The sequence below is a fragment of the Variovorax sp. LARHSF232 genome, assembly GCF_052871435.1.
The window spans coordinates 614926-669787 of the sequence record NZ_JBIXJS010000003.1; the positions used below are offsets into that span (position 1 = coordinate 614926).

General features: G+C 66.6%; 54 protein-coding genes and 1 tRNA gene (2 of these 55 running past the window's edge). 25 read left to right on the plus strand and 30 right to left on the minus strand.

What is annotated here, in order from left to right; translation table 11 throughout:
- On the minus strand, positions 1–509 hold the 5' portion of the coding sequence (locus ACIPRI_RS11755; protein WP_446621608.1) for an urease accessory protein UreF. It extends 181 nt beyond the left edge of the window; 509 of the gene's 690 nt are visible here — the first part of the coding sequence; the start codon lies at positions 507–509; its stop codon lies beyond the left edge, outside the window.
- 17 nt (positions 510–526) lie between these two features.
- Positions 527–1114: an urease accessory protein UreE gene (gene ureE, locus ACIPRI_RS11760; RefSeq protein WP_446621609.1), complete on the minus strand. Its 588-nt coding sequence runs from the start codon at positions 1112–1114 to the stop codon at positions 527–529.
- 65 nt (positions 1115–1179) lie between these two features.
- Between ureE and ACIPRI_RS11765 the strand changes: the two genes are divergently transcribed.
- Complete coding sequence (locus ACIPRI_RS11765) at positions 1180–1404, plus strand: AbrB/MazE/SpoVT family DNA-binding domain-containing protein (protein ID WP_446621610.1); 225 nt, start codon at positions 1180–1182, stop codon at positions 1402–1404.
- Complete coding sequence (locus ACIPRI_RS11770; protein WP_446621611.1) at positions 1401–1799, plus strand: type II toxin-antitoxin system death-on-curing family toxin; 399 nt, start codon at positions 1401–1403, stop codon at positions 1797–1799. Before ACIPRI_RS11765 ends, ACIPRI_RS11770 begins: the two co-directional genes overlap by 4 nt.
- On the opposite strand, the gene ureC is transcribed toward ACIPRI_RS11770, so the two are convergent.
- Genes ureC through ACIPRI_RS11790 form a run of 4 tightly spaced genes read right to left on the minus strand, consistent with a single transcriptional unit; the run spans position 1796 to position 4340 of the window.
- Complete coding sequence (ureC, locus tag ACIPRI_RS11775) at positions 1796–3514, minus strand: urease subunit alpha (protein WP_446621612.1); 1719 nt, start codon at positions 3512–3514, stop codon at positions 1796–1798. The genes ACIPRI_RS11770 and ureC overlap by 4 nt on opposite strands.
- The gene (locus ACIPRI_RS11780) at positions 3515–3820 is read right to left on the minus strand and encodes an urease subunit beta (RefSeq protein ID WP_446621613.1); all 306 of its coding nucleotides are present in this window, start codon (positions 3818–3820) and stop codon (positions 3515–3517) included.
- Positions 3821–3833: 13 nt separating this feature from the next.
- Positions 3834–4013, minus strand: coding sequence for a hypothetical protein (locus ACIPRI_RS11785; RefSeq protein ID WP_446621614.1), 180 nt, complete (start codon positions 4011–4013; stop codon positions 3834–3836).
- A gap of 24 nt (positions 4014–4037) precedes the next feature.
- Positions 4038–4340 carry an urease subunit gamma gene (locus tag ACIPRI_RS11790; protein ID WP_446621615.1) on the minus strand — a complete coding sequence of 101 codons (303 nt, stop codon included), beginning with the start codon at positions 4338–4340 and terminating at the stop codon, positions 4038–4040.
- Between the two features lie 85 nt (positions 4341–4425).
- On the opposite strand from ACIPRI_RS11790, the gene ACIPRI_RS11795 reads away from it, so the two are divergent.
- The 3 genes from ACIPRI_RS11795 (at position 4426) to ACIPRI_RS11805 (ending at position 9842) form a co-directional block, all read left to right on the plus strand.
- On the plus strand, positions 4426–7908 hold the full coding sequence (locus ACIPRI_RS11795) for an ATP-binding protein (RefSeq protein ID WP_446621616.1): 3483 nt from the start codon (positions 4426–4428) through the stop codon (positions 7906–7908).
- The gene (locus tag ACIPRI_RS11800) at positions 7905–8936 is read left to right on the plus strand and encodes a response regulator (RefSeq protein ID WP_446621617.1); all 1032 of its coding nucleotides are present in this window, start codon (positions 7905–7907) and stop codon (positions 8934–8936) included. The genes ACIPRI_RS11795 and ACIPRI_RS11800 overlap by 4 nt, the downstream gene beginning before the upstream one ends.
- Before the next feature lie 249 nt (positions 8937–9185).
- Positions 9186–9842 carry a TonB-dependent receptor gene (locus tag ACIPRI_RS11805; RefSeq protein ID WP_446621618.1) on the plus strand — a complete coding sequence of 219 codons (657 nt, stop codon included), beginning with the start codon at positions 9186–9188 and terminating at the stop codon, positions 9840–9842.
- Here ACIPRI_RS11805 and ACIPRI_RS11810 read toward each other — a convergent pair.
- Genes ACIPRI_RS11810 through ACIPRI_RS11820 form a run of 3 tightly spaced genes read right to left on the minus strand, consistent with a single transcriptional unit; the run spans position 9829 to position 12911 of the window.
- Positions 9829–10206, minus strand: coding sequence for a hypothetical protein (locus ACIPRI_RS11810; RefSeq protein ID WP_446621619.1), 378 nt, complete (start codon positions 10204–10206; stop codon positions 9829–9831). The two genes, ACIPRI_RS11805 and ACIPRI_RS11810, sit on opposite strands and share 14 nt — an antisense overlap.
- Before the next feature lie 15 nt (positions 10207–10221).
- Complete coding sequence (recJ, locus tag ACIPRI_RS11815) at positions 10222–11931, minus strand: single-stranded-DNA-specific exonuclease RecJ (protein WP_446621620.1); 1710 nt, start codon at positions 11929–11931, stop codon at positions 10222–10224.
- The gene (locus tag ACIPRI_RS11820; RefSeq protein WP_446621621.1) at positions 11928–12911 is read right to left on the minus strand and encodes a hypothetical protein; all 984 of its coding nucleotides are present in this window, start codon (positions 12909–12911) and stop codon (positions 11928–11930) included. The genes recJ and ACIPRI_RS11820 overlap by 4 nt, the downstream gene beginning before the upstream one ends.
- 32 nt (positions 12912–12943) lie before the next feature.
- Here ACIPRI_RS11820 and ACIPRI_RS11825 point away from each other — a divergent pair, with 32 nt between their 5' ends.
- Together ACIPRI_RS11825 and lolD are read left to right on the plus strand one after the other, a co-directional pair.
- Positions 12944–14200, plus strand: coding sequence for a lipoprotein-releasing ABC transporter permease subunit (locus ACIPRI_RS11825; RefSeq protein WP_446621622.1), 1257 nt, complete (start codon positions 12944–12946; stop codon positions 14198–14200).
- Between the two features lie 7 nt (positions 14201–14207).
- Positions 14208–14942 (plus strand): lipoprotein-releasing ABC transporter ATP-binding protein LolD, encoded by a 735-nt coding sequence (gene lolD / locus ACIPRI_RS11830; RefSeq protein WP_446621710.1) that lies wholly within the window; start codon positions 14208–14210, stop codon positions 14940–14942.
- 32 nt (positions 14943–14974) lie between these two features.
- Here the strand turns inward: lolD and ACIPRI_RS11835 are convergent, their stop codons facing one another.
- The 5 genes from ACIPRI_RS11835 to ACIPRI_RS11855 all read right to left on the minus strand — a co-directional run bounded on the left by ACIPRI_RS11835 (position 14975) and on the right by ACIPRI_RS11855 (position 19860).
- Positions 14975–15736, minus strand: coding sequence for an SDR family NAD(P)-dependent oxidoreductase (locus ACIPRI_RS11835; RefSeq protein ID WP_446621623.1), 762 nt, complete (start codon positions 15734–15736; stop codon positions 14975–14977).
- 33 nt (positions 15737–15769) lie between these two features.
- Positions 15770–16810 (minus strand): VWA domain-containing protein, encoded by a 1041-nt coding sequence (locus ACIPRI_RS11840; RefSeq protein ID WP_446621624.1) that lies wholly within the window; start codon positions 16808–16810, stop codon positions 15770–15772.
- Positions 16807–17799: a DUF58 domain-containing protein gene (locus ACIPRI_RS11845; protein WP_446621625.1), complete on the minus strand. Its 993-nt coding sequence runs from the start codon at positions 17797–17799 to the stop codon at positions 16807–16809. Before ACIPRI_RS11845 ends, ACIPRI_RS11840 begins: the two co-directional genes overlap by 4 nt.
- Positions 17780–18745, minus strand: a complete 966-nt coding sequence (locus ACIPRI_RS11850) for an AAA family ATPase (protein ID WP_446621711.1) — start codon at positions 18743–18745, stop codon at positions 17780–17782. The genes ACIPRI_RS11845 and ACIPRI_RS11850 overlap by 20 nt, the downstream gene beginning before the upstream one ends.
- A gap of 101 nt (positions 18746–18846) precedes the next feature.
- Positions 18847–19860, minus strand: a complete 1014-nt coding sequence (locus ACIPRI_RS11855; protein WP_446621626.1) for a S1C family serine protease — start codon at positions 19858–19860, stop codon at positions 18847–18849.
- A 105-nt stretch (positions 19861–19965) separates the two neighbouring features.
- Between ACIPRI_RS11855 and ACIPRI_RS11860 the strand changes: the two genes are divergently transcribed.
- Positions 19966–20826: a TatD family hydrolase gene (locus ACIPRI_RS11860; RefSeq protein ID WP_446621627.1), complete on the plus strand. Its 861-nt coding sequence runs from the start codon at positions 19966–19968 to the stop codon at positions 20824–20826.
- Between the two features lie 131 nt (positions 20827–20957).
- Entirely contained in the window at positions 20958–21290 is a 333-nt protein-coding gene (locus ACIPRI_RS11865; RefSeq protein WP_446621628.1) for a hypothetical protein, read from the plus strand.
- Positions 21291–21338: 48 nt separating this feature from the next.
- Here ACIPRI_RS11865 and ACIPRI_RS11870 read toward each other — a convergent pair whose 3' ends face one another.
- Positions 21339–22172 carry a mechanosensitive ion channel family protein gene (locus tag ACIPRI_RS11870; RefSeq protein WP_446621629.1) on the minus strand — a complete coding sequence of 278 codons (834 nt, stop codon included), beginning with the start codon at positions 22170–22172 and terminating at the stop codon, positions 21339–21341.
- A 64-nt stretch (positions 22173–22236) separates the two neighbouring features.
- Between ACIPRI_RS11870 and ACIPRI_RS11875 the strand changes: the two genes are divergently transcribed.
- The 12 genes from ACIPRI_RS11875 (at position 22237) to ACIPRI_RS11930 (ending at position 35497) form a co-directional block, all read left to right on the plus strand.
- Positions 22237–22983: a spermidine synthase gene (locus ACIPRI_RS11875; RefSeq protein ID WP_446621630.1), complete on the plus strand. Its 747-nt coding sequence runs from the start codon at positions 22237–22239 to the stop codon at positions 22981–22983.
- Positions 22984–23038: 55 nt separating this feature from the next.
- A complete protein-coding gene (locus ACIPRI_RS11880) occupies positions 23039–24835 on the plus strand; it encodes a GspE/PulE family protein (protein ID WP_446621631.1) in 1797 nt (598 codons plus the stop codon).
- A gap of 113 nt (positions 24836–24948) precedes the next feature.
- Complete coding sequence (locus ACIPRI_RS11885) at positions 24949–25437, plus strand: tripartite tricarboxylate transporter TctB family protein (RefSeq protein ID WP_446621632.1); 489 nt, start codon at positions 24949–24951, stop codon at positions 25435–25437.
- Between the two features lie 10 nt (positions 25438–25447).
- Positions 25448–26962, plus strand: coding sequence for a tripartite tricarboxylate transporter permease (locus tag ACIPRI_RS11890; RefSeq protein ID WP_446621633.1), 1515 nt, complete (start codon positions 25448–25450; stop codon positions 26960–26962).
- Between the two features lie 89 nt (positions 26963–27051).
- Entirely contained in the window at positions 27052–28026 is a 975-nt protein-coding gene (locus ACIPRI_RS11895; protein WP_446621634.1) for a Bug family tripartite tricarboxylate transporter substrate binding protein, read from the plus strand.
- 5 nt (positions 28027–28031) lie between these two features.
- Complete coding sequence (locus tag ACIPRI_RS11900; RefSeq protein ID WP_446621635.1) at positions 28032–29645, plus strand: gamma-glutamyltransferase family protein; 1614 nt, start codon at positions 28032–28034, stop codon at positions 29643–29645.
- Positions 29646–29655: 10 nt separating this feature from the next.
- Positions 29656–30588, plus strand: coding sequence for a DMT family transporter (locus ACIPRI_RS11905; RefSeq protein WP_446621636.1), 933 nt, complete (start codon positions 29656–29658; stop codon positions 30586–30588).
- Between the two features lie 10 nt (positions 30589–30598).
- On the plus strand, positions 30599–31396 hold the full coding sequence (locus tag ACIPRI_RS11910) for an SDR family oxidoreductase (protein ID WP_446621637.1): 798 nt from the start codon (positions 30599–30601) through the stop codon (positions 31394–31396).
- A 74-nt stretch (positions 31397–31470) separates the two neighbouring features.
- Positions 31471–32457 carry a quinone oxidoreductase family protein gene (locus tag ACIPRI_RS11915; protein ID WP_446621638.1) on the plus strand — a complete coding sequence of 329 codons (987 nt, stop codon included), beginning with the start codon at positions 31471–31473 and terminating at the stop codon, positions 32455–32457.
- Positions 32454–33383 (plus strand): LysR family transcriptional regulator, encoded by a 930-nt coding sequence (locus ACIPRI_RS11920; protein ID WP_446621639.1) that lies wholly within the window; start codon positions 32454–32456, stop codon positions 33381–33383. Before ACIPRI_RS11915 ends, ACIPRI_RS11920 begins: the two co-directional genes overlap by 4 nt.
- Positions 33384–33567: 184 nt before the next feature.
- A complete protein-coding gene (gene gcl / locus ACIPRI_RS11925) occupies positions 33568–35358 on the plus strand; it encodes a glyoxylate carboligase (protein ID WP_446621640.1) in 1791 nt (596 codons plus the stop codon).
- A 63-nt stretch (positions 35359–35421) separates the two neighbouring features.
- Positions 35422–35497 (plus strand) — tRNA-Gly (locus ACIPRI_RS11930).
- A 77-nt stretch (positions 35498–35574) separates the two neighbouring features.
- On the opposite strand, the gene ACIPRI_RS11935 is transcribed toward ACIPRI_RS11930, so the two are convergent.
- The 7 genes from ACIPRI_RS11935 to oxc form a co-directional block, all read right to left on the minus strand.
- A complete protein-coding gene (locus tag ACIPRI_RS11935) occupies positions 35575–36585 on the minus strand; it encodes a 2-dehydropantoate 2-reductase (protein ID WP_446621641.1) in 1011 nt (336 codons plus the stop codon).
- 42 nt (positions 36586–36627) lie between these two features.
- Positions 36628–37473, minus strand: a complete 846-nt coding sequence (locus ACIPRI_RS11940; RefSeq protein WP_446621642.1) for a fumarylacetoacetate hydrolase family protein — start codon at positions 37471–37473, stop codon at positions 36628–36630.
- Positions 37474–37492: 19 nt separating this feature from the next.
- Positions 37493–37873, minus strand: coding sequence for a hypothetical protein (locus tag ACIPRI_RS11945; protein ID WP_446621712.1), 381 nt, complete (start codon positions 37871–37873; stop codon positions 37493–37495).
- A 140-nt stretch (positions 37874–38013) separates the two neighbouring features.
- On the minus strand, positions 38014–39264 hold the full coding sequence (gene frc, locus ACIPRI_RS11950; RefSeq protein WP_446621643.1) for a formyl-CoA transferase: 1251 nt from the start codon (positions 39262–39264) through the stop codon (positions 38014–38016).
- A gap of 1 nt (position 39265) precedes the next feature.
- Complete coding sequence (locus ACIPRI_RS11955; RefSeq protein WP_446621644.1) at positions 39266–39712, minus strand: PAS domain-containing protein; 447 nt, start codon at positions 39710–39712, stop codon at positions 39266–39268.
- 74 nt (positions 39713–39786) lie between these two features.
- On the minus strand, positions 39787–41061 hold the full coding sequence (gene frc, locus ACIPRI_RS11960) for a formyl-CoA transferase (RefSeq protein WP_446621645.1): 1275 nt from the start codon (positions 41059–41061) through the stop codon (positions 39787–39789).
- A 24-nt stretch (positions 41062–41085) separates the two neighbouring features.
- Positions 41086–42870: an oxalyl-CoA decarboxylase gene (gene oxc, locus ACIPRI_RS11965; protein ID WP_446621646.1), complete on the minus strand. Its 1785-nt coding sequence runs from the start codon at positions 42868–42870 to the stop codon at positions 41086–41088.
- Positions 42871–43018: 148 nt separating this feature from the next.
- Between oxc and ACIPRI_RS11970 the strand changes: the two genes are divergently transcribed.
- Positions 43019–43627 carry a Crp/Fnr family transcriptional regulator gene (locus ACIPRI_RS11970; RefSeq protein ID WP_446621647.1) on the plus strand — a complete coding sequence of 203 codons (609 nt, stop codon included), beginning with the start codon at positions 43019–43021 and terminating at the stop codon, positions 43625–43627.
- 669 nt (positions 43628–44296) lie between these two features.
- Here the strand turns inward: ACIPRI_RS11970 and ACIPRI_RS11975 are convergent.
- From ACIPRI_RS11975 to ACIPRI_RS11990, 4 genes are all read right to left on the minus strand, one after another.
- Positions 44297–45826 (minus strand): tripartite tricarboxylate transporter permease, encoded by a 1530-nt coding sequence (locus ACIPRI_RS11975; protein ID WP_446621648.1) that lies wholly within the window; start codon positions 45824–45826, stop codon positions 44297–44299.
- Positions 45827–45850: 24 nt separating this feature from the next.
- On the minus strand, positions 45851–46363 hold the full coding sequence (locus ACIPRI_RS11980) for a tripartite tricarboxylate transporter TctB family protein (RefSeq protein ID WP_446621649.1): 513 nt from the start codon (positions 46361–46363) through the stop codon (positions 45851–45853).
- Positions 46364–46477: 114 nt separating this feature from the next.
- The gene (locus ACIPRI_RS11985; RefSeq protein ID WP_446621650.1) at positions 46478–47500 is read right to left on the minus strand and encodes a Bug family tripartite tricarboxylate transporter substrate binding protein; all 1023 of its coding nucleotides are present in this window, start codon (positions 47498–47500) and stop codon (positions 46478–46480) included.
- A 149-nt stretch (positions 47501–47649) separates the two neighbouring features.
- A complete protein-coding gene (locus ACIPRI_RS11990) occupies positions 47650–48582 on the minus strand; it encodes a histone deacetylase family protein (protein WP_446621651.1) in 933 nt (310 codons plus the stop codon).
- A gap of 146 nt (positions 48583–48728) precedes the next feature.
- On the opposite strand from ACIPRI_RS11990, the gene ACIPRI_RS11995 reads away from it, so the two are divergent.
- A complete protein-coding gene (locus tag ACIPRI_RS11995; RefSeq protein WP_446621652.1) occupies positions 48729–48965 on the plus strand; it encodes a hypothetical protein in 237 nt (78 codons plus the stop codon).
- Between the two features lie 81 nt (positions 48966–49046).
- On the opposite strand, the gene ACIPRI_RS12000 is transcribed toward ACIPRI_RS11995, so the two are convergent.
- Complete coding sequence (locus ACIPRI_RS12000) at positions 49047–49955, minus strand: LysR family transcriptional regulator (RefSeq protein WP_446621653.1); 909 nt, start codon at positions 49953–49955, stop codon at positions 49047–49049.
- Between the two features lie 116 nt (positions 49956–50071).
- Here ACIPRI_RS12000 and ACIPRI_RS12005 point away from each other — a divergent pair, with 116 nt between their 5' ends.
- Together ACIPRI_RS12005 and ACIPRI_RS12010 are read left to right on the plus strand one after the other, a co-directional pair.
- On the plus strand, positions 50072–50320 hold the full coding sequence (locus ACIPRI_RS12005) for a hypothetical protein (RefSeq protein WP_446621654.1): 249 nt from the start codon (positions 50072–50074) through the stop codon (positions 50318–50320).
- Between the two features lie 80 nt (positions 50321–50400).
- Positions 50401–50691, plus strand: a complete 291-nt coding sequence (locus ACIPRI_RS12010; protein WP_446621655.1) for a hypothetical protein — start codon at positions 50401–50403, stop codon at positions 50689–50691.
- A gap of 5 nt (positions 50692–50696) precedes the next feature.
- Here the strand turns inward: ACIPRI_RS12010 and lspA are convergent, their stop codons facing one another.
- The 3 genes from lspA to ACIPRI_RS12025 all read right to left on the minus strand — a co-directional run.
- Positions 50697–51218 (minus strand): signal peptidase II, encoded by a 522-nt coding sequence (gene lspA, locus ACIPRI_RS12015; protein ID WP_446621656.1) that lies wholly within the window; start codon positions 51216–51218, stop codon positions 50697–50699.
- The gene (gene ileS, locus ACIPRI_RS12020; protein ID WP_446621657.1) at positions 51215–54079 is read right to left on the minus strand and encodes an isoleucine--tRNA ligase; all 2865 of its coding nucleotides are present in this window, start codon (positions 54077–54079) and stop codon (positions 51215–51217) included. Before ileS ends, lspA begins: the two co-directional genes overlap by 4 nt.
- Before the next feature lie 185 nt (positions 54080–54264).
- Positions 54265–54862, minus strand: the 3' portion of a protein-coding gene (locus ACIPRI_RS12025; RefSeq protein WP_446621658.1) for a bifunctional riboflavin kinase/FAD synthetase. The gene runs 428 nt beyond the window's last position; the window shows 598 of its 1026 coding nt (coding positions 429–1026); its start codon lies beyond the right edge, outside the window — the gene reads right to left on this strand; it ends in the stop codon at positions 54265–54267.

Below are 54862 nucleotides of genomic sequence, written 5' to 3' on the forward strand. Positions count from 1 at the left end.
TTCACCGCAGCGCCCACCATGTTCTCGGCCCAGCCGAAGGCAAAAGCCAGGCAGCCATCGCGCACCGAAGCGCCGGCGCGCTCGGCGGCAAAGGCGAAGGCGATCGGGTAGCCGACCGGCCCGTTGTTGCCGCTGCTGAAGATGGCGGCGGCATCGGTGTGGTGGAGCTTCAGCCACTCGACAAAGGAGTGGCCCATCTGCGCGGTTTGCAGCAGGAACTCGGCGCTCTCGCGCGTCTGCAGCACCCAGGCGTTGAGCTGGGCGATGCGCTCGCGCGCCTGCGCACGCCAGGCTGCAATGGCTTGCGCCACCACCGCGAGGTCGCCGCGCTCCAGGCTCAGGTGCAACTGGTGGGTGAGCCAGTCTGTGGCGGCAGCCTCGCTCGTCACCTCCGCCAGTTCGACAGCCGCTTCCAGGCCTTCGGAATAGGAAAAGCCCCCCACCGGCAGTGCCGGCGAGGCGAGCCAGATCAATTGCAGCAGGCTGGACGCGCTGGCTTGTTCAGGCATCGACGGACAGTGGTCAGTCAGTGCGAGTGGCCGTGCCCGTGGTGCTCGTGCCCGCCGCCGTACGCGTCCGGATGCAGCACCGGCCCGACGGGCGCCGCGTGGCTGTGCTCATGCGCATCATGCGAATGGCCGTGCTGACCGTGCGCCCCATGCCCGCCATAGGCGCCGCCCTCGGGCTCGAAGGCCTCCTTGGCTTCGCGCACGATCAGGTGCATGGCACGCAGCATGTCGGCCAGCACATGGTCGGGCTCGATCTTCAGGTGGTCCGGCTTCAGCTCGATCGGCACGTGCCGGTTGCCCAGGTGATAGGCGGCGCGCGTCAGGTCGAAGGGCGTGCCGTGCTGCGCGCAGGCGGTGATGACCAGCACGGCCTGCGGCGCCGCGATCACGCGAACGAGCGAACCGTCTTCCGTCACCAGCACGTCGCCACCGCGCACCGCCGTGCCGCGCGGCAGGAACACGCCGATCTGCCGGCCCTGCGAATCGGTGGCGTCGAAGCGGCTCTTCTGCCGCACGTCCCAGTCGAGCTCGATGGTGGCGGCGCGCTTGATCAGCACGGGCGCAAGGCCGCGGCCCTGGGGCATGAGTTTGTTGGCGGTGAGCATGGGAGTCTTGAACTGGATGCCGGAGGTGACAATAATAACAACCGTTATAACTTCAGGGGATGGCGATGACAGCAGTCAAGGTCACTCAGATTGGCAATTCCTATGGCGTCATCCTGCCCAAGGAGATGCTGGCGCGCATGAAAGTGGAAAAGGGCGACAGCCTGTTTGTGTCGGAGGCGCCCGGTGGCTATTTGCTGACACCCTACAACAATGAATTTGAAGAGCAGATGAATGCAGCGCGCCGCATCATGAAAAAGCGCCGCAACGTCTTGCGCGAACTGGCCAAGTGAGCGCGGTCAATCCACGCTGGATCTGGCTGGACCCGGCCGTTGTACGTGCTGCTCATGACGAGCAATTGGCCGAGCATGGCGGGCCGACCGGTGTGCGCGACGCGAACCTGCTGACTTCCGCTTTGGCCCGGCCGCAGCAGTTGGCGAACTACGGCAACCCCGACGCTGCCGACCTGGCGGCCGCCTATGCCTTCGCGCTTGCGCGCAACCATCCCTTTGTCGACGGCAACAAGCGCACCGCCTTCGTGGCGCTGGAGCTGTTCTTGTTTCTCAACGGCTTCGAACTGACAGCCAGTGATGCGGACTGCGTGCTGACAACCCTCGAGCTGGCTGCCGGCAAGCTGGAAGAAGCTGCGCTCGCGCAATGGATTCGGACCCACCTGCAGGCGCTTTAAAACAAAAAATACCGCTGCGCCATCGGCAGCAGGGTCGCCGGCTCGCACGTCAGCAATTGCCCATCGGCCCGCACCGCGTAGGTCTGCGCGTCGATTTCCATCTTGGGCGTGCAGCTGTTGTGCACCATGTCCGCCTTGCGAACGCCGCGGATATTGCGCACGGCCGACAGCTGCTTGCGCAGGCCATAGCGTTCGCCGATGCCGGCCTTGAGCCCTGCCTGCGAGACGAAGGTGAGCGAGCCCTTGGCCAGCGAGCCGCCGAAGGCGCCGAACATCGGCCGGTAGTGCACCGGCTGCGGCGTCGGGATCGACGCGTTCGGGTCGCCCATGGCGGCCAGCGCAATGCTGCCGCCCTTGATCACCGCAAAGGGCTTCACGCCGAAGAAGGCCGGCTTCCACACCACCAGGTCGGCCCACTTGCCGACCTCGATGCTGCCCACCTCGTGGCTGATGCCGTGCGAGATGGCCGGGTTGATCGTGTACTTGGCGACGTAGCGCCTGGCGCGAAAGTTGTCGTTGCGTTCGCTGTCCTCGGGCAGCTTGCCGCGCTGCGCCTTCATCTTGTGCGCCGTCTGCCAGGTGCGGATGATCACTTCGCCGACCCGGCCCATGGCCTGCGAGTCGCTGGACATCATGCTGATGGCGCCCAGGTCATGCAGGATGTCCTCGGCGGCAATGGTCTCCTTGCGGATCCGGCTTTCGGCAAAGGCCAGGTCCTCGGCGATGCCGGCGTCCAGGTGGTGGCACACCATCAGCATGTCCACATGCTCGTCCAGCGTGTTCACCGTGTAGGGCATGGTGGGATTGGTGGAGGAGGGTAGGAAGTTGGCCTCGCCCACCACGCGCAGGATGTCCGGCGCATGGCCGCCGCCGGCGCCCTCGGTGTGGAAGGCGCAGATGGCGCGGCCGCCCACCGCGGCAATGGTGTTCTCGACAAAGCCCGATTCGTTCAGCGTGTCCGAGTGGATCGCCACCTGCGTGTCGGTGGCATCAGCCACGTCCAGGCAGTTGCTGATGGCCGCGGGCGTGGTGCCCCAATCCTCATGCAGCTTCAGGCCCATCACGCCGGCGTCGATCTGCTCGTGCAGGGCGGCCGGCAGGCTGGCGTTGCCCTTGCCCAGGAAGCCCAGGTTCATCGGGAAGGCGTCGGCTGCCTGCAGCATGCGCTCGATGTGCCAGGGCCCCGGCGTGCAGGTGGTGGCAAAGGTGCCGGTGGCCGGCCCGGTGCCCCCGCCCAGCATGGTGGTGACGCCCGAGGCCAGCGCCTCCTCGATCTGCTGCGGGCAGATGAAATGGATGTGGCTGTCGATGCCGCCGGCGGTGACGATGTTGCCCTCGCAGCTGATGACCTCGGTGCCCGGGCCGATGACGATGTCCACGCCCGGCTGTACGTCCGGATTGCCGGCCTTGCCGATGGCCACGATGCGCCCGTCCCGGAGGCCGATGTCGGCCTTGACGATGCCCCAGTGATCGAGGATCAGCGCATTGGTCATCACCGTGTCGACCGTGCCCTGGGCCCGCGTGCGCTGGCCTTGGGCCATGCCGTCGCGGATGGTCTTGCCGCCGCCGAACTTCACCTCTTCGCCATAGCCGCCGGCGCGCAGGGTGTAGTCCTCTTCCACCTCGATCACCAGCCCGGTGTCGGCCAGGCGGATGCGGTCGCCCACGGTGGGGCCGAAGATTTCGGCGTAGGCACGCCGGCCGATCGTTGCCATCTAGAGTTTTCCTTGGGTCAGGCCGCGAAAGCCGTAGACGATGCGTTCGCCGCCGAGGTCGCACAGCTCCACCGTGCGCTGCTGGCCCGGCTCGAAGCGAACCGCGGTGCCCGATGCGATGTTCAGCCGCATGCCCCGCGCGGCCTCGCGGTCGAAGCCCAGCGCGCCGTTGGTCTCGGCAAAGTGATAGTGCGAGCCGACCTGGATCGGGCGGTCGGCGGTGTTCTGAACCACCAGGGTGAGGGTGCGGCGGCCGGGGTTGAGCGAGTGCTCGCCTTCGTCGCAGAAGAGTTCGCCGGGGATCATTGCCAGCGCCGACTTACTTGCGGCCCAACCACAGCGCCACGCCGGCCGCGGCGATGGCAGCGATGAAGATGGCGGCATCGGTGGCGTGCCAGTGCGCGCCGCCCAGGCCATGGCCGTCGTGGGCCCAGGCGCCGGCCGAGCTGGCGCCCGCAGTGATGGCGGCAAGGGGGCGGGAGAGGAGTCGTTGCGTCATGCGGGCAGTCTCTTCCAATGGGTGTCAGACGATGGGCTGATGCACGGTCACCAGCTTGGTGCCGTCTGGAAAGGTGGCTTCGACCTGGATGTCGGGAATCATCTCGGGCACCCCATCCATCACGTCGGCGCGTGTGAGCACGTCGCGGCCTTCGCTCATCAGGGCGGCCACGCTCTTGCCGTCGCGCGCACCTTCCATCACGGCGGCGGAGATCAGGGCAACGGCTTCGGGGTAGTTGAGCTTCAGGCCGCGCGCCTTGCGGCGTTCCGCCAGCAGGGCCGCGGTGAAGATCAGCAGCTTGTCTTTTTCTCGGGGTGTCAGTTCCATGGGGCCGGACCTTATCGTCAGCCCCGCTGTCTTGCAACGATCGTGCCTTCGCCCGATGGCGTAGACGGGCGCCCCGGCACGACAGTTGCACCGGCAAGGCGTGAGCCCGCCCGTCCCACCCGCAGCTGCCACCCAGGCAGCGACCGATCCCGCGCCTGATGTTGGCGAGGCGCCGCAGCGCATCGTCAAGATCCGGCGCGACTACAACAGCTGGGTGGCCAGCGAGACGCTGGAAGACTACGCCCTGCGCTACACGCCGCAGCGCTTTCGCAAATGGTCTGAATGGCGTGTGGCCAACACCGCCTTCGGGGCCGCATCCTTCCTGATCCTGGAGGCGGTAGGCGCCACCTTGCTGGTGCAGTACGGCTTCATCAATGCCTTCTGGGCGATCCTCTGCACCGGGCTCATCATCTTCCTGGCGGGCCTGCCCATCAGCGTGTATGCGGCCCGCTACGGGGTCGACATGGACCTGCTCAGCCGCGGCGCCGGCTTCGGCTACATCGGCTCCACCATCACCTCGCTGATCTACGCCTCCTTCACCTTCATCTTCTTCGCGCTGGAGGCGGCCGTGATGGCCTATGCGCTCGAACTGGCCCTGGGCATACCGCCGGCCTGGGGCTACCTGGTGTGCGCGCTGGTGGTGATTCCGCTGGTGACGCACGGCGTCTCGGCCATCAGCCGGCTGCAGTTGTGGACGCAGCCGATCTGGCTCCTGATGCTGGTGGTGCCCTTTGTGTTCGTGCTGATGCGCGATCCTGGTGCGTTTGCGGGCATCACGCACTACAACGGCGCCAAGAGTGCATCGCCAGATTTTCAGTTGCCCCTTTTTGGTGCCGCGCTGACGGTGGGCATCGCCCTCATGACCCAGATGGGCGAACAGGCCGACTACCTGCGCTTCATGCCGGCGCGCACCCAGGACAATCGCGGCCGCTGGTGGGCGGGCGTCCTGGCCGGCGGGCCGGGCTGGGTGATTCTCGGCGTGGCCAAGATGCTGGGCGGCGCGCTGCTGGCCTACCTGGCCATCTCCCACATGGTGCCGCCCGAGCGTGCGGTGGACCCGAACCAGATGTACCTGGCGGCCTATGAGTACGTGTTTCCCAACTTCGGCTGGGCGATCTGGGCCACCGCGCTGTTCGTCGTCATCTCGCAGCTCAAGATCAACGTCACCAACGCCTATGCCGGCAGTCTGGCCTGGAGCAACTTCTTTTCGCGCGTGACCCACAGCCATCCGGGGCGCGTGGTGTGGGTGGTGTTCAACACGCTGATCGCCTTCATGCTGATGGAGATGAACGTGTTCGAGGCCCTGGGCGACGTGCTGGGCCTGTACGCCAACATCGCCATCGCCTGGATGATGGCGGTGGTGGCCGACCTGGTCATCAACAAGCCGCTGGGGCTGTCGCCGCCCGGCATCGAGTTCAAGCGGGCGCACCTGTGGGACATCAACCCGGTGGGCGTGGGCGCGATGGCGCTGGCGTCCATCCTGTCGATCACGGCGCACCTGGGCGTGTTCGGGCCGCTGGCGCAGGCCTTCTCGGCGCTGATCGCACTGGGCACTGCCTTCGTCGCGGCGCCGCTCATCGCATGGGCGACGCGCGGCAAGTATTACCTGGCCAGAAGTGCCGAAGAGACCCATCGCTACCAGCGGCTGGAAGTTCGCCGCTGCGTGATCTGCGAGCGCGAGTACGAAGGGCCGGACATGGCGCATTGCCCGGCCTACCAGGGCCCGATCTGTTCGCTGTGCTGCACGCTGGATGCGCGTTGCGGCGACCTGTGCAAGCCGCAGGCGAGCCTGTCCGCGCAATGGTCGGCGGTCTTGCGCTGGGTGCTGCCCAAGCGCAGCTGGCGCTACCTGGACACGGGCCTGGGCCACTTCCTCTTGCTCACGCTGATCATCGTGCCGCTGCTGGCGGCGGTGTTCGGCGTGCTCTATCAGCAGGAGCTGCGGGCACTGGCCGATGCGGGTCGGGTCGAGGGCGCGCAGGCTGCGCTGAAATCAGGATTCCTCAAGGCCTACATGGCGCTGCTGGTGCTGGCCGGCATCGTGGCCTGGTGGCTGGTGCTGGCGCACCAGAGCCGCAAGGTGGCGCAGGAAGAATCGAACCGCCAGACGCACCTCTTGATGCGCGAGATCGAGCTGCACCGCGAGACCGACCGCGCCCTGCAGGCCGCCAAGCAAAGCGCCGATGCCGCCAACCAGGCCAAGAGCCGCTACATCAGCGCCATCAGCCACGAGCTGCGCACGCCGCTCAACAGCATCCTGGGCTATGCGCAGCTGATGGGCGAAGACAGCTCGGTGCCGCCGCACCGGCGCCAGGCGGTGGCGGTGATCAAGCGCGGCGGTGAGCACCTGTTGTCGCTGATCGAAGGCACGCTGGACATCGCCCACATCGAGGCCGGCAAGCTCACGCTGCACGCGCGGCCCATGCGCTTTGCCGACGCGATGCAGGATCTGGCCGACATGTTCGAGCTGCAGGCGCAGGAGAAGGGCCTGGACTTTTGCTTCGAGGCCACCGGCCTGCTGCCCGAGGTGGTGCGCGCCGACGAGAAACGGGTGCGCCAGATCCTCATCAACCTGCTGGGCAACGCCATCAAGTTCACGGCGCGCGGCCAGGTCACGCTGCGCCTGCGCTATGCGCGCGAGTTTGCGACGCTGGAGATCGAGGACACGGGCCCCGGCATGCCCGCCGAGGAGATCGAGCGTGTGTTCGAGCCCTTTGCCCGCGGCGCCACGGCTGCCGGCAACGCGGCCGGCGGTGCCGGGCTTGGCCTGACGATCGCCAAGATGCTCACCGACCTGATGGGAGGCGAGATGGCGGTGCAAAGCAGCCTGGGCCAGGGTTCGGTGTTTCGCGTCCGCCTCTTCCTGCCGCGCGTGCACGATGCGTCGCCGGCCGAGGCAGCGCGGCAGCGGCCGGCCCCGATGCTGGCCCGACGCGGCTACGAAGGCCCACGCCGGCGCATCCTCGTGGTCGACAACGAGGAAGCCGACCGCCAGCTGCTAGTGGACGTGTTGACGCCGCTGGGCTTCGAGCTGCGCACCGCCGCCAGCGGCCACGACGCGCTCGACCTGATCGCCGCCGGCCTGCGCCCCGATGCCATGCTCGTCGACCTGGCCATGCCGGGCATCGACGGCTGGGAAACCATCCGCCGTGCGCGCGCCCTGAACCTGAAGAGTGAAGTGGCGATCGTCTCGGCCAACGCCTTCGACAAGCGATTGGAGAACGACGTGGGCATCGTGCCGGAAGACTTCCTGGTCAAGCCGGTGCGCCACAGCGAATTGCTCGATTGGCTCGAGCAGCGGCTGAAGTTGCGCTGGACCAGCGAAGCGGCCAGCCCATCACCCGCCGCGCCGGAGCAGGTCGCCGCGACCCTGGTGCGGCCGTCCCCGGAACGCATCCGCCTGCTGGAGGAAGCGGTGAGCCTGGGCTATTTGCGCGGCATCATGAACCAGCTCGACGAGATCGAGCGGGAACAGCCGGAGTGCGGCGCCTGGACCGACAGGCAGCGGGCGATGGCGCGCCAGTTCCAGCTGGATGCGCTCAGCCGTTCCCTGGCGGAAACAAAATGAACGCGGAAGAAGAAGTGCGCAAAGCGCAAGAGGGCTCGCTGGCGAACAGCCTGCGCGACCCCAGCGGCAACAGCGACCTGGTGCTGATCGTCGACGACGTGCCCGACAACCTGGCGGTGCTGCACGATGCGCTGGACGAATCGGGCTACACCGTGCTGGTGGCCACCAACGGCGAACAGGCGCTGGCCCGCGCGGCCCAGGCCAGGCCCGACATCGTGCTGCTCGATGCCGTGATGCCCGGGCTGGACGGCTTCGAGGTGGCGCGCCGGCTGAAGGCCGACGCCGCCACCGCCCACATCCCGATCATCTTCATGACCGGCCTCACCGACACCGAGCACCTGGTGGCGGCGCTGGAAGCCGGCGGGGTGGACTACGTCACCAAGCCGATCAAGCCCAAGGAAGTGCTGGCGCGCATGAATGTGCATCTGCGCGGCGCCCGCGCGGCCCGCCAGCAGGCGCGCCAGGCCGGCCAGGCGCGCAATGCGCTGGACGCTTTCGGCTATGCCAGCATCACCGTGCGTTGGCCCGACGGCCGCATCATCTGGCAGACGGCGCTGGCGCGCGAGCTGTTGCAGCGCTACTGCGGCACCCATGCGCCCGACACGCCGGCCGCGCTGCTGGCGTGGCTGCGCCGCCATCTGCCCGACGCGCAAGAGCGCCAGCTCGAGCCGCCGCCGCTGCTGATCGAGCAGGGCGCGCGCAGCCTGACCTTGCGGCTGCACCAGCAAACCGGGCACGACGACGACGGCGACGACTGGCTCATCATCATGCGCGAGGCCGCAGGCACCGCGGTGATCGAAGCCATGAGCCTGGCGCTCAAGCTCACGCCGCGCGAGGCCGAGGTGCTCTACTGGGTGGTCAAGGGCAAGACCAACCGCGACATCGGCGAGATCATCGGCAGCAGCCCGGCCACCGCCAAGAAGCACCTGGAGCGGGTCTACGTCAAGCTGGGCGTGGAGACGCGCACCGCGGCAGCGGGCGTGGCCATGAAGCGCCTCCGCGAGCTGCAGCCGGGCTTCGACATCTGAGAAGCTGTGAACGAATCGGTCATGCACGCTCAGCCCGCCCAAACACGCCCACTCGTCGTTGCAAATGCTCGCCGTAGCCCGAGCTACGGCTGCGCTTTGCGCCTAGATTGGACGCATTTGGACAGCCTGCTCGCGCACGTCCAATTCATTCACAGCTTCTGAGCGCCTCGGTCCACACCTAGAATCCCCCGCACCTGAAGCAAGGGCGGGAGCATGGCAAGCACGAGGCGTTCGAGAACAGGCAAGGCCTTGGCCGTTGCGGCTGCGATGACCTGGTGCTCGGTGGTACAGGCTGGCGGCCATTTCGACGTGGACGACGCCGGCACCCTGGGGCCTGGCGAATGCCAGTACGAGATCTGGGGCGGCCATGGCAAGCCGCGCTCCATCGACTTCTTTCACCTGGGGCCGGCCTGCCGCGTGGGGCCGGTCGAGCTGGGTCTGAACCTGGATCTGGCCAAGGGCGACTTCGACCGCGGCGATCAAATCGGCCCGCAGCTGAAATGGAACTTTTTCGGCCAGGAAGAGGGGGCGCCACTGGCGCTGGCGCTGGTGGTTGGCGCCGTCTACGACTATCGCAAAGACGAGCGCTGGGGCGGGCAACTGGTGGTGCCGCTGACCTGGCAGGTGCTGGAGCCCTTGGCGATCAACGTCAACCTGGGCTATGACTGGACGCCGGTGGACGGCGCACGAACGCCGCGCGCGGGTGCCGGTATCGATTGGGCCTTTGCCCCCGCACTGGCCCTGTTGGCCGAGCACAGCCGCGCCTTCGATCGCTCCACCACGCGCATCGGCCTGCGCTGGAGCATCACGCCCACGCTCAGCCTGGATGCCAGCGTGGCGCGCATTCACAGCGAGGGCGTGCGCCTCCTCACCATCGGGCTGAACCAGTCCTTCAGCCGACCCTGACCGACCACAGGGCCCACAGCGCGACTAGGCCCAGCACCGCCACGGCGGCAGTGAGCCAGCGCACGCGCACCCGGTTGGCTTCGATGCGCGCAATGAGCTGCGCGTTCTGCGCGGCCAGCGACTTGATCAGCTCGGTGGAATCGCTCATCTGCTGATGCATCTCGGCGAGCCGCGCCTCCAGGGCCGCCAGCCGCGCCTGCGGGTCGGGCAATGCCGCGCCCTTGGCGCCGGCGTCTCCACCCTTGGGCGGCTTCTTCGACACGGTGTCCCACAAGGACCTGGCCTTTTCCGCGATCTTGGGTGCGTTGCTGATGACTTCGGTCCGGGGGACCATCTGCAGCACGGATATCCAGTTGACTGGCATCTTTGTTGAATCCTTCTAGAGCTCTGCGCCTTCGACCATGAAGCGGACGCGCCGCACGCCTTGCCACTCGTCGGCGTCGAGGCGAAAGGCCAGCGTGACGCGCTGCGGCAGCGGGTCGGTGTGGCCGAACCAGATCGCGTCCACCGGCCGGCCCTGGTGCTTGAGCTTGAGCGCCAGGTGCTTCTCGCCAACCAGCCGTTGCGACACCACTTCGACTTCTTCGCTGAAGGTGGGCGGTGCAAAGCCCTGGCCCCAGACCTCGCGCTGCAGGGTGTCGACCAGGTCGATGCGCAGGTACTCGGCGGCCAGGGGGCCGTCGGTGTCCAGGCGGCGCGTCAGCGTGGCCGCATCCAGCCATTCGGCGGCGACCTCGGCCAGCGCGGTTTCGAAGGTCTTGATCTGCTCGCGCGGCACGGTGCAGCCGGCCGCCATCGCGTGGCCGCCAAAGCGCAGCAGCACGCCGGGATGGCGCTTGGCCACCAGGTCCAGCGCATCGCGCAAGTGAAAGCCGGGAATCGAGCGGCCCGAGCCCTTGAGCTCATGCGCCTTGCCGTCGGCACCGCTGGCGGCGAAGACGAATGTGGGGCGGTGAAAACGGTCCTTGATGCGCGAGGCCACGATGCCGACCACGCCTTCGTGGAAGTCGGCGTCGAACACCGTCACCGCGGCCGGCGGCGTCTGGCCGTCGGCAAACAGCCTTTCGGCCACGCGCAGCGCCTGCTCGCGCATGTCGCCCTCGATGCCGCGCCGCTCGCGGTTGATCTCGTCGAGCATCCGCGCCAATTCTTCCGCGCGGCCCGCATCTTCGGTGACCAGGCATTCGATGCCCAGGGTCATGTCGGCCAATCGGCCGGCGGCGTTGATGCGCGGGCCCAGGGCAAAGCCGAAGTCGAAGGTGGTGGCGGCAGACCCTTGCCGGCCGGCCGCCTTGAAGAGCGCGGAGAGCCCGAGGGGCATGGCGCCGGCACGGATGCGGCGCAGGCCCTGCGCCACCAGCCGGCGGTTGTTGCCATCCAGCTTCACCACGTCGGCCACCGTGCCCAGCGCCACCAGCGGCAGCAAATCATCCAGCTTAGGTTGGCCGGCCGCGTCAAAGATGCCGCGCGCACGCAGCTCCGAGCGCAGTGCCATCAGCACATAGAACATCACGCCGACGCCGGCGATGCTCTTGCTTTCGAAGCCGCAGCCCGGCTGGTTCGGGTTGACCAGCACGTCGGCGTCCGGCAGCTCGGGGCCGGGCAGGTGGTGGTCGGTCACCAGCACCGCGAGGCCGCGCGCCTTGGCGGCGGCCACGCCGTCGACGCTGGCGATGCCGTTGTCCACCGTGATCAGCACGTCGGCGCCGCGATCGGCCACCCGCTGCGCGATGCTGGGCGTGAGGCCGTAGCCGTCGGTCACGCGGTCGGGCACCAGGTAGCTCACGTGCTTGGCGCCCAGGCGCTTGAGGCCGCGCATGGCGACGGCGCAGGCGGTGGCGCCGTCGCAGTCGTAGTCGGCAACGATGCAAAGGCGCTTGTCGGCCGCAATCGCATCGGCCAGCAGCACCGCAGCCTGGCGCGTGCCATGCAGGGTGTCGGGCGGCAGCAGGCGGGCCAGCCCGTCGTCCAGCTCGTCCTTGGCGCAGACGCCGCGCGCCGCATACAGGCGCGCCAGCAGCGGATGCACGCCGGCCTGCTCCAGCGCCCAGGCGCTGCGCGGCGGAATTTCGCGGGGCACGATCTTCATAGTGCGCCCAGCATGTCGGAAGCCGCCGGCGGGCGCTCGAACAAACGCCTGGCGAAGGCGCTCAGACCGCCCGCGCGACCTGTGCGCTGCGGCTCGAAACTGCGCGCGCTGCGATCGCCGCACAGGGTCAGGCGCAGCGGGGTGCCGCGTTCGACTTCGGCCAGCAGGCCAGGCAGCACTTGCGCATCCAGTGCCTGCCAGGCCTGGGACCAGGCTTGCGCGTCATCGCGCAGGGCGGCGGCGCGCAGGCGGTCGTCGACCTGCGGCGCGGCCGTTGCGGGCGCGGCGTCGGCGGGCAGGCTGCCGGTGCCGCTGGCCCAGAAGGAGTTGATCGCCGGCACGCGGCGCTCGGCCCGCGCGTCGTTGATCGGATGGGTGTACAGCAGCATCTGCATTTCGTTTTGCAGGCGGCGCAGCGGGCGCGTCGCCTCGGTCAGCGGGGACCATTCGGAAATCGGGTGGCCGATGGCGCGGTCGATCGAGGCCGTGGGCACGCAATCGAAGATCGCGCCCTGTGCCAGCCAGCGGCCCGGTTGCGCGGTGGCGTGCAGGGCGATGCCGTCTTCGGTGAAGAAGGGGCGCACCGCGTCCAGCAGCGCCGCCGATTCTTCCATCGCGATATCCAGCAGGGCCGGATCGCCCAGCGCCGCGTCGTCGATGCCGACTTGCCAATGGCACAGCGTCAGCAGGGCCCAGGGCTTGCCGGGCACGGCCTCGCGCAGGTCGAGTTCGCGCGCCTGCCAGGCGGCCCAGGGGATGCAGCCGTCCGGCGCGGACAGGCCCAGCGCGGCGGCCAGGGCCCGCTCGTGCGGCGGCGAGAGCGTGGATTCGTCCTGCGTGTCGTCCAGGGCGAGTTGCAGGCGCGAGAGAAGTCGTTCCAGGTTGGGCAGCTTGAGCGTGGCCAGCGCCGCGCGGCAGCCGGGCGTGCCGCGGCCGGCAAAGGGGATCAGAAGGTGGCGCAGGCCAGGAGACGAAGGCATGGGGCTATTGTCCGGGATGCCACAATTCCGCCATGAAACTTCCCTACGAGCTGCAGCTCGGCTGGCGCTACACCCGCGCCGGGCGGGCCACGCGGCGCAACGGCTTCATCAACTTCATTTCCGGCGTGTCGATGCTCGGCATCGCGCTGGGGGTGGCGGCGCTGATCATCGTGCTGTCGGTCATGAACGGCTTCCAGAAGGAAGTGCGCGACCGCATGCTGGGCGTGGTCTCGCACATCGAGATCTTCTCGCGCGACGGTCAGGCCTTGCAGGACATCGACGCCATCATGGCGGCGGCGCGCAAGAACCCGCAGGTGGTGGGCGCGGCGCCTTTCGTCGCGGCCCAGGCGCTGCTGGCGCGCGGCGAGGACATGAAGGGCGTGCTGGTGCGCGGCATCGAACCCAAGCTGGAACCCCAGGTCACCGACATCGCCACCACCGCGCAGAAGGGCGCGCTGGAGCGGCTGGTGCCCGGTGAATTCGGCATCGTGCTGGGCGGCGACCTGGCGCGCTCGCTCTATGTGCGCGAGGGCGACATGGTCACCCTGATCGCGCCCGGCGGCCAGGTCACGCCGGCCGGCGTGGTGCCACGGCTCAAGCAGTTCAAGGTGGTGGGCACCTTCGATTCGGGGCACTACGAATACGACTCGGCGTTGGCCATGATCCACGAGCAGGACGCGGCCAAGGTGTTCCGCCTGGAAGGGCCGAGCGGCATCCGGCTGAAGCTCAAGGACCTGCACCAGGCCCGCCAGGTGGCCGACGAACTGGCCGTGACCCTGCCGGGCTCCTTCTTGATCCGCGACTGGACGCGCCAGAACAAGACGTGGTTCGCCGCGGTGCAGGTCGAGAAACGCATGATGTTCATCATCCTCACGCTGATCGTGGCGGTGGCCGCCTTCAACCTGGTGTCGACCCTGGTGATGACGGTGACCGACAAGCGCGCCGACATCGCCATCCTGCGCACCCTGGGCTCGAGCCCGCGCAGCATCATGGGCATCTTCGTGGTGCAGGGCGCCATGGTGGGCGTGATCGGCACCATCGGCGGGCTGCTGCTGGGCCTGGGCATCGCCTACAACATCGACGTCATCGTGCCGGCGCTGGAAAAACTGTTCCAGGCCAGCTTCCTGCCCAAGGACATCTACCTCATCAGCCGCATGCCCAGCGACCCGCAGCAATCGGACATTCTGCCCATCACCGTCATCTCGCTCATCCTCGCCTTTGCCGCAACGCTCTACCCGAGCTGGCGCGCGAGCCGCGTCAATCCGGCGGAGGCGCTGCGCTATGAGTGATCTGGTGATGAAGGAAGAAGCCATCGCTGCCCAGCCGCTGCGCGGCCCCTCGGCCCCGGCCAACAGCAATGGCGTGGTGCTGAAGGTTCGGGGCCTCACCAAGCGCTTCCATGAAGGCCGCATCGACCTCACGGTGCTGCATGGCGTGGATCTGGACGTGCGCGCCGGCGAAACGCTGGCCATCGTCGGCGCCTCGGGTTCGGGGAAGAGCACGCTCCTGCACCTGATGGGCGGTCTGGACGCGCCCACCGCCGGCAATGTCGAGCTGCATGGCGAAGACATGGCGCATGTGGACGCGGCCGAGCAGGGGCGCCTGCGCAACCGGCACCTGGGCTTTGTCTACCAGTTCCATCATCTGCTGCCAGAGTTCAGCGCCCTGGACAACGTGGCCATGCCATTGAAGATTCGCCGCGAAACGCCGGCCCGCGCGCGCGAAGCGGCCGCGCAGATGCTGGCGGCGGTGGGCCTGGCCGAGCGCCTGGCGCACCGGCCGGCCGAACTGTCGGGCGGCGAGCGCCAGCGCGTGGCCATTGCCCGTGCGCTGGTGACGCAACCCGATTGCGTGCTGGCCGACGAACCCACCGGCAACCTGGACCGCGCCACCGCCGACAGCGTGTTCGCGCTGATGCTCTCGCTGGCGCGCCAGCGCCACACGGCTTTCGTCATGGTCACGCATGACGAAGGCCTGGCGGCGCGCTGCGACCGCGTGCTGCGCCTGACGGCGGGGCGCCTGGCCGGCTGAGGCAAAACACCGCTTGAAAGACTCTCAGCCTCTCAGGCCGTGATCGAGTAGCCGCCGTCCACCGGGATGGCGGTGCCGGTGATGAAGTCCGAGGCGCTGCTGGCCAGGAACACCGCCACGCCCGCCAGATCCTGGGGCTGGCCCCAGCGGCCGGCGCAAGTGCGGGCGATCACCCGTTCGTTGAGGCCGGGCACCTGGGCCCGGGCGCCGTCGGTCAGCTCGGTCTGGATCCAGCCCGGCAGCACGGCGTTGACCTGGATGCCGTCCGCCGCCCAGGAGGCAGCCATGGCCTTGCTGAGCTGCACGATGCCGCCCTTGCTGGCGCCGTAGGCCGGCGCGTAGGGCATGCCGAAGATCGAGGCCATCGAGCCGATGTTGATGATCTTGCCGCCGTTGCCGCCGCGCTTCATCAGGGGATGCGCGGCGCGGCTGCACAGAAAGGCGCTGGTGAGGTTGGTGTCCATCACCAGGTTCCATTCCGACAGCTGCAACTGGTCGACCGGCTTGCGGATGGTGGTGCCGGCGTTGTTCACCAGGATGTCGAGCCGGCCGCAGCGTGCTTCCAGTTGCTCGAAGAGCGTGTGCACCGACGCCTCGTCGGTCACGTCGGCTTCCAGCGCGAAGCTGTCGCTGCCCAGCGCGCGCAGTGCATCGACCGCGGCGGCCGACTTGGCTGCGTTGCGCCCGACCACGACCACCCGCGCCCCGGCCTGCGCCAGGCCCTTGGCCATGCCCAGCCCGATGCCGCCATTGCCGCCGGTGACGAGCGCGACCTTGCCTTTCAGATCGAACATCCGAACCTTTCCATTCATTCCAGGAAATTGCTGCTAGAGAATCCGGTTGAACCAGAGCAGCGACAGGCCGGCCGACAGCAGCATCAGCACCGCTGCCCCCAACGCGAACAGGGCCGAGACCTCGGTTTCCTTCTTCTCGACCGTCAGGCGCGAGCTCAACGTTTCATAGACCCTCTTCAGGTCGCTCGCGGTGCCGGCATAGAAGTATTCGGCTTGCGTCTTGTTGGCGATCGCCTTCAGGGTTTCCTCGTCGAGCCGTACCCGCATCGACCAGCCCTCGAAGCCGATGGTTTCGCCATCCACCGTACCCACCCCCACCGTGTAGACGCGCACGCCACGGTCGGCGGCCAGCTTGGCCGCGTCCAGCGGGTCGACGCCGGTGGTGCGCTGGCCGTCGGTCAGCATGATGATGGCGGCCGAGGTGTAGGAGCCGGGCGCCACCGGCACGAAATCCTTCTGGGGCGTCTTGCCCGCCTGCTCGATCGGCACGCCGCGCTGCGTCGACTTGGGCGCGAAATCGTCGATGCCGATGCCGGCGTCCGGAAACAGGGTGGCCAGCGCCACCACCAGCCCGTTGCCGGTGGCGGTGCCGCGCTGCAGCTGGAAGGAGTCGATGGCCGTCACCAGGTCTTCCCGGTTGACGGTGGGCAGCTGCGCCACCTGCGCGCTGCCGGCAAAGGCGACGATGCCCACCTTCACCGTGCGCGGCAACTCCTTCAGGAAGCTCTTGGCTGCGTTCTGCGCGGCGACCAGCCGGTTCGGCTGCACGTCGGCGGCGCGCATGCTGCCCGACACGTCCATCGCCAGGACGATGGTCTGCTGGTTCGACGGCAGCATCACCACCGCCATCGGCCGCGCGGCCGCCAGCAGCAGCGCCGCCATGGCCAGCAGGAACAGGAAGGGCGGAATGTGCCGGCGCAGGCTCTGCCCCATACCCATGGCTTCGCGCACGATGGACAGGCTGGCATAGCGGATCGCCATCTTCTTCTTGCGCGCCAGCAGCCACAGATACAGAAGCATCAGGAGCGGCAGCGCCAGCAGCAGCCAGAGAAACTGGGGCCAGAGGAAGTTCATGATCCCACCGCCTTTGCATAGGCCAGGCCGGTGCGTACCCGGCGCTTGCGCAATTCGGCAAAGCGCACGATGGCTTCCACCAGGTCGTCCTGGGTCGAGAGTTCCAGCGCGTCGACACCGGCGCGCGACAGGGCCTCGCGCAAGGCGTCTTCGCGCTCGCGGGCCAGGCGGGTGAAGCGCTTGCGAAAGCCGCCATCATGCGTATCGACCCAGAGCTGCTCGCCGGTTTCGGCATCGGTGAGCGGCACCAGGCCGAGGTCGGGCAACTCCAGCTCCAGCGGGTCGAACAGGCGCACCGCCAGCACCTCGTGCCGCAGGGCCAGCCGACCCAGCGGGCGCTCCCAGCCGGGGGCGCTCAGGAAATCGGACACCACGAAGACGGTGGACCGGCGCCGGATGACGCTGCCGGCGGCGTCCAGCAGTTCGGCCAGGCGGGTGGTGCCGCCGGGCTTGGCGCCGCGCACCTCGGCCCGCCGCTCCATGGCATGCAGGATATGCAGCACGTGGGCGCGTCCTGTGCGCGGCGGAATCACCGCCTCCAGGTTGCTGCCATAGACCAGCGCGCCGACGCGATTGCCATGGCGCGTCAGGAGGCGTGCCACCACGCCGACGAAGCCGGCCGAGATCTCTCGCTTGGCCCTCGGGCCGGAGCCGAAATCGACCGAGCGGCTCAGGTCCAGCACGAACCAGGCGGCCATCTCGCGGTCTTCGGTGAAGACGCGCACATGCGGCACCTGCAGCCGGGCTGTGACGTTCCAGTCGATGTGGCGCACGTCGTCGTGGTGCTGGTATTCGCGCAGGTCGGCCAGGTCGAGGCCGGTGCCGCGCATCAGGGTGCGGTAGTCGCCCTGCAGCAGGCCGTCGAGCCGCCGGATCACCGTCCACTCGAGCCGCCGCAGGGCGCGCTCGACGCCGGCTGCCGCCGCCTGGGCGTTCAGCGCTTCGTCGTTGGCGGCGGGTTGGCGCCGGTTAGGCCACCAGCTTTTCATGTTCCATGACTTTGGATGGCGCGGGTACAGCGCGCATGATGCGCTCGATCAGGCCGTCGGGCGTGAGCCCTTCGGACAAGCCTTCGTAGGACAGGGTGACGCGATGGCGCAGCACGTCCGGCGCCAGTGCCGTCATGTCTTCCGGCAGCGCATAGCTGCGTCCGCGCAGCAGCGCCAGGGCGCGCGCGCCTTCGGTGAGGTTGATGCTGGCGCGCGGGCTGGCGCCGAAGGTGATGAAGCGGCGCATGTCCTTCAGGCCGTGCTTTTCCGGCGTGCGGGTGGCCGACACCAGCTTCACCGCATACTGGATCAGCGAAGGGTCGACGTAGATGCGCCGCGCCTGCGCCTGCAGCAGCGCCAGCTGCTCGGTGGTGGCGATCGGGTTGGCCTGCACCAGCGGGCCGATGACGCGCTCGACGATCACGAATTCTTCTTCATCGCTCGGGTAGTCGACCAGCACCTTCATCATGAAGCGGTCCACCTGCGCCTCGGGCAAGGGGTAGGTGCCTTCGGTCTCGATCGGGTTCTGCGTGGCCATCACCAGGAAGGGGCGCGGCACCTTGTGCGTTTCGCCGGCGATGGTGACCTGGCGCTCCTGCATTACCTCGAGCAGCGCGCTCTGCACCTTGGCCGGCGCGCGGTTGATTTCGTCGGCCAGCAGCAGGTTGGCAAACACCGGGCCCAGCGAGGTGCTGAAGTCGCCGGTCTTCTGGTTGTAGATGCGCGTGCCCACCAGGTCGGCCGGCACCAGGTCGGGCGTGAACTGGATGCGCTTGAAGCGGCCCTGCACCGTGTCGGCCAGGGTCCTCACGGTCAGCGTCTTGGCCAGGCCCGGAACGCCTTCGACCAGCAGATGGCCCTCGGCCAGCATGCCGACCATGACCCGCTCGAGAAAGCGGTCCTGGCCGACCACCACGCGCTTGACCTCGTAGAGGATTCGCTCCATCAGCTCGCTGCTGCTGTCGGCAGCGGCGGTTGCCGCGGTGTGGCTGGCGCTGGCGGGGTTGTTGTCTGCTGAGTTCATGCGCGGTGTTCCTTGAATTGAATTCAGAAGGGCGGCATGCCGGCGGCCGAAGCCGCGTTCTCGATCGGCACGGCAAATCCGATGCCGATGAAGGTGCGCTGCTGCGTGGGGTTGAGGATGGCGGTGACGATGCCCAGCACCTCGCCGTTCATGTTGACCAGCGGCCCGCCCGAATTGCCGGGATTGGCGGCCGCGTCGAACTGGATCAGGTTGCTCATTTCCTGCTGGCCCTCGGGCGATCGGAAGGAGCGCTTCAGCCCGGACACCACGCCGGCCGACACCGAGGGGCCGATGCCGAAGGGAAAGCCCACCACCGCCACGTTGTCGCCCGGCTGCAGGTCGCCGGTGGAACGCATGGTGGCGGCGAACAGGTCGTCCGGAATCTTGTCGGCCTGCAGCACGGCCAGGTCGTTCTCGGGCTGCAGGCCGATGATGGAGGCGTTGGCTTCCAGCCCGTCGGCAAAGGTGACCTTGATCTTCTCGGCGCCGGCGACCACGTGCAGGTTGGTCAGGATCACGCCCTTGTCGACGATCACCACGCCGGTGCCGACGCCGCGCTCGACCTCGCCGGGTGGCGGGTCGGCCTGGGGCGGCTTGCCGCGCGCCAGGTTGCGGCCGCGCTTCTCGACCTTGGCGGCGGGCGTGGACTTTTCCGGGCCCAATGCCACCACTTCGACCACCGAGGGCCGGATGATGTCGGCCGCGCGGGCCGCAGCCGAAGGCAGGCTCGCCGTCTGCAGGCTGCGCAGCACGGCGGCATCGATGTCTTTCTGGGTGAGCTGGTGGGCGGTCTGGGGCGGCAGGTAGTAGTAGCCACTGGCGCCCAGTGCCGACAGCAGCACCGTGAGTGCGATGCCGCTGCGCCAGCCGAAGCGCCGCCGTGGGGCGCTTGGCGCAGCAGGCGCCGCTGCTGCGTCATCGGCAGCATCGGAAGCATGGGCCGGGCCCATCGAGGCCTGCGGCTGGTCCACTTCGCCCACACCTTCCGCTTGTTGCGGCGCGCGGGGCGAACGGCTGTACAAAGCAGGCCTGCGCATCGGGCACCTCCGCCTTTTCACAAAGAGGACACGTGAGGCTTCACGGTAGCACGCTTTGCGCGCGCTTGCATCTGATCGGACAAGCTCTTGGGGCATCATCGGCCGATGGCTCGCCTTGTCGATACACACTGTCACCTCGACGCATCCGAGTTCGACGCCGATCGCGCCGCCATGCGTGCGCGCGCGGCGGCGCAGGATGTGGCGCTGTGCGTGATTCCGGCGGTGGCGGCCTTCAACTTCGACACCGTGCGCGAACTGGCGCATGCCCAGGGCGACGCCTATGCGCTGGGCATCCATCCGCTGTGCGCGGCCGGCGCCACCGAGGCCGACCTGGCGGCGCTCGACACCGCGCTGACGGCCCATCGCGACGACCCGCGGCTGGTGGCCGTCGGCGAGATCGGGCTGGACTACTTCGCGCCAGGCATGGTTCCCGGGCAACAGGAACACATCTTCGAAGCCCAGTTGCGGCTGGCCCGCAAGCACGACCTGCCGGTGCTGCTGCATGTGCGGCGCTCGGTCGACCAGGTGCTCAAGGCGCTGCGCGTGGCGCAGGGCGGGCGGCCCTGGCACGGTATCGCCCATGCATTCAATGGCAGCGAGCAGCAGGCCCAGGCCTGCATCGAGCTGGGGCTCAAGCTGGGCTTTGGCGGCGCCGTCACTTTCGAGCGTGCGCTGCGCCTGCGCCGCCTGGCAGCCGGCCTGCCGCTGTCGGCCATCGTTATGGAAACCGACGCCCCGGACATCCCGCCGCACTGGCTCTACACCACCCAGGCCGAGCGCAGCGAGGGCCAGCCCCAGGGCCGCAACGAACCGGCCGAGTTGCCCCGTATCGCACAGGCGGTCGCGCAGTTGCGCGGCCTGTCGCTGGAGACACTGGCGCAAGCCGCCACTGCCAATGCGGTCGGGGCACTGCCAAGGCTGGCTGCGCTGCTTTCCGTGTCGGGCAACGGCCTACATGGCGTGTAGTCGATGAGCCCGAGTTCGCGGGCTTCGCGGATCCGGGGGTTTTAGTGTCATCCTTGGGATGCGTTGGCGCATTTTTCAAAAGCGTGGCAAATTCCATAGCGCCACCAAGACCTACAAAAGGAGCTAGAAGCATGAATCGAACTTTCAATCGACTGCCCCTCGTCCTGGCCATGTCGCTGGCCGTGGCCGGTCCGGCCCTGGCGCAGTCCGAGCCCAATACCGCCGAGAAGGCCTGGGACGCCACCAAGAGCGGCACCGAAAAGGCTTGGGACGCCACCAAGAGTGGGACAGAAAAGGGCTGGGACGCCACCAAGCGCGGTACCAAGAAGGCCGCCGATGCCACCGGCAAGGCCGTGACCGGCGCAGGCGATGCGGCCATTACCGGCACCCGCAATGCCGGCAACAAGATCGGCGAGAAGATCCCGGGCACCGAGCAGAACGAGGCGGTCAAGAAGAAGCCCTGACGCGCGCGCTCTCCAAAGAAAAACCCGCCATCGGCGGGTTTTTCTTTTTCAGGCCGCGACTCGCGGTGGTGGCGCGATGGTGCGATGCGCGATCGGCGTCTCGGGCGTCGGGAAGCCGGCCGCGCCGAACACCTTCACCACCGCGCGGTGCGTGTCGAAGTACACCTGCCAATAGTGGTCGGTGTGCGTGTAGGGGCGCACTGCCAGGAGCGGGCCTTCGGGCGTGAACTGCAGGATCTCGACATCCGGCGGCTGCTCGGTCGAGACGTTGGGAATCTTCGCCAGCTCAGACTTCAACAACTCGATGGCCTTGTTCACGTCCACGCCGTTGGCCACCTTGGCGGTGGTGTCGACCCGGCGAAAGCCCAGGGTGCTGAAGTTCTGGATGGTGTCGCTCAGTACCTTGTTGTTGCCCACCAGCGTGCTGACGTTGTCGGGCGTGATGATGGTCGTGCCGAACAGGCCCAGCTCCTTCACGGTGCCGGTGACGCCGCCTGCAGAGATGAAGTCTCCCACGCGGTAGGGCCGCATCACTTGCAGGAACACGCCGGCGGCAAAGTGCGTCAGCAGCCCGCCCCAGGCGGTGCCGATGGCCAGGCCTGCGCCTGCCAGCAGGGCGGCGAAGGACGTGGTGCGCACGCCGAACATGTCGAGGATCGCCAGGATCAGGACGATGTTGAGAATCACGCCAAGGATCGACACCAGGTAGTTGCTGAGCGTCGCGTCCATGCGCTTGCCGCGCTCCAGCGCCTTGGCCACCAGCTTCTGTGCCAGGCCGATCAGCCAGCGGCCGATGGCCCAGGCAATGAGTGCGCCAATGACCTTGAAGCCAAAGTCCGCGCCTTGGGTGGTCAAGAAGGTCCAGATCGCTTCCGTATTCATTCTGCTTTTCTCCTTATTAGGTGCCGGGGCCGGCAAAAGCGAGGGCTATTATGCTCAGCCCCTCATGACAAACGAACTGCCTGAAGTCAACTTCTCCGACTGGGGAGACGTGCGCTACCTGCATCTGGGCACCGAGTGGATACAAGGCTCGATGAAGCTGGATGCGCCCTTTGAAATCCAGCTCGAATACGTGCAGCGCATGATGGCCTGGCTGTTGTTCGTGGAGCCGTCCAGCGTGCTGAACCGCCACGCCATGCAGCTGGGCCTGGGCGCTGCCGCGCTCACCAAGTTCTGCCGCAAGCAGCTGCGCATGCGCACCACCGCGATCGAACTCAACCCGCAGGTGCTGGCTGCCTGCCGCGGCTGGTTCAAGCTGCCGCCGGACGACGTCAAGTTGCAGGTGATCACTGCCGATGCCGCGGTGGAAGTCCGCAAGGCGCAGTGGCAGGGCAGTGTCGATTCGCTGCAGGTCGACCTGTACGACCACGAGGCGGCGGCGCCGGTATTGGACACGGAAGACTTCTATCGCGATTGCCGCAGCCTGCTGACCGAAGATGGCTGCATGACGGTCAACCTGTTCGGCCGCTCCTCCAGCTACGAACGCAGCCTGGAAAAGATCGTCGCGGCCTTTGGCGAAGAAGCCGTGTGGGCCTTCCGTCCGACGCGCGAAGGCAACACGGTGGTGCTGGCACAGCGCGAGCCCAGTCGCCCGAGCCGCGCCACGCTTGCCGAGCGTGCGCAAACCATACAGACTCGGTGGAGCTTGCCCGCGTCCAAATGGCTTCGGGTGTTCAAAGCCTACAGTCCATGAGCCGCCGGGCCGTTCCCAAGGCGAATACCGCAGCGCGCAGCGCGGAGGTTATTCAATGAGCGCATCGCCAATTTCCGTTTCAACGTCCACCACCCCGTCCGTCCACCAGGGTCTGCTCGAGCTCAAGCTGGTGATCGAGTGGCTGGCGCGCGACGGCGTGATCTCGCCGGCCGAGGCGCAGCGCACCATTGCGCGCTGTGCCCGCGCCGAGAGCCGGCAGGCTCCGCTGGTGCGCTTGGCCGCAGTGGCGATGACGCGCGAGAGCGACGGCAAGCCGCTCGACCTGGAAATGCTCACCCAATGGCTGGCCGGCCGCGCCGGGCTGCCTTATCTGCGCATCGATCCGCTCAAGGTCGATGTGGGCAAGGTGGCCGACACCATGAGCGCAGCCTACGCCGAGCGCCACAAGGTGCTGCCGGTGCAGGTCACGCCAACCGAAGTGGTGGTGGCGACCTGCGAGCCCTTCGTCATGGACTGGGTGGGCGAGGTGGAGCGCCAGTCGCGCCGCTCGGTGCGGCGCGTGGTCGCGAGCCCCAGCGATATCCATCGCTATACCGCCGAATTCTTCGCCCTGGCCAAGTCGGTGCGGGCGGCGCAGAAAGCCGGCGGTGCATCGAGCGCGGCGAGCTTCGAGCAGCTGGTGGAGCTGGGCAAGAGCAACAAGCAGCTGGACGCCAACGACCAGAGCGTGGTGCAGGTGGTCGACTGGCTGTGGCAGTACGCCTTCGACCAGCGCGCCAGCGACATCCACTTGGAGCCGCGCCGCGAGCAGGGCGTGATCCGATTTCGCATCGACGGCGTGCTGCATCCGGCCTACCAGATGCCGATGGGCGTGATGAACGCGATGGTCGCGCGCATCAAGCTTTTGGGCCGCATGGACGTGGTGGAAAAACGCCGCCCGCTGGACGGCCGCATCAAGACGCGCAACCTGCGCGGCGATGAAGTCGAGATGCGCCTGTCGACCTTGCCCACCGCCTTCGGCGAGAAGATGGTGATGCGCATCTTCGATCCCGACACCACGGTGAAGAACCTGGACGAGCTGGGCTTTGCGCAGCACGACGCCAAGCGCTGGGAGCAGCTGGTGATGCGGCCGCACGGCATCATCCTGGTGACCGGCCCCACCGGCTCGGGCAAGACCACCACGCTCTATTCCACCCTGAAGCGCGTGGCCACCGAAGAGGTGAACGTCAGCACCATCGAAGACCCGATCGAAATGATCGAGGCCTCGTTCAACCAGACGCAGGTGCAGCCCCAGCTCGATTTCGGTTTTACCGAAGGGCTGCGCGCGCTGATGCGGCAGGACCCGGACATCATCATGGTGGGCGAAATCCGCGACCTGGCCACCGCCGAGATGGCGGTGCAGGCGGCGCTGACCGGCCACCTGGTGTTCAGCACCCTGCACACCAACGATGCGCCCAGCGCCATCACCCGGCTGATGGAGCTGGGCGTGCCGTCCTACCTGATCAACGCCGTGATGCTGGGCGTGCTGGCGCAGCGCCTGGTGCGCACCCTGTGCCCGCACTGCAAGCAGCCGGACGAATCGATCACGCGCGAGAAGCTCGACCAGTTCGTCAAGCCGTGGCAGATCTCCGGCTCGGTGCGAGCCTACCGGCCGGTAGGATGCGTGGACTGCCGCATGACGGGCTACCGCGGGCGCATGGGCCTGTACGAGCTGCTGACCTTGAGCGAAGAGTTCAAGAGCGAAGTCCACAAGGAACCCAACATCACCACCCTGCGCCGCCAGGCGGTGGCCGACGGCATGCGGCCGCTGCGCCTGGCCGGTGCCTTGCGCGTGGCCGAGGGCCACACCACCATCGAGGAAGTCTTGAGCGCGACGCCGCCGCTCGAGTAGCGCCGTGTTTTCAGGGATTACCCTAGCGCTTTGCTAGGTGGAATCCACATCGAGACGGCCCCTGGCAGCCCGCAGAATCCGCAGGTTCGAATATCGAATCGAGGAGACTGTTCGTGAAAATCAAAAGTCAGAGAGACTTTTTCGCGGGCCTCATGTTCACCGCCGTCGGGGTTGCCTTCGCATGGGGCGCAACCACCTACAACGTTGGCAGCGGTGCGCGCATGGGTCCTGGGTACTTCCCGCTGATGCTGGGCATCGTGCTTACGCTGATCGGCCTGGTCATCACGTTCGAGGGCATGACCGTCGAAACTGCCGACGGCGAGCCGGTGGGCAAGTGGGCCTGGAAGCAGGTCGTATTCATTCTCGGCGCCAATCTGGCCTTCGGTTTGCTGCTGGGCGGACTGCCCAGCTTCGGCATTCCGGCCATGGGCCTGATCATCGCCATCTACGCGCTGGTGCTCATCGCCGCGCAGGCCGGCAGCAAGCATGCGTTGAAGTCGGTCCTCGCACTGGCCACCGTGCTCGCAGTGGGCAGCTACATCGCTTTCATCTGGCTGCTGAAGCTGCAGATCCAGGTCTGGCCCACCTTCATCACCGGCTGAGGCCCGCATCATGGAACTGATCAACAACCTTTCGGTGGGTTTTGGCGTTGCCTTCACCTTCACCAATCTGCTTTATTGCCTGATCGGCTGCATCCTGGGCACCCTGATCGGCGTGCTGCCCGGCATCGGCCCGGTGGCGACCATCGCCATGCTGCTGCCGGCCACCTACGCGCTGCCGCCGGTGTCGGCCCTGATCATGCTGGCCGGCATCTACTACGGTGCGCAGTACGGCGGCTCCACCACCGCCATTCTGGTCAACCTGCCGGGCGAGTCGTCCTCGGTGGTGACCGTGATCGACGGCCACCAGATGGCCAAGCGTGGACGCGCCGGCCCGGCCCTGGCGGCCGCTGGCCTGGGCTCGTTCTTTGCCGGCTGCGTGGGCACGCTGATCCTGGCCGGCTTTGCACCGCCGCTGACCGAACTGGCCTTCAAGTTCGGCCCGGCCGAGTACTTCTCGCTGATGATCCTGGGCCTGATCGGCGCCGTGGTGTTGGCTTCGGGTTCGCTGCTCAAGGCCGTGGCCATGATCGTGCTGGGCCTGCTGCTGGGCCTGGTGGGCACTGACGTGAACTCCGGCGTGGCGCGCTTCTCGTTCGACGTGCCCGAACTCACCGACGGCATCGGCTTCGTGGCCATCGCCATGGGCGTGTTCGGCTATGGCGAAATCATCGCGAACCTGGCACGGCCCGAGGAAGAGCGCGAGGTCTTTACCGCCAAGGTGACCGGCCTGTTCCCGACCAAGGAAGACTTCAAGCGCATGACGCCCGCGGTGCTGCGCGGGACGGCGCTGGGTTCCGCGCTGGGCATCCTGCCGGGCGGCGGTGCGCTGCTGGCGGCCTTCGCGGCCTACACCATCGAGAAGAAGACCAAGCTGCAGCCGGGTGAAGTGCCCTTCGGCAAGGGCAACATCCGCGGCGTGGCGGCGCCCGAGGCGGCCAACAACGCCGGCGCGCAGACCTCCTTCATTCCGCTGTTGACGCTGGGCATTCCGCCCAACGCAGTGATGGCGCTGATGGTGGGCGCGATGACCATCCACAACATCCAGCCGGGCCCGCAGGTGATGACCAGCAACCCCGAGCTGTTCTGGGGCCTGATCGCCTCGATGTGGCTGGGCAATACGATGCTGGTGATCCTGAACCTGCCGCTGATCGGCATGTGGATCAAGCTCTTGTCGGTGCCCTACCGCTTCCTGTTTCCTTCGATCGTGCTGTTCTGCGCCATCGGCGTGTACTCGACGAACAACAACACCTGGGACATCTGGATGGTGGGTGCCTTCGGCTTCATCGGCTACCTGTTCTTCAAGCTGGGTTGCGAGCCGGCGCCGCTGCTGCTGGGCTTCATCCTGGGCCCGATGATGGAAGAGAACCTGCGGCGCGCACTGCTGCTGTCGCGCGGCGACTGGAGCGTGTTCGTCACGCGGCCGATCTCGGTCGGCCTGCTGGCGGCGGCGTTGCTGCTGCTGGTGATCGTGCTGCTGCCGGCGGTCAAATCCAAACGGGAGGAAGCCTTCGTCGAAGTCGACTGAGGCCATCCACTTCCATCAAGGGACGGCACCTTCGGGTGCCGTTCTCTTTTTATTCGGGCGCAAGCAGGCGCTGAGGGAAAATCATCTTCATGAAACGCAGAACACTCGTCACTTCCTTGCTGGGCGCCTGTGCTGCGTCCGTGCTGCTGCCCTTGGCGGTCTACGCCCAGGGCTATCCCGCCAAGCCGATCCGCCTGATCGTGCCTTTCCCGGCCGGCGGCGCCACCGACCTGTTTGCGCGCGCGCTCACGCAGAAGATGGGCGAGAAGCTGGGCACCACCCTGGTGGTCGACAACAAGCCGGGCGCCGGCGGCTCGCTGGGCTCCGACCTGGCGGCCAAGGCCGCGCCGGATGGCTACACGCTGCTGCTGGGCACCACCAGCACCCACGCCATCGGCCCGGCCATCACCAAGGTGCCCTACGACACGGCGCGCGACTTCACGCCCATTGCCCACGTGGGCAATGCGCCCAGCATCATGCTGGTGCCGGTCAGCTCGCCGGCCAAGACGGTGCGCGAGTGGATCGACTACGCCAAGAAGAATCCCGGCAAGCTCAACTACGCGTCCAGCGGCAACGGCACCATCGTGCAGCTCACGGCCGAGCTGTTCAAGGCGCAGGCCGGTGTGTTCGTGACGCACATTCCGTACAAGGGCACGGCGCTGGCCATGCCCGACCTGGTCAGCGGCAAGGTCGACGTGCTGTTCGACTCGCTGCCCACCGGCATGCCCTTCGTGCGCGACGGCCGCCTGCGCGGGCTGGCCGTGACGTCGCAAAAGCGCAGCCCATTGGCGCCGGACCTGCCGACAGTGGCCGAGACCTTGCCGGGCTTCGAATCGAACACCTGGTTCGGCCTCTATGGGCCCAAGGCCCTGCCGGCCGATCTGGTGGCGCGCTTGAACAAGGCGGCCAACGAGGCGCTGGCCGATCCGCAACTGAATGACAAGCTTTCCAGCCTGGGCATCGAACCGGTCGCCAGCACCCCCGAGCAACTGGCCAGGCTGATGGCGCAGGACGGGGCCAAGTGGAAGCAGATCATCGTCGAGCGCAAGATCACCAACGAATGAGCGCCATGAAGTTCAACTACGACAACCCCTACCTCAGCACCCGCTTGCCGGTGTTCGCGCGCAACGTGGTGTCGACCTCGCATCCGCTGGCGGCACAGGCCGGGCTGCGCATCCTGCAGCAGGGCGGCAACGCGGTCGATGCGGCGGTGGCCACGGCTGCGGTGATGACCCTGGTGGAGCCGGTGAGCAACGGCCTGGGCGGCGATGCCTTTTGCATCCTGTGGGACGGCAAGAAGCTGCATGGCCTGAACGCGTCGGGCTGCGCACCGCAGGCCTGGACGCCGGAGTACTTCAAGAAGAAATACGGCGCAGACAGCGCGACGCCGCCCATGCGCGGCATCGACTCGGTCACCGTGCCCGGCGCCGTCGGCGCCTGGGCCGCGCTGTCGGAGCGCTTCGGCAAGCTGCCCTTTGCCGACCTGATGGCGCCGGCCATCGAGATTGCCGAGCGCGGCTACCTGATGCCGCCGGTGGTGCAGCAGAAGTGGGAAGCGGCCGCGCCGCTGCTGCAGTCGCAGCCGGGCTTTCGCGAAGCCTTTCTGCCCTGGGGGCGGGCGCCCAAGGTGGGCGATCTGTTCAAGTTTCCGTCCGCGGCGCGCGCCTTGAAGGCGATCGCCCGGAGCAAGGGCGAGGCTTTCTACCGCGGCGAGATCGCGCAGGCCATCGAGAAGTTTTCCATCGCGCACGGCGGCAGCCTGAAGGCCAGCGACATGGCCGCCTGGAAGCCCGAATGGGCCCTGCCCATCGCGCGCAACTACCGCGGCTACACGCTGCACGAGATTCCGCCCAACGGCCAGGGTATCGCCGCGCTGATCGCGCTGGGCATCCTCGAGAAGTTCGACATCGCATCGCTGCCGGTCGATTCGGTGGCTTCGCAGCATCTGCAGATCGAGGCGATGAAGCTGGCCTTTGCCGACGTCTATCGCTATGTCTCCGAGCCATCGTCGATGGAGGTGACCCCCGCGCAAATGCTCGATGACGCGTACCTCGCATCGCGTGCCAAACTCATCGACGTGAACAAGGCGCAGGACTTCAAGGCGGGCAACCCGGTCAAGGGCGGCACCATCTACCTCACGGCGGCCGACGAGAGCGGCATGATGGTGAGCTTCATCCAGAGCAATTACATGGGTTTCGGCTCGGGTTGCGTGGAGCCCGAGTTCGGCATCAGCCTGCAGAACCGCGGCCATGGATTCAGCCTGAAAGATGGCAGCCCGAACCAGGTGGCGCCGGGCAAGCGACCCTTCCACACCATCATCCCGGCCTTCCTCACCAAGGACGGCCAGCCGGTGATGAGCTTCGGCGTGATGGGCGGCAACATGCAGCCGCAGGGCCACATGCAGACGCTGGTGCGCATGCTCGACTACGGCCAGGCGCCGCAGGCCGCCTGCGATGCGCCGCGCTGGCGCTTCAACGCCGGCCTGGAGATCAACGTCGAGGCGGCCATGAACCCGGCCACCGTGCAAGGCCTGTCGGCCCTGGGCCACAAGATGGAAGTGATCAACGATTCCTACCAGGACTTCGGCGCCGGCCAGTTCATCTGGCGCGCCGGCGATCCGGCGGTGGAGGGCTATGTGGCCGCCAGCGACCCGCGCCGCGACGGCCTTGCAGCAGGATATTGACAAGAGACCAATGACAGCAGCGTCCAGCGCTCCCGCTTCGCCGGACGCTTCGCACAACAAGAGCCTTGCCCCCGGCCTGATCCTGGCCACCGTGGGGGCGATCGCCTTCAGCGGCAAGGCGATCATCGTCAAGCTGGCCTACCGTTACGGCGTCGACGCGGTCACGCTCATCATGCTGCGCATGCTCTTTGCGCTGCCGCTCTTCGCGGTGATGGCATGGTGGGCTGGGCGCGGCAAGCCGCCGCTGACGGGCAAGGACTGGCTGGGCGTGCTGGGGCTGGGCTTCTCGGGCTACTACCTGGCGAGCTTCCTGGACTTTGCCGGCCTGGCCTACATCACGGCCAGCCTGGAGCGGCTGATCCTGTATCTCAACCCGACCCTGGTGCTGCTGTTCGGCTGGCTGTTCTATCGCCGCAGGATCACCCGCATGCAGATGGGCGGCATGGCGATCAGCTACGCCGGCGTGCTGCTGGTGTTCGGCCATGAGGCGGCGCTGGGCGCAAGCAGCGCCGCGGCCTGGGGCACCCTGCTGGTCTTCCTGAGCGCGGTGAGCTATGCGCTGTACCTCGTGTACAGCGGCGAGTTCGTCAAGCGCCTCGGGTCAATGCGGCTGGTGGGCCTGGCCACCAGCGTGGCCTGCCTGCTGTGCATCGCGCAGTTCGCGTTGCTGCGCCCGCTGGACACCGCCTTTGCGGTGGCGCCGCAGGTGATCTGGTTGTCGGTGCTGAACGCCACCGTCTGCACCGCGCTGCCGGTGCTGGCCGTGATGATGGCCATCGAGCGCATCGGCGCGCCGATGGCGGCGCAGACCGGCATGGTCGGCCCCATGTCCACCATCCTCATGGGCGTGGTCATTCTGGGCGAGCCGTTCACGATGTGGATTGCCGCAGGTACGCTCCTCGTCCTCGCAGGCATCTTTGTATTCACGCGCTCAGGGCGCTAGGAAATTTCACATGGACTTTGGAATTGCAGGCAAGACGGCGCTGGTGTGCGGCGCGAGCAAGGGCCTTGGCTTTGGTTGCGCGCAGGCGCTGGTGGGCGAAGGCGTCAACGTGGTGATCGTGGCGCGCGGTGCGCAGGTGCTGGAGGACGCAGCCGCCAAGCTGAGCGCGGTCGCGGCCGGCGCGCCCGGCAAGCCCTGGGTGAAGGCAGTGGCGGCCGACATCACCACCGAAGCCGGCCGCGCCGCCGTGTTTGCGGTGCAACCCGATTTCGACATCGTCGTCACCAACGCCGGCGGCCCGCCGCCGGGCGACTTCCGCGACTGGGACCGCGAGGCCTGGATCAAGGCGGTGGACGCCAACATGCTGACCCCCATCGAACTGATCAAGGCCACCGTGGACGGCATGGCCGCGCGCGGCTTCGGCCGCATCGTCAACATCACGTCCAGCTCGGTGAAGTCGCCGATCGACATCCTGGGCCTGTCGAACGGCGCGCGCAGCGGGCTGACGGGCTTCGTGGCCGGCGTGGCGCGCAGCGCCATCGCGGCCAAGGGCGTGACCATCAACAACCTTCTGCCGGGCGCCTTCGAGACGGACCGGCTCAAGGGCACCATGGAAGGCAGCGCCAAGAAGACCGGGCAGGACTTCCAGACCGTGTGGGAAGCACGCAAGAAGACCATTCCGGCCAGGCGCTTCGGCAACCCCGAAGAGTTCGGCGCCATCTGCGCCTTCCTGTGCAGCCAGCAGGCCGGGTACATGACCGGCCAGAACATCCTCGCGGACGGTGGTGCCTATCCGGGCACGTATTGAGCTTCTGAGCCCAAGCAAGGCCAATGCCTTCATGGCAGGATGTGCGCCTGTCACAAGTTGAAGGAACGCATGCCATGAAGAGCAAAGCCATTCGCATCGACCGCAACGGCGGTCCCGAAGAACTGAAACTGGTTGAGGTCGAGGTCGGCGAGCCGGGCCCCGGCGAGATCCGCATCCGCCACAAGGCGGTGGGCCTCAATTTCATCGATACGTACCAGCGCGGCGGCCTGTATGCGTTGCCGCTGCCGCTGCAACTGGGCATGGAGGCCGCAGGCGTGGTGGAGGCGGTGGGCGAGGGCGTGACGCACCTCAAGGCGGGCGATCGCGCCGCCTACGCCAGCAACCCGCCGGGCGCTTACTGCGAGCTGCGCGTGATGCCGGCCAAGTGCGTGTGCAAGCTGCCCGATGCGATCTCCTTCGAGACCGGCGCGGCCATGATGCTCAAGGGCCTGACAACGCAATACCTGCTGAAGAAGACCTTGCCGGCCGAGGGCCTGCAGCAGGGCGACTTCATCCTGTTCCACGCGGCCGCCGGCGGCGTCGGCCTGATCGCCTGCCAATGGGCCAAGGCCCTGGGCCTGCAGCTGATCGGCACCGCCGGCACCGACGCCAAGTGCCAGCTGGCGCTCGGCCATGGCGCGGCGCATGCCATCAACTACAGCAGCGAGAACTTCGTGCAGCGCGTCAAGGAGATCACCGGCGGCAAGGGCGTGAAGGCGGCCTACGACTCGGTGGGCAAGGACACCTGGGAAGGCTCGATCGACTGCCTGCGGCCCTTCGGCCTCCTGGCGGTGTTCGGCAACGGCTCGGGCCCGGTTCCGCCGATCAGCCTGGGCACGCTGGCTTCCAAGGGCTCGCTCTACGTGACGCGGCCCACCCTGTTCACGCACATCAGCACGCGCGAGGCCACGCAAGCCATGGCCGACGACTTGTTCGCCGTGGTGCAAAGTGGCGCGGTGAAGATCCCGATCGACCAGCGCTATGCCCTGGAAGACATCCAGCAGGCGCACCGCGACCTGGAAGCACGCAAGACCACCGGCTGCACCGTTCTCACCCTGTGAAGAACGCGACGCTGCGCCAGCTGAAGGTCTTCGAGGCGGTGGCGCGGCACCTGAGCTTCTCGCGCGCGGCCGAGGAACTGCACCTGACGCAGCCGGCGGTGTCGACCCAGGTCGGCAAGCTGGAAGAGCACGCGGGTAATGCCCTGTTCGAGCAGTTCGGCAAGAAGATCTACCTGACGCCGGCGGGCACCGAGCTGCTGGAGATCAGCCGCGCCATCATCGGCCAGTTCGAAGCGGCCGAGAACGCGATGACGCAGTACCGCGGCGTCTCGGGCGGCAAGCTCAACGTGGGCGTGATCAGCGCGGGCGACTATTTCTTTCCGCGCCTTTTGGTGGAGTTCGCGGGGCGGCACAAGGGCGTGTCGCTCAACTTCACGGTGCACAACCGCGAAGGCCTCTTGCGCCACATCGCCGAGAACCAGATCGACCTGGCGATCATGGTGCGCCCGCCCACCGACCTGGACACCGTCAACCAGCCCTTTGCGCCGCACCCCTACGTGATCGTGGCGCCGCCGACGCACCCCTTGTGCGGCAAGAAGAAGATCCCGATGGCGCGGCTGATGAAGGAGCCTTTCGTCGTTCGCGAGAAAGGCTCGGACACGCGCAACTCGATGGAAGAGGGCCTGGGCGCACACATCGGCGAGATGCGCGTGGCCATGGAGATCCGCAGCACCGAGACCATCAAGCAGGCGGTGATCGCCGGCATGGGCGTGAGCTTCATGTCGGGCCACACCATCAGCCTGGAGCTCAAGACCGGAAGCCTCAGCGTGCTCGATGTGCAGGGCTTTCCGCTGATGCGCAACTGGTACGTGGTGCATCGGCGCACCAAGCGCCTGCCGCCGGTGGCGCAGGCCTTCAAGGACTTTCTGCTGGCGGACGGCACGGACCTGATCGCGCAGATCGTGCCGCTGGACTTTCCGCACTGAAGAGCCTCCCGGCTTTTCACTTCGCTTCGCTGCGTGTAATTCGCCACCTCCAGAGGAGGAGGCGCGGCCGCCATGTCGCCATTCCACGAAGGAATAGACGTTATGCGCCAGCCACGGCTAGCGCGGGCGGCGCTGCGCCGCGACCATCCGCTCCAACGCAACTCAATGCCCGAGGAGACTGAAGATGGCCAAGATGAAAGCCGCGATGGCGGCCGTGCTCGTGATGGAAAAGGAAGGCGTCTCGCAAGCCTTCGGCGTGCCTGGCGCCGCCATCAACCCGCTGTACGCGCAAATGCGCGAGCGCCAGTCGATCAGCCACATCCTGGCGCGCCACGTCGAGGGCGCCTCGCACATGGCCGAGGGCTACACCCGGGCCCGCGCCGGCAACATCGGCGTGTGCATCGGCACCTCCGGCCCCGCCGGCACCGACATGATCACGGGCCTGTATTCGGCCATTGCCGATTCGATCCCGATCCTGTGCATCACCGGCCAGGCACCGCGCGCGCGCCTGTACAAGGAAGATTTCCAGGCGGTGGACATCGAATCGATCGCCAAGCCCGTGACCAAATGGGCCGTGACGGTGCGCGAGCCGGCGCTGGTGCCGCGTGTCTTCCAGCAAGCCTTTCACCTGATGCGCTCGGGCCGCCCCGGCCCGGTGCTGATCGATCTGCCCTTCGACGTGCAGATGGCCGAGATCGAGTTCGACATCGACAGCTACGAACCACTGCCGGTCTACAAGCCGGCCGCCACGCGCAAGCAGATCGAGAAGGCGCTGGACATGCTCAGCGCCGCCAGCAAGCCGCTGATCGTGGCCGGCGGCGGCATCATCAATGCCGACGCATCCGACTTGCTCGTGGAGTTCGCCGAGCTCACTGGCGTGCCGGTGATTCCCACGCTGATGGGCTGGGGTTCCATCCCCGACGACCACCCGCTGATGGCCGGCATGTGCGGCCTGCAGACCAGCCACCGCTATGGCAACGCCACGATGCTGGCCAGCGACTTCGTGCTGGGCATCGGCAACCGCTGGGCCAATCGCCACACCGGATCGGTCGAGGTCTACACCAAGGGCCGCACCTTCGTGCACGTGGACATCGAGCCCACGCAGATCGGCCGCGTGTTCAATCCCGACCTTGGCATCGTCAGCGACGCCAAGGCCGCGCTGGAGCTGTTCGTGCAGGTGGCGCGCGAGCGCATGGCCGCCAAGAAGCTGCGCGACTACAGCGAATGGTCGGGCCGCTGCGCCGAGCGCAAGAAGCTGATGCACCGCAAGAGCCATTTCACCGAGACGCCGATCAAACCGATGCGCGTGTACGAAGAGATGAACAAGGCCTTCGGACGCGACACCACCTACGTGACCACCATCGGCCTGTCGCAGATCGCCGGCGCGCAGTTCCTCAACGTGTTCGGCCCGCGCCAGTGGATCAACTGCGGTCAGGCCGGCCCGCTGGGCTGGACCATGCCGGCAGCGCTGGGCGTGGTGGCGGCGGACCCCACACGCCAGGTGGTGGGCCTGTCGGGCGACTACGACTTCCAGTTCATGATCGAAGAGCTGGCCGTGGGCGCGCAGTTCCGCCTGCCTTATGTGCACGTGCTGGTGAACAACAGCTACCTGGGCCTGATCCGCCAGGCGCAGCGCAACTTCGACATGGACTACTGCGTGCAGCTGGCCTTCGACAACCAGAACGTGGAAGACCCGACGCTGCAGAATTACGGCGTGGACCACGAGGCGGTGGTGCGCGGCTTGGGCTGCAAGTCGCTGCGCGTGACCGACCCCGAGAAGATCCAGGGCGCACTGCAGGAAGCGCGGGCCATGGCGCAGAAGTTCAGCGTGCCAGTGGTGGTGGAGGTGATCCTGGAGAAGGTGACCAACATCGCCATGGGCACCGAGATCGACAAGATCAACGAGTTCGAGGAGATCGACTGCCGCCATCCGGCGGGACGCCAGGGCCTGGAGCTGGCCGGCCTGCTGGACTGAATGGCCGAGCGAAAAAGCGGCGTTTTTCCTGCTGTATAATTCGCTTCGTTCACACGAACAAATGCGGGAATAGCTCAGTTGGTAGAGCGCAACCTTGCCAAGGTTGAGGTCGAGAGTTCGAGACTCTTTTCCCGCTCCAGATTCAATGCCGCAAGGCAAAAAAAGGCCACCCACCGGGTGGCCTTTTTCATTGGCGCTGTGCCGCTTGCGCCAGGCTCAGCCTGCGGGCTGCAGGCGCAGTTGCCCGCGCGCCTCGTCCATGGTCTTGGCCAAGAGCTTCACCAGCGCGTAGACGCTGTCGATGTGCGGCGTCGGCGTTTCGGTCAGCCGGGCCAGCTCCACCACCGAGCCCACCAGCGCGTCGATCTCCGGCGCGCGGCCGGCCTCGATGTCCTGCAGCATCGAGGTCTTGTGCTTGCCCACCTTCTCGGCGCCGGCAATGCGCTTGTCCAGGCTGACCCGAAACTCGATGCCCAGCTTGGTCGCCACGGCCTGGGCCTCTTGCATCATGTGGGCCGCCAGCTCGCGTGACAGCGGGTACTGGCAGATGTCGACCAGGGTCGAATGCGTCAGGCTGCTGATCGGGTTGAAGGTGAGGTTGCCCCACAGCTTGAGCCAGATTTCTGAACGGATGTTGTCCAGCACCGGCGCCTTGAAGCCGGCCTTGACCAGGCAATCCGACACGCGATAGGCGCGCTCGCTGGCCGAGCCGTCCAGTTCGCCCACCGGGAAGCGGTCGCCCTCGATGTGCCTGACCACGCCGGGCGCGATCAGCTCCGAGGCCGGGTAGACCACGCAGCCCAGCACCCGCTCGGGCGGAATGCCGGCCGCAACGGCGCCGCTCGGGTCGACGCTGCGCACCGCCGTGCCGTCGAGCGCGCCGCCGTGCTTCTGGAAGTACCAATAGGGGATGCCGTTCTGCATGGTTACGACCACGGTGTGGGGGCCGAAGAGCTTGGGCACCTCGTGCACCACGGCCTCCACCTGGTGCGCCTTCATCGCCAGGATCACGATGTCCTGCGGGCCGGCCTGGTCGTAGCTGTCCGTCGCCTTCACATGGCGCGCCACCTGCTCGCCGCCCTCGGCCGTGACCAGCTTGAAGCCGTGGGTGCTGATGGCATCGAGGTTCTTGCCTCGCACGATGAATGTCACGTCCTCGCCGGCCAGGGCAAGCCGCGCGCCCACCAGGCCGCCGATGGCGCCGGCGCCTATCACTGCAATCTTCATGTCGATCCTAGGTAGTTTGAAATCCTGGCGGCGCGCGCGCTCTCAAGCGCCGAAGCGGTTGGACAGGCGCCCGATGTCGCTGATCTCCACCTCGACCGTGCTCCCAGGCTTCATCGAGCCGACACCGACCGAGGTGCCGCACAGGATCACGTCGCCGGGGTAGAGCGTCATGTCCATCGAAATGAGGCTGACCAGCTGGGCCGCCGAAAAGCGCATGTCGCTGATGGGATAGTGCTGGCGAATCTGACCGTCGAGCAGGGTGGTCACGGTGAGCGTGGCCGGGTCCAGCCCGGTGGCCACTACCGGCCCCATGGGGCAGAAGGTGTCGAAGCCCTTGGCGCGAACCCATTGGGCGAAGGAGGCGTCGCGGTTGAGGATGTCGGCCACCGTCACGTCGTTCGCGCAGGTGTAGCCGAACACATGGTCCGGCGCATCCGTCTCGGACACCGCGGTGCAGGTCTTGCCGATGACGATGCCGAGCTCGCCCTCGAACACCACCTTGCCCTCGCACAGCGGCTTCTTGATGGGCTCATCGTGCGCGGCAAAGGAGTTGGGCGACTTCAAGAGGTACAAGGGCTCGGCCGGCACCGCCAGGTTGAGCTTCTCGCCCAGCGCCTTGAAGTTGTTCCACAGCGCGATGACCTTGCTGGGCGCAGTCGGAGAGAGCAGTTGCACCTCGGCCAGCCCGTGGATGGTGCCGGTGGGCTCGCAGGCGCCGAACATGTCGCCGCGCCACTCGTGCACGGTGTTGCCCGCCAGCGTGCCGAAGCCGGTCTTGCCTGCATGGCGAAAGCGCAGCCAATGGCGTGGGGACGGGGTGCGAGCGCTGCTGGCGGCGCGGGTGGCCGTCGGGCCGGCGGTGGTGGTCGAATCGGTGAGCACGTCCATGTCCTTCCTGACTGTCGCCTTAGATGCCGAGTTCGCGGCCGAGCGTTTCGGCCCAGTTGAAGTAGGGGGCCGCCGTCGCTCCCTTTGCGGCCAGCCGCTGCTTGTGCTGCGTGGCCCGCTCTTCGATCACGCCAACCAGGAACTGCGCGTCGTAGGCGCGCAGCAGGTGCGGCTGCTGCGTCTCCAGGTAGTAGCGGATGCGGGCCTCGCTGCTGGCGCTCTGGCGCAGCAGCTCGACGTAGGTTTCGCAATCCCAGTACCAGCGCAGGCCGAGTTCGTTGAAGGCCGCGTTGAAGGCGTTGCGATCCAGTTCCTCGTCGCGGTACTGAGCGGGCAAATCGTTGACCATGACCATTTCCTTGAACTTGCGTGCCGCGTGGTTGATGAAGATGGAATGCATCGGCACGGGGGAATCTTCGAGGGCTTGATCAATAAATAACAGTCAAACTATTTGATTGTTTGCATCAACGATTACTTATACATAAACGCGAACGGTTTTCCAGTGGGGCCGCATCGCGCGGCCCCGGATGTCAACGCCTCTCAGATCACCTTGGCTTCGCGCAGGGCCGCCACTTCGGCAGCGCCGTAGCCCAACTGGCCGAGCACTTCGTCGGTGTGTTCGCCCAGCAGCGGCGAGCGCGTCACCTCGGTCGGGCTGTCGCTCATCTTGATGGGGTTGCCCACCGTGAGGTACTTGCCGCGTGTGGGGTGGTCGACCTCCACCAGGGTGCCGCTGGCGTGCAGCGACTCGTCCTCCGCGATCTCCTTCATCGACAGGATGGGACCGCAGGGAATGTCGTACTGGTTCAGGATTTCCATGGCCTCGAACTTGGTCTTGGTCATGGTCCATTTCTCGATGCGCGCAAAGATCGGCTTCAGGTGCAGGAGGCGCGCGGCCGGCGTGGCGTAGGCCTCGTCGTCGATCCAGCCCTCTTCGCCGATCACCTTGCACACCGCCGGCCAGACGGCCCCCTGGGTGATGAAGTAGATGTAGGCGTTGGGATCGGTCTCCCAGCCCTTGCACTTGAGGATGGAGCCGGGCTGGCCGCCGCCCGACGCATTGCCGGCGCGCGGCACGGCATCGCCGAACTTGCCGTCGGGGTATTGCGGGTACTCGTGCATGGTGCCGGTGCGATCCAGCCGCTGCTGGTCGCGCATCTTCACGCGGCACAGGTTGAGCACTGCATCCTGCATGGGGGCCAGCACCTTCTGGCCGCGGCCCGAATGGGTGCGCTGGTAGAGGGCGGCGACGATGCCCAGCGCCAGGTGCAGCCCGGTGCCGCTGTCGCCGATCTGCGCGCCGGTGACCACCGGCGGGCCGTCCTCGAAGCCGGTGGTGGAAGCCGCGCCGCCGGCGCACTGCGCCACGTTCTCGTAGACCTTGCAGTCCTGGTACTTGCCGGGGCCGAAGCCCTTGACCGAGGCGACGATCATGCGTGGGTTGAGCTCCTGGATGTGCTCCCAGGTGATGCCCATGCGGTCGAGCGCACCGGGGGCGAAGTTCTCGACCATCACGTCGCAGGTCTTGATCAAGCGGTCCAGCACCTTCTTGCCCTCGGGCTTCTTGGTGTCCAGCGTGATCGAGCGCTTGTTGTGGTTGAGCATCGTGAAGTAGAGGCTGTCCACGCCGGGGATGTCGCGCAGTTGGCCGCGGGTGGCGTCGCCTTCGCCGGCCCGTTCCACCTTGATCACGTCCGCGCCGAACCAGGCCAGGAGCTGGGTGCAGGTAGGACCCGACTGCACGTGGGTGAAATCGAGGATGCGGACGCCCTCCAATGCCTTGCTGCCCATTTCACTTGTCTCCTGCTTGTTGGATCTTGGCTTCGAGTTCTACCAGACGGGCGCGCAGCTTGCGGTCTTCGGCGAAGCGGGCGCTTTCGTCGCGCACGAAGGCGGCGATGCCGCTGACCTTGCCGTCGTCGCCCAGCAGCAAGGAGACGGTGAAGGCGATCGACAGAGTGTGGCCGTCCTTGTGCAGGGCCGGCACCTTGAGCAGGTCGGCGCCATAGCGGGTGATGCCCGTTTCCATGGTCTTGTTGTAGCCGTCCCAGTGGCGCTGCTGCTGGCGCTGCGGAATGATCAGGTCCAGCGACTGGCCCAGCGCGTCGGCTTGCGTGAAGCCGAAGATGCGCTCGGAGGCCTTGTTCCAGAACACGATCGTGCCCGCTGCATCGCAGACGATGATCGAATCGCCGGCGCCTTCCACCAGCTGCTTCAGGTCGATGTTCGAAGTAGGCAAGTTTCACCCCTCTCGCTTATTTGCGCGAGTCTCGCTCAAAGTAAAACAGCCCGCTTGCGCGGGCCGTGGTTTCCTCAGATCACCTTGCCTTCATGCATGGCGGAAATCTGATCCTTGCTGTAGCCCAGTTCGGCCAGCACCTCGTCGGTGTGCTCGCCCAGGAGGGGCGATGCGGTGACCTCGGGCTTGAGGTCCGAGAACTTGATCGGGCTGCCGATGGTCCAGTAGGTGCCGCGCTCCTTGTGCGGCACTTCGACGATGGAGCCGCTCTTGCGCAGCGACTCGTCGTGCAGCAGTTCCTTCATCGACAGCACCGGGGCGCACGGGATGTCGTGCTTGCGGAAGATGTCCACTGCCTCGAACTTGGTCTTGTCCTTGATGAAGTCCTCGATGGTGGCGAAGATCTGGTCGATGTGCGGCTGCCGCGCCTTGGCGGTGGTGTAGTCGGGGTCGGTCTTCCACTCGGGCTTGCCCAGCGCATCGCAGATCGGCTCCCAGGCATGGCCCTGCACCGTGAAGTAGATGTAGGCGTTGGGATCGGTCTCCCAGCCCTTGCACTTCAGGATCCAGCCCGGCTGGCCGCCGCCGCCGGCGTTGCCGCCGCGCGGCACCACCTTGTCCTTGAATGCTTCCATCTCGTGCGGGTACTGCGGGTACTCCTCGAGGTAGCCCACGCTGTCCAGGCGCTGCTGGTCGCGCATCTTCACGCGGCACAGGTTGAGCACGGCGTCCTGCATCGAGCAGGCGACCTTCTGGCCCTTGCCGGTCTGCTGGCGGCCGATGATGGCCGTGAGGATGCCGATGGCCAGGTGCATGCCGGTGTTGGAGTCGCCCAGCGCCGCCGCCGAAATGGTGGGCGCCGAGTTCTCGCCCTTCCACCAGCCGGTGGTGGAGGCGGCGCCGCCGGCGCACTGCGCCACGTTCTCGTAGACCTTCAGGTCCTCGTAGTGGTGGCCTTCGCTGAAGCCCTTGACCGAGGCGTGGATCAGCTTCGGGTTCAGTTCCTGGATGCGCTCCCACGAGAAGCCCATGCGGTCCAGTGCGCCGGGGCCGAAGTTCTCCACCAGCACGTCGGATTCCTTGATCAGCTTTTCCAGCACCGCCTTGCCCTCGGGCTTCTTGGTGTCCAGAGTGATCGAGCGCTTGTTGCTGTTGAGCATGGTGAAGTACAGCGCGTCGACGTTCGGGATGTCGCGCAGCTGGCTGCGCGTGACGTCACCGGCGCCCGGGCGCTCCACCTTGATCACGTCGGCGCCGAACCAGGCCAGCAGCTGCGTGCATGCCGGACCGGCCTGCACGTGGGTGAAGTCGATGATCTTGATGCCGTTGAGGGGTTTGTTGCTGCTCATGGATATCTCCTTTGATGCCTGGGATTACTTCTTCTTGGCCGTAGCCGGGTTGAGACTGGTGATGCGCCCGCTTTCCGTGCCCGCGGTCTCGTCGATCACGGCGTTGATGAGGGTGGGGCGGCCGGAGGCGACGGCCTCTGTCAGCGCCTTCTCCAACTCGTCGGCGGTGGTGGCATGGACGCCGACGCCGCCGAAGGCTTCCATCAGCTTGTCGTAGCGCGCGTTCTTCACGAACACGGTGGGCGCGACGTCGGACGTGCCGCTGGCGTTCACGTCGGTGCCGCGGTAGACGCCGTTGTTGTTGAAGACGATCACGCAGATCGGCAGGTTGTAGCGACAGATGGTTTCCACCTCCATGCCGCTGAAGCCGAAGGCGCTGTCGCCCTCGATGGCGATCACCGGCTTGTCGGTCACCACTGCGGCGGCCACGGCAAAGCCCATGCCGATGCCCATGATTCCCCAGGTGCCCACGTCGAGGCGCTTGCGCGGCTCGTACATGTCGACGATGGAGCGGGCGAAGTCCAGCGTGTTGGCGCCTTCGTTCACCACGATGGCATCGGGCCGGGCCTTCACCTGGTCGCGGATCACCGACAGCGCGCTGTGGAAGTTCATCGGCGAGGGCCGCGCGGCCAGGGTCTGGGCCATCTTCGCCAGGTTCTTGTCCTTGCGCTCGGCAATGGCGCCAGTCCACTCGGCCGGCGGTTGGGTCCAGTTGCTGCCGACGCCAGCCAGGAGGGCCGACACGCAGGAGCCGATGTCGCCGATCACCGGCGCGGCAATGGCCACGTTGCTGTCGATCTCGGTCGGCGCGATGTCGATCTGGATGAACTGCTTGGCGCCTTTCTCGGCGCCCCAGGTCTTGCCCTTGCCGTGCGAGAGCAGCCAGTTCAGGCGCGCACCGACCAGCATCACCACGTCGGCTTCCTGCAGTACGTAGGAGCGGGCGGCGGATGCCGACTGTGCATGGGTGTCGGGCAAGAGGCCCTTGGCCATCGACATCGGCAGGTAGGGGATGCCGGTCTTCTCGATCAGCGCGCGAATGTCGGCATCGGCCTGGGCGTAGGCGGCGCCCTTGCCCAGCAGGATCAGCGGCTTCTTGGCGCCCTTGAGCAGGTCGAGCGCGCGCTTCACCGATTCTTGTGCCGGGATCTGCCTGGGCGCCGGGTCCACCACCTTGATCAGCGACGCCTTGCCCTTGGCGGCATCCATCGTCTGCGCGAAGAGCTTGGCCGGCAGGTCCAGGTACACGCCGCCTGGGCGGCCCGACAGCGCCGAACGGATGGCGCGCGCAATGCCCACGCCGATATCTTCCGCATGCAGCACGCGGAAGGCGGCCTTGCACAGCGGCTTGGCAATGGCCAGCTGGTCCATCTCCTCGTAGTCGCCTTGCTGCAGATCGACGATCTCGCGCTCGCTGGAGCCGCTGATGAGAATCATCGGGAAGCAGTTGGTGGTGGCATTGGCCAGCGCCGTCAGGCCGTTCAGGAAGCCGGGCGCCGACACCGTCAGGCAGATGCCGGGCTTTTGCGTCAGGAAGCCGGCGGCGGCGGCGGCATTGCCGGCGTGCTGCTCATGGCGGAAGGAAATGACGCGCATGCCCTCGGCCTGCGCCATGCGGGTCAGGTCGGTGATCGGAATGCCGGGCAGGCCGAAGATGGTGTCGATGCCGTTGAGCTTGAGCGCATCGATGACCAGATGGAAACCATCGGTGGTTTCGGGCTCCGGCGTTTCGTCGGCGATGTTCTTGATGGCACGTGCGATCGCCGGATCCAGCGCCGCTGCCTGCTTGTCCGTGGTGACTGAAGACATGTCTCTCCTTGAAGCTTTTGCTCGGATGGCCAGACTATGATTCGCAGCATGCTTTCGGCGCGTTGACCTCGGTCAACTTTCCCGAAAACGAGGGCCCGGCCAGCACACCTGCGAAGTGGCGGCGACCACGAATCGAACAAGACGACCCATGACGTTGTTGGAAAACCACCCGGAGAAAAACATCATTCGCCTCCAGCTCCGGGAAAACGTGGTGCTCAAGGAGTTGAGCGACAGCGAACGGACCGAGCTGGAGGGCCACTTGACGGTGGTCGATGGCAACAAGGGCGATTTCCTCCTGCACCAGGGCGTGCGGGACATGTCGCAGTACTTCATCCTCGACGGCATCCTGAAGCGCGTGGTGAGCAACGCGGAAGGCAAGGAGATGATCCTGCGCTTTGCCAACGAGCACGACATGGAGACCAGCTATGCCGCCTTGCGGCTTGGCACGCCGACGCCCTACGGCATCGTCTGCGTGACCAAGGCGCGGGTCGCCACCTTGCCGCTGAAGGAGTGGATCGCGTTTCTCAGCCGACATGCGGAAGCCAAGGAGCACTTCGAGTACGCGGTGATGAAGGGCATGAGCGAAATCATGGCCCACACCATCACCCTGCATCTGCTCGACGCGCCGGGGCGTGTTCATCGCTTCATGCGCAAGCATCCGGAGCTGATCGACCGCATTCCGAGCAAGGAGCTGGCTTCGTATCTCAACCTCTCTGCGGAAACTTTGAGCCGGTTGCGCAAGCGCGGGAAGATTTGAGGCTTTCTGGGTTCGGGTGTTCGGGGGGCGGCAAAGGCCTGTGTGCCCCTGCGCCGGCGCTTCGCTCGGGCGGCCGGCGCTGCGCGCCGGCTCCCCTGCGATGCTCGCGGACCCGGCCCTGCGGCAGAACTCGCGTCGTTCACTTCGTTCACTCTGCTCAAACAGCTGCCGCAAGCTAGATGTTGAGGCACGCGTGTCCTTCGGCACGCGTGCGGGCCGGGCCCGCTGCGCTTCTCGGCGCCCGAGAGGCGCGCCGGCACAGGGGCACACAGGCCTTTGCCGGACGCCGGGCGCTCGATCGGCCGTTCTTCTCCGGGTTGTTCAACCGCAGCGAGTCAGCGCGGCAGGTGTTTGCCGCGGCGGGCGATTTGTGCGGCGGCGAGAAGCGCAGCGCAGGGGGCGTGCGCGTGTGCCGAAGGACACACGCGCTTCAACATCTGACTCGTCGCAGTTGTTTGAGCAGAGTGAACGAAGTGAACGTCGCGAGTTCTGCGACGCACGCCCCCTGCGGGAGCATCGCAGCGGAGTCGATGCGCAGCATCGACCGCCGCACTATGAGCCCGCCGCGGCAAACACCTGCCGCGCGGCCCCGACTCTCGAAAGCACTCAAGCAAGGGAAAAAACAAAAGCGCCCGAAGGCGCCTTTGCAATCACGACAGAACCGCGGCCTCAATCCACCGGCCGCTCCTTGTGGAACTCATCCGCTTTTGGGGGCTTCACCAGCGCCAGCAGTTTGGAGATCAGCGGCCAGAACAGCAGCACCAGCGCCAGGGTGGTGATGCCGCCGACCAGCGGGTTGGAGAACATGATCATCACGTCGCCTTGCGACACCAGCATGGACTGGCGGAAGGAGTCCTCGGCCTTGTCGCCCAGCACCAGGGCCAGCACCAGCGGCGCCAGCGGGAAGTCGAGCTTCTTGAACAGGTAGCCGACGACGCCGAAGCCCAGCATGAACCAGATGTCGAGCATCGCGTTGTGCACCGTGTAGGCGCCAATGGCGCAGATCACGATGATCACCGGCGCGATGATCGAGAAGGGGATGCGCAGGATCGAGGCGAACAAAGGCACCGTGGAGAGCACGACGATCAGGCCGACGATGTTGCCCAGGTACATGCTGGCGATCAGGCCCCAGACGAAGTCCTTCTGCTCGACGAACAGCAGCGGGCCAGGCTGCAGGCCCCAGATCAGGAGGCCGCCCAGCAGCACCGCCGCGGTGGGCGAGCCGGGGATGCCCAGCGCCAGCATCGGCAGCAGGGCACTGGTGCCGGCTGCGTGGGCGGCAGTTTCGGGCGCGACCACGCCTTCCATCTCGCCTTGGCCGAACTTCTTGCCGGACTTGGACATCTTCTTGGCCAGGCCGTAGCTCATGAAGGAAGCCGGGGTGGCACCACCGGGCGTGATGCCCATCCAGATGCCGATCAGCGAGCTGCGGATCGAGGTGACCCAGTACTTGGGCAGCTGCGCCCAGGTCTTGAACACCACCTTGGGATCGATCTTGGCGCTCTTGCCCTTGAACTCCAGGCCTTCTTCCATCGACAACAGGATTTCGCCGATGCCGAACAGGCCGATCACCGCGATCAGGAAGTCGAAGCCGCGCATCAGTTCAGGCTGGCCGAAGGTCAGGCGAAGCTGGCCGGTAACGGTGTCCATGCCCACGCTGGCCAGGGCGAAGCCCAGTGCCATCGAGGCCAGGATCTTGAAGGGCGAGCCCTTGCCCATGCCGACGAAGCTGCAGAAGGTGAGCAGGTAGACCGAGAAGAATTCCGGCGAGCCGAACTTCAGCGCGAACCTGGCCACCAGCGGCGCCAGGAAGGTGATCATGACCACCGCCACCAGCGCGCCGATGAAGGAGGAGGTGAAGGCGGCGGTCAAGGCCTCGCCCGCTCGTCCCTGCTGCGCCATCGGATAGCCGTCGAAGGTGGTGGCCACCGACCACGGCTCGCCCGGGATGTTGAACAGCACCGAGGTGATGGCGCCGCCGAAGAGGGCCCCCCAGTAGATGCAGGACAACATGATGATCGCCGAGGTCGGCGACATGGTGAAGGTCAGGGGCAGCAGGATGGCCACGCCGTTGGCGCCGCCCAGGCCGGGCAGCACCCCGATCAGCACACCCAGGATGATCCCGACGAACATCAAGAGGATGTTCATGGGCGTGAGAATCACGGAAAAGCCCGATAGCAGGGCGTTGATCTCTTCCATTTCGCGTCGCTCCGTGGGTGAGGTTCAGTAGCCGAGGAAGCGCAGGGGATCGAAGGCGCCCTTGAACAGGGGGACCTTGAACCACACTTCGAACATGCAGAAGAAAAGCGCGTTGACCGCGAAGGCGGCGACCACGCTCTTGATCCACGAGTACTTGCCCAGCACGATCATGAACAGGGCGATGTAGATGGCGGAAGCCACATAAAGACCCAGCACCGCGATCAAGCCGACGTAGATCGCAGCCGGCAGCAGCACCGAGAGCACGCGCTTGAGCTGCTCGCTGTCGACGAACACATCGGTGTTGCGCGCCTTGCCCAGCACCGCCTGGTAAAGGATGCCGAGCGCCGAGATCGTGATGATCAGCCCGATGTAGAAGGGAAAATAGCCCGAGCCCGGCCCATCGCTGGTCCAGCCTGCGCCCAGGCGCCGGCTCTCGAAGATGACGACGACGCCCACGACCAGCAGGACCGCCGAAACCACCGCTTCCACCACCCAGGTGGCAATGCCCGTTCGGGCTGTCTCCTCACGCTGCTCCATTGCTCATCTCCATCGTAGGTCTCACGAAACAAAAGGCAAAGAACGCCCCGCCGCCCGGCGCGCCGGGCGGCATCGTCATCAACGGGCTTCTAAGGGGCGGTCGCCAGGAAGGACTTACTTGCCCGCCATGAAGCCGGCTTCGGTCATCAGCGTCTTGTGGGTGGCTTCGGCCTCGGTCAGCCACTTCTTGAAGGGCTCGCCGGTCAGGAAGGTCTGGTTGAAGGCGCCCTTTTCCATGTACTCGGCCCAGTCGGGCGTGGCCTTGATCTTGGTCAGCAGATCCACGTAGAAGGCCAGCTCCTCAGGCTTCACGCCCGGCGGCATGAAGATGCCGCGCAGCATGGTGTAGTCGGTCGGCACGCCGGCTTCCTTGCAGGTGGGGATGTCGTTCCACGACTGCGTGTCGGTGACCTTGGCCTTGTAGGGCATGCGCTCGGAATCGAACACGCACTGCGCGCGCAGCTTGCCGGCACGCCACTGGGCCACGGCCTCGATCGGGTTGTTCACCGTCGAGTTGATGTGGCCGCCCACCAGCTGCACCGCCACTTCGCCGCCGCCCTTGAAGGGCACGTAGATGAACTTGGTGCCGGTGGCTTTTTCGATCGCCACCGTGATGATCTGGTCTTCCTGCTTGGAGCCGGTGCCGCCCATCTTCATCTTGTTGGGGCCGGCGGCCTTGACCGCCGCGATGTACTCGGAGGCGGACTTGTAGGGTTGCTCCGCATTGGTCCACAACACGAACTGGTCGAGCGCCATCATCGCGACCGGCGTCATCTCCTTCCAGTTGAAGGGCACGCCGGTGGCCATCGGCGTGGTGAACAGGTTGGACAGCGAGATCACGATCTTGTGCGGATCGCCCTTGGCTTCCTTCACCGCCAGGAAGCCTTCGGCGCCAGCGCCGCCCGACTTGTTGACGACGATCAGCGGCTCTTTCATCAGCTTGTGCTTGATGACGATGCCCTGGATCAGGCGCGCCATCTGGTCGGCGCCGCCACCGGTTCCGGCGGGCACCACGAATTCGACTGGCTTGGTGGGTTCCCATGCGAAGGCTGGTGCTGCGGCCGCCAGCGCCAGCAGGGCTGCTGTGCAGACTTTGGTGCGACAAGACCGGACACGGGACGCGAGGCTCTTGATCATGATGTCTCCTAAGTTGATGCAGCTCTTTTTTTGTCGGTGAACTCGATGGAGTCCCCTACGAGACGGGATGCTGCGCGCTGCCAAAAGATCACGGATTGACCGTGGTCAACTTTTCAAAGAATCAATATCCGGGTCAACCCGCGCCCGGCTCAGCCCTGCATGAGTGCGCGCACGTGGGCGGCCGTGCCACTGGCCAGCGCCTGCAGGCTGTAGCCGCCTTCGAGGATCGACACCACCCGGCCGCCGGCGGTGGCATTGGCCACCTTCATCAGCTCGGCGGTGATCCAGTGGAAGTCGTCATCGGTGAAGCTGAGGCCGCCCAGCGGGTCCTTGAAGTGCGCGTCGATGCCGGCCGAAATGATGAGCAGCTCGGGCTCGAAGCGGCGCAGCGGCGGCAGCAGTTCGGCATTGATGCGCGCACGAAAGGTGGCCGAGTCGCAGGCCATCGACAGCGGCACGTTCACGATGTTGTGGGCCGCGCCGGTCTCGCTGCGCGCGCCGGTGCCGGGATAGAAGGGCGACTGGTGGGAGGAGCCGTAGAACAGCGCTGGGTCGCCCCAGAAGGCGTGCTGCGTGCCGTTGCCGTGATGCACGTCGAAGTCCACCACCGCGATCCGTGAGAGCCCATGCGCCGCACGTGCATGCAGCGCCGCGATGGCAGCCTGGTTGTAGACGCAAAAGCCCATGGCGCGGTCGGCCTCGGCATGGTGGCCGCAGGGGCGCGTGGCGCAGAAGGCGTTGCGTCCCGGCTCCGACACCACAGCGTCCACTGCTGCGCAGGCCGCGCCGACGCATCGCATCACCGCCTGCAAGGTACCCGGCGACATGATGGTGTCGCCGGCGTCGAGCAACTGGTAGCCCTCCATGGGCGCCATCGCCTCGACGCTGGCCACGTAGTCCGGGGTGTGCACCAGCAGCACCTGCTCGCGCGTGCCCAGCGGCGCCTCGCGCCACTGTGCCTTGTCGAACTCCGGGGCGTGCAATGCCGCCAGCACGGCCTGCAGGCGCTCCGGCGACTCGGGGTGGTGCGGTCCCGGACGGTGCTCCAGGCAATCTTCATGGGTGTAGATCAGAGTCGTCATGGGATAGGCCTGCCAGGGGGGTGAAGAGTGGAGCGCCGGCACTTTTTGGCGTGGGCGGATGAAATTTGAGGGTTTTCCCCTAAATCGGGGTAAACCCTATAAAATCGTGTCAATTCGCAGTTTCCACATACGAGGAGCTTCCTGTCATGTCCACGCTCAACCCGTCTTCCGGTTCCATCGCCACCAGCGGCCTCAGCGGCGCGCTGAAGACCTTTGTGCAAGAGGCTTCGGTGCTGGTCCAAGCCCTGCTGAACCCGGGCAAGATCCTGCAAGAGGTGGAGCAGATGCGCGTCCTGCTGGTCGCGGCCAATGCCGCCGAGGCGACCGACCCGGTCCGTGCCGCTGCGCTGCGCACGCGCGCCGCGCGCATCGGTCTGAACTAAGCCTCGTCTCGTATCCACAGATATCCGTCGCATCTCTGGCGGATTCTGTGTGGGCGGTCGGCGCGTTGCGCTTGACCCGCGTCAATTTTTCGACGCGCGCGCCCTAGGCTTTTTCCCCATGTCCGCCGGACTGCCCGTCGCCTGCCAGGTGCCGGCGGCCGTCTCGCGCAGGCCGGCCAGCGCGGCGCCCAGCGCCGGCGACTCGGCACCTGCGGCGTAGACCGCATAGGCCGGATAGAGAAACTCGGGCGTGTCGGGCACCCGGTGCAGGCGCCCGGCCTCGAGGTGGCTGCGCACCACGTCTTGCCGGAAGTAGCCGGTGCCGCCCGCCGTCAGCACGTACTCCAGGCCCAGTGGCCCCAGGCCGACCTGCAGCGGCGCGTTGGACAGCGCCGGGAAGGCCAGCCCGTGCTGTGCCTCGAATTCCGGCCCCCAATCGACGTTGACGTAGTTCTCCGCCAGTGGAGAACGCAGTTGCGGGTTGGTGCTCACCATCACCAATTTCTCTTCGATCAAGAGTTCCACGCGCAGGCCGGGCCTTTGCTGCGGTGCATAGGCGATTGCGACATCGAGCACGCCGTTGGCCACCTGGTCGAGCAGGTCGCGCGGCGCCCCGACGGCGCTGCGCAGCGCCAGCTCGGGCGCGCGCTCGCGCATCCACATGAGCCAGCGCGGCAGCAGCGGGTGCCACAGGCTGATTTCGCAACCCAGCGCCAGCACGGCGCGGCGACCGGCGGGCACCGACACCTGCTGGCGGGCGCGTTCCCAGACCTGGACCAGGGTGCGCGCATGCGGCATGAATTGTTCGCCGGCGGCCGTCAGTGCCGCGCCGGATTTGTTGCGCACGAAAAGCGGCTTGCCCAGCTGCTCTTCCAGCGTTCGCACGCGGGCGCTGACCGAGGTTTGCGTGACGTGCAGCTGCTGCGCCGCGCGCTGGAAACTGCGTGCTTGCGCAATGGCCAGGAAGGTACGCGCCAGGGTGATGTCCATGAGCTTGCCGTCTCTTTTGAAAGCAAAAATATTGCATTCATCTGGCAATAAAACTCGTTTTACTTCTATCGGGGATGACCCGAAGATCGAGGCCAGATACCCAACAGGAGCATTTCATGTCGACCCTCGATCGTTCACTGACCGCGAATCGCGCCCCCGGGCTTCTGCATGCCGCGCTGATGGTGTTGGCACAGGAAGCCGGCACCCTGCTGGGCGCATTGCTGCAACCCGGCCGCGTGCTGGATGAGGTGGACCAGATGCGCCAGCTGCTGGTGGCGGCCAATGCGCTGGACGCCACCGACCCCTACCGCGCCGCCTTGTTGCGCCGCCGCGCTGCGCCGATCGGCCTGCGCAGCTTGCGATAGGGAAGCTGCTAGCTTGCTGCGCGCCGAATCCGCATGGTAAGAAGGGGCCCAGGGGAGCCTTGCCATGAAACGGAGAGGCCATGCAGAACAACGGAGACAAGCGCGCCACGGCGCGCCAAGATGACCAGCGCCACGATCCACTGGGCGCACGGCGGGCTGCTTTTTGTGGTCATGCCTTCAAGGCGGTGATGGTGCTCATCGCGGTGGCCGCGCTTGCAGCTTCGATACCGGCGCTCGCTCGCGCCGACTTTCCGCTGGCGAGCTTGCTCATCTATGTGATCGGCACGGCATTCGTTGCCATGCCCTTGCTGCTCTATCACGAGTACCTGCTGAAGCTGTGCGGCCAGCCGGCCGCGCCGGTTGAGGCCTGAGGGCTTCAGCGGCTGCTACTGCTGCCGCTGCGCACGCGCCGCAGTTCGTCCAGGATCAGCAGGATGGCCCCCAGCGTGATGGCGCTGTCGGCCAGGTTGAAGGCCGGGAAGTGCCGGCCAGCCCAATGAAAGTCCAGGAAGTCGACCACGTAGCCGTGCATCACGCGGTCGATCACGTTGCCGATGGCGCCGCCCAGAATGAGCGCCATGGCCAGCGAGAAAAGTGTCTGGCCGGCGTGCGACTTCAACATCCAGGTGATGAACACCGCGGCTGCGACGCCGATGCCGGTGAAGAACCAGCGCTGCCAGCCCGCCGCGTCGGCCAGGAAGGAGAAGGCCGCACCCGTGTTGTGCGCCCGCACGATGTTGAAGAAGCTGGTCACCACCGTCTGGTCGGCATAGCGGTAGTTGCCCAGGATCAGCGCCTTGGTGAACTGGTCGGCGGCAATGATGAAGAGCGCGATCAGCAGCCAGGGCCAGATCGCGGCGCGCGGGCCGGTTCCCACGGTGGTGCTGCCGGCCATCATGCGACCTGGCGCACTTCACCCGCGCCGTAAAGGTTGCTGGTGCAGCGGCCGCACAGGGTGGGGTGGTCGACGTCGTGGCCGACATCGGCACGCCAGTGCCAGCAGCGCTCGCACTTCAGCGCGGTGCTCGGCGTCACCTGGGTCGCCAGTTCGCTGCCTGCAAGCAATTCAACCGCCGAGGTGATCAGCACGAACTTCAGGTCATCGCCCAGGCTGGACAGGAGGGCGTAGTCGTGCTCGTTCGCCGTGAGCTGCACGTTGGCCTGCAGCGAGGAGCCGACCTTGCCCTCGGCCCGCACGTTCTCGATCTCCTTGTTGACCACGTCGCGCACCTCGCGAATGCGTGACCACTTGGCCAGCAACGCCTCGTCGGGTTCGCCCAGGTCCAGGTAGGTCTGGGTGAAGATCGACTGGCCCTTGCCCTCGTCGGTGGCGCACAAGGCCCACGCTTCCTCGGCGGTGAAGCTGAGGAAGGGCGCCATCCAGCGCAGCATGGCCTGGGTGATGTGCCACAGCGCCGTCTGAGCGCTGCGCCGCGCCTTCGAATCGGTGCCGGTGGTGTAGAGGCGGTCTTTCAGCACGTCGAGGTAGAAGGCGCCCAGGTCTTCGCTGCAGTACACCTGCAGCTTGGCCACCACCGGGTGGAACTCGTAGACCTTGTAGTGCGCCAGGATCTCGGCCTGGAACTGCGCGGCGCGGCTGAGCGCATGGCGGTCGATCTCGAGCAGCTCCTCGTAGGGCACCAGGTCCTTGGCGATGTCGAAGTCGCTGGTGTTGGCCAAGAGGAAGCGCAGCGTGTTGCGGATGCGGCGGTAGGCATCCACCACGCGCGCCAGGATCTTGTCGTCGCCGGCGATGTCGCCCGAATAGTCGCTGGCCGCCACCCACAGACGGATGATCTCGGCGCCCAGCTTCTTGCTCACCTCTTGCGGATCGATGCCGTTGCCGAGCGACTTGCTCATCTTGCGGCCCTGGCTGTCCACCGTGAAGCCGTGCGTCAAGAGGCCCTTGTAGGGCGCGCGGCCATACAGCGCGCAGGCCAGCAGCAGCGAGGAGTGGAACCAGCCGCGATGCTGGTCGTGGCCTTCCAGGTACAGATCAGCCTCGGGCCCCGATTCGTGGAACTGCGGCGCGTGTGTGCCGCGCAGCACATGGGAGAAGGTGGAGCCGGAGTCGAACCACACTTCGAGGATGTCGGTGCTCTTGGTGTAGTGCGGTGCGTCTTGCGCGCCCAGGATCTCTTCGGCCGTCACGCGGCTCCAGGCCTCGATGCCGCCTTTCTCGACGATGGCGGCCGCCTGGTCCAGGATCTCCATGGTGCGCGGGTGCAGCTCGCCCGAATCCTTGTGCAGGAAGAAAGGGATCGGCACGCCCCAGCTGCGCTGGCGCGAGATGCACCAGTCGGGCCGGTTCGCGATCATGTCGTGCAGGCGCGCCTTGCCGTTCTCGGGATAGAAGCGGGTCTCTTCGATGGCTTCCAGCGCCATCTGGCGCAGGGTTTTCTCGGCCTTGTCCTTGGTGAACACGCCGTCGCCCTCGTCCATGCGCACGAACCACTGGGCGGCTGCGCGGTAGATCACCGGCGTCTTGTGGCGCCAGCAATGCGGGTAGCTGTGCGTGATGGTCTCGGTGGTGAGCAGGCGGTTGGCATCGCGCAATGCCGAGATGATCACCGGCACGGCCTTCCAGATGTTCTGGCCGCCGAAGAGCGGGAAGTCCGGCTCGTAGGAGCCGTTGCCCTGCACCGGGTTCAGGATGTCGTCATAGCTGACGCCGTGCGCGATGCAGGAGTTGAAGTCGTCCACGCCATAGGCGGGCGACGAATGCACGATGCCGGTGCCGTCGTCGGCAGTGGCGTAGTCGGCCAGGTAGACGGGCGACAGGCGCCGAAAACCAGCATCCACGTCGTACAGCGGATGCTCGAACTCCAGGCCGCCGAGCTTCTCGCCCTTGACGGTGGCCAGCACCTTGCCGTCCAGCGCATAGCGGTTCATGCACATCTCGACCAGCGAGGCGGCCAGCACCAGGAGGCCGCGCTCGGTGTCGACCAGTGCGTACTCGAGCTCGGGGTTGAGGTTGAGCGCCTGGTTGGCCGGGATGGTCCAGGCGGTGGTGGTCCAGATGACGGCGAAGGCGTCCTTCGTCAGCGCCGGCAGGCCGAAAGCGGCTGCCAGCCTGGCGGGGTCATGCGCCTTGAAGGCGACATCGAGCGTCTGCGACTTCTTGTCGGCGTACTCGATCTCGAACTCGGCCAGCGAGGAGCCGCAGTCGAAACACCAGTACACGGGCTTCAGGCCCCGGTAGACGAAGCCGCGCTCGATCACCCGCTTGAAGGCGCGGATCTCGCCGGCCTCGTTGGCGAAGTCCATGGTCTTGTACGGATGGTCCCACTCGCCCAGCACACCCAGGCGCTGGAAGTCGCTCATCTGCTGCGCGATCTGCTCGGTGGCGTAGGCGCGGCTCTTGGCCTGCATCTCGTCGCGGCTCAGATTGCGGCCATGCTTCTTCTCGATCGCGTTCTCGATCGGCAGGCCATGGCAGTCCCAGCCGGGCACGTACAGCGCGTCGTAGCCCTCGAGCTGGCGCGCCTTGGTGATCATGTCCTTCAGGATCTTGTTAACCGCGTGGCCCATGTGGATCTGGCCGTTGGCATAGGGCGGGCCGTCGTGCAGGACGAACTTGGGCGCGCCCAAGCGGGCGTCACGCAGCCGGTGATAGCGGCCCTCGTCGTTCCATTCCTTGACCCAGCCCGGCTCGCGCTTGGGCAGGTCGCCGCGCATTGGGAAGGGCGTGTCGGGCAGGTTCAGCGTGGCGCGGTAGTCGGTGGCGGCGGCGCTGTCGGCGGTGGAGGTGTCAGCCATGGTGATTCCGTTGAATTCCGAAGTGTCCGGGTGGGCGCCGCTTCGCGGCGTCTTCAATTTGGTTGTCGAGGGCGCAGCTTCCGGCGGGCGCCCTCGTCAGGCGGGGATCGGCGCAGAGGGATCGTGGGCAGCAGCAAGGGCGCATCAAGAACGCCTGGCGGAAGCGAAGCGAAACCTTCCGCCGCTCAAATTCGGTCGCGCGTGGTCTGGCGATGGGTGGATGCGAAGAAGGCACGCGCGTCGTCGCGGTCCTTGGCGATACCCGCCGTCAGGGCCTCGAGGCTGTTGTAGCGCAGCTCGTCGTGCAGTTTGTGCAGCAGTTCCACGCGCACGATTTTACCGTAGGCCCCTTCTTCGCTTAGGCGCGAAGGCCATTCCAGGCAATGCGTCTCCAGGAGCACGCGGCCGGCGTTGACGTCGTTGGCGTCCAGCGAGGGGCGCACGCCGAGGTTGGCCACGCCGGGCAGGGGCGTCTCATGCAGGCCATGCACCAGCACGGCGAAGATGCCGCTGGCGGCCGGTTTCCAATGCTTGAAGCGCAGGTTGAGCGTGCGAAAGCCGTCGTCGCGCCCCGGTTCCGAGGCGCCCAGACCGCGGCCGAGCTTGCGGCCGTGCACCACGTGGCCGGAGATGGCGTAGGGGCGGCCGAGCAGCGCTTCTGCATGCGCCATGTCGCCGGAGGCCAGCGCCTCGCGCACGGCCGAGCTGGAGACGCGGTGGCCATGCACTTCATAGCTCATCATGCGCGCCACGTCGAAGCCGCGCGCCTCGCCGGCGGCGTCC

Bases quoted from the DNA above. Each gene is read 5' to 3' on its own strand.
- ureE (WP_446621609.1), bottom strand. From the start codon at position 1,114: ATGCTCACCGCCAACAAACTCATGCCCCAGGGCCGCGGCCTTGCGCCC.
- ACIPRI_RS11765 (WP_446621610.1), top strand. From the start codon at position 1,180: ATGACAGCAGTCAAGGTCACTCAGATTGGCAATTCCTATGGCGTCATC.
- ureC (WP_446621612.1), bottom strand. From the start codon at position 3,514: ATGGCAACGATCGGCCGGCGTGCCTACGCCGAAATCTTCGGCCCCACC.
- ACIPRI_RS11780 (WP_446621613.1), bottom strand. From the start codon at position 3,820: ATGATCCCCGGCGAACTCTTCTGCGACGAAGGCGAGCACTCGCTCAAC.
- ACIPRI_RS11785 (WP_446621614.1), bottom strand. From the start codon at position 4,013: ATGACGCAACGACTCCTCTCCCGCCCCCTTGCCGCCATCACTGCGGGC.
- ACIPRI_RS11790 (WP_446621615.1), bottom strand. From the start codon at position 4,340: ATGGAACTGACACCCCGAGAAAAAGACAAGCTGCTGATCTTCACCGCG.
- ACIPRI_RS11800 (WP_446621617.1), top strand. From the start codon at position 7,905: ATGAACGCGGAAGAAGAAGTGCGCAAAGCGCAAGAGGGCTCGCTGGCG.
- ACIPRI_RS11810 (WP_446621619.1), bottom strand. From the start codon at position 10,206: ATGCCAGTCAACTGGATATCCGTGCTGCAGATGGTCCCCCGGACCGAA.
- recJ (WP_446621620.1), bottom strand. From the start codon at position 11,931: ATGAAGATCGTGCCCCGCGAAATTCCGCCGCGCAGCGCCTGGGCGCTG.
- ACIPRI_RS11820 (WP_446621621.1), bottom strand. From the start codon at position 12,911: ATGCCTTCGTCTCCTGGCCTGCGCCACCTTCTGATCCCCTTTGCCGGC.
- ACIPRI_RS11825 (WP_446621622.1), top strand. From the start codon at position 12,944: ATGAAACTTCCCTACGAGCTGCAGCTCGGCTGGCGCTACACCCGCGCC.
- lolD (WP_446621710.1), top strand. From the start codon at position 14,208: ATGAAGGAAGAAGCCATCGCTGCCCAGCCGCTGCGCGGCCCCTCGGCC.
- ACIPRI_RS11835 (WP_446621623.1), bottom strand. From the start codon at position 15,736: ATGTTCGATCTGAAAGGCAAGGTCGCGCTCGTCACCGGCGGCAATGGC.
- ACIPRI_RS11840 (WP_446621624.1), bottom strand. From the start codon at position 16,810: ATGAACTTCCTCTGGCCCCAGTTTCTCTGGCTGCTGCTGGCGCTGCCG.
- ACIPRI_RS11845 (WP_446621625.1), bottom strand. From the start codon at position 17,799: ATGAAAAGCTGGTGGCCTAACCGGCGCCAACCCGCCGCCAACGACGAA.
- ACIPRI_RS11850 (WP_446621711.1), bottom strand. From the start codon at position 18,745: ATGGAGCGAATCCTCTACGAGGTCAAGCGCGTGGTGGTCGGCCAGGAC.
- ACIPRI_RS11855 (WP_446621626.1), bottom strand. From the start codon at position 19,860: ATGCGCAGGCCTGCTTTGTACAGCCGTTCGCCCCGCGCGCCGCAACAA.
- ACIPRI_RS11860 (WP_446621627.1), top strand. From the start codon at position 19,966: ATGGCTCGCCTTGTCGATACACACTGTCACCTCGACGCATCCGAGTTC.
- ACIPRI_RS11865 (WP_446621628.1), top strand. From the start codon at position 20,958: ATGAATCGAACTTTCAATCGACTGCCCCTCGTCCTGGCCATGTCGCTG.
- ACIPRI_RS11870 (WP_446621629.1), bottom strand. From the start codon at position 22,172: ATGAATACGGAAGCGATCTGGACCTTCTTGACCACCCAAGGCGCGGAC.
- ACIPRI_RS11875 (WP_446621630.1), top strand. From the start codon at position 22,237: ATGACAAACGAACTGCCTGAAGTCAACTTCTCCGACTGGGGAGACGTG.
- ACIPRI_RS11880 (WP_446621631.1), top strand. From the start codon at position 23,039: ATGAGCGCATCGCCAATTTCCGTTTCAACGTCCACCACCCCGTCCGTC.
- ACIPRI_RS11890 (WP_446621633.1), top strand. From the start codon at position 25,448: ATGGAACTGATCAACAACCTTTCGGTGGGTTTTGGCGTTGCCTTCACC.
- ACIPRI_RS11895 (WP_446621634.1), top strand. From the start codon at position 27,052: ATGAAACGCAGAACACTCGTCACTTCCTTGCTGGGCGCCTGTGCTGCG.
- ACIPRI_RS11900 (WP_446621635.1), top strand. From the start codon at position 28,032: ATGAAGTTCAACTACGACAACCCCTACCTCAGCACCCGCTTGCCGGTG.
- ACIPRI_RS11905 (WP_446621636.1), top strand. From the start codon at position 29,656: ATGACAGCAGCGTCCAGCGCTCCCGCTTCGCCGGACGCTTCGCACAAC.
- ACIPRI_RS11910 (WP_446621637.1), top strand. From the start codon at position 30,599: ATGGACTTTGGAATTGCAGGCAAGACGGCGCTGGTGTGCGGCGCGAGC.
- ACIPRI_RS11915 (WP_446621638.1), top strand. From the start codon at position 31,471: ATGAAGAGCAAAGCCATTCGCATCGACCGCAACGGCGGTCCCGAAGAA.
- gcl (WP_446621640.1), top strand. From the start codon at position 33,568: ATGGCCAAGATGAAAGCCGCGATGGCGGCCGTGCTCGTGATGGAAAAG.
- ACIPRI_RS11935 (WP_446621641.1), bottom strand. From the start codon at position 36,585: ATGAAGATTGCAGTGATAGGCGCCGGCGCCATCGGCGGCCTGGTGGGC.
- ACIPRI_RS11940 (WP_446621642.1), bottom strand. From the start codon at position 37,473: ATGGACGTGCTCACCGATTCGACCACCACCGCCGGCCCGACGGCCACC.
- ACIPRI_RS11945 (WP_446621712.1), bottom strand. From the start codon at position 37,873: ATGCATTCCATCTTCATCAACCACGCGGCACGCAAGTTCAAGGAAATG.
- frc (WP_446621643.1), bottom strand. From the start codon at position 39,264: ATGGGCAGCAAGGCATTGGAGGGCGTCCGCATCCTCGATTTCACCCAC.
- frc (WP_446621645.1), bottom strand. From the start codon at position 41,061: ATGAGCAGCAACAAACCCCTCAACGGCATCAAGATCATCGACTTCACC.
- oxc (WP_446621646.1), bottom strand. From the start codon at position 42,870: ATGTCTTCAGTCACCACGGACAAGCAGGCAGCGGCGCTGGATCCGGCG.
- ACIPRI_RS11970 (WP_446621647.1), top strand. From the start codon at position 43,019: ATGACGTTGTTGGAAAACCACCCGGAGAAAAACATCATTCGCCTCCAG.
- ACIPRI_RS11975 (WP_446621648.1), bottom strand. From the start codon at position 45,826: ATGGAAGAGATCAACGCCCTGCTATCGGGCTTTTCCGTGATTCTCACG.
- ACIPRI_RS11980 (WP_446621649.1), bottom strand. From the start codon at position 46,363: ATGGAGCAGCGTGAGGAGACAGCCCGAACGGGCATTGCCACCTGGGTG.
- ACIPRI_RS11985 (WP_446621650.1), bottom strand. From the start codon at position 47,500: ATGATCAAGAGCCTCGCGTCCCGTGTCCGGTCTTGTCGCACCAAAGTC.
- ACIPRI_RS11990 (WP_446621651.1), bottom strand. From the start codon at position 48,582: ATGACGACTCTGATCTACACCCATGAAGATTGCCTGGAGCACCGTCCG.
- ACIPRI_RS11995 (WP_446621652.1), top strand. From the start codon at position 48,729: ATGTCCACGCTCAACCCGTCTTCCGGTTCCATCGCCACCAGCGGCCTC.
- ACIPRI_RS12000 (WP_446621653.1), bottom strand. From the start codon at position 49,955: ATGGACATCACCCTGGCGCGTACCTTCCTGGCCATTGCGCAAGCACGC.
- ACIPRI_RS12005 (WP_446621654.1), top strand. From the start codon at position 50,072: ATGTCGACCCTCGATCGTTCACTGACCGCGAATCGCGCCCCCGGGCTT.
- ACIPRI_RS12010 (WP_446621655.1), top strand. From the start codon at position 50,401: ATGCAGAACAACGGAGACAAGCGCGCCACGGCGCGCCAAGATGACCAG.
- lspA (WP_446621656.1), bottom strand. From the start codon at position 51,218: ATGATGGCCGGCAGCACCACCGTGGGAACCGGCCCGCGCGCCGCGATC.
- ileS (WP_446621657.1), bottom strand. From the start codon at position 54,079: ATGGCTGACACCTCCACCGCCGACAGCGCCGCCGCCACCGACTACCGC.